At 71.3% G+C, this 41,270-nt stretch carries 41 protein-coding genes; 17 read left to right on the top strand and 24 right to left on the bottom strand.

The genetic code is table 11. The features are described 5' to 3' along the window. Window positions 1–206 precede the first annotated feature (206 nt). The 3 genes from ABZ693_RS13465 to ABZ693_RS13455 all read left to right on the top strand — a co-directional run bounded on the left by ABZ693_RS13465 (window position 207) and on the right by ABZ693_RS13455 (window position 2,154). Window positions 207–743 (top strand): cupin domain-containing protein, encoded by a 537-nt coding sequence (locus ABZ693_RS13465; protein WP_359876014.1) that lies wholly within the window; start codon window positions 207–209, stop codon window positions 741–743. A gap of 176 nt (window positions 744–919) precedes the next feature. Continuing rightward, the gene (locus ABZ693_RS13460; RefSeq protein ID WP_359876013.1) at window positions 920–1,408 is read left to right on the top strand and encodes an isochorismatase family protein; all 489 of its coding nucleotides are present in this window, start codon (window positions 920–922) and stop codon (window positions 1,406–1,408) included. 179 nt (window positions 1,409–1,587) lie between these two features. Next, window positions 1,588–2,154 carry a DUF4291 domain-containing protein gene (locus ABZ693_RS13455; protein ID WP_359876012.1) on the top strand — a complete coding sequence of 189 codons (567 nt, stop codon included), beginning with the start codon at window positions 1,588–1,590 and terminating at the stop codon, window positions 2,152–2,154. A 24-nt stretch (window positions 2,155–2,178) separates the two neighbouring features. Here the strand turns inward: ABZ693_RS13455 and ABZ693_RS13450 are convergent, their stop codons facing one another. From ABZ693_RS13450 to ABZ693_RS13440, 3 genes are all read right to left on the bottom strand, one after another. Further along, window positions 2,179–2,676 (bottom strand): hypothetical protein, encoded by a 498-nt coding sequence (locus ABZ693_RS13450; RefSeq protein ID WP_359876011.1) that lies wholly within the window; start codon window positions 2,674–2,676, stop codon window positions 2,179–2,181. A gap of 354 nt (window positions 2,677–3,030) precedes the next feature. Beyond that, complete coding sequence (locus ABZ693_RS13445; RefSeq protein ID WP_359876010.1) at window positions 3,031–3,507, bottom strand: hypothetical protein; 477 nt, start codon at window positions 3,505–3,507, stop codon at window positions 3,031–3,033. Between the two features lie 134 nt (window positions 3,508–3,641). Next, the gene (locus tag ABZ693_RS13440) at window positions 3,642–4,376 is read right to left on the bottom strand and encodes a leucine-rich repeat domain-containing protein (RefSeq protein ID WP_359876009.1); all 735 of its coding nucleotides are present in this window, start codon (window positions 4,374–4,376) and stop codon (window positions 3,642–3,644) included. A 95-nt stretch (window positions 4,377–4,471) separates the two neighbouring features. Between ABZ693_RS13440 and ABZ693_RS13435 the strand changes: the two genes are divergently transcribed. Both ABZ693_RS13435 and ABZ693_RS13430 read left to right on the top strand, forming a co-directional pair. Next, the gene (locus ABZ693_RS13435; protein WP_359876008.1) at window positions 4,472–4,873 is read left to right on the top strand and encodes an SSI family serine proteinase inhibitor; all 402 of its coding nucleotides are present in this window, start codon (window positions 4,472–4,474) and stop codon (window positions 4,871–4,873) included. 289 nt (window positions 4,874–5,162) lie between these two features. Beyond that, window positions 5,163–5,642: a carboxymuconolactone decarboxylase family protein gene (locus ABZ693_RS13430; protein ID WP_359876007.1), complete on the top strand. Its 480-nt coding sequence runs from the start codon at window positions 5,163–5,165 to the stop codon at window positions 5,640–5,642. A 20-nt stretch (window positions 5,643–5,662) separates the two neighbouring features. Here the strand turns inward: ABZ693_RS13430 and ABZ693_RS13425 are convergent, their stop codons facing one another. Continuing rightward, entirely contained in the window at window positions 5,663–6,043 is a 381-nt protein-coding gene (locus tag ABZ693_RS13425; protein ID WP_359876006.1) for a hypothetical protein, read from the bottom strand. Between the two features lie 141 nt (window positions 6,044–6,184). Between ABZ693_RS13425 and ABZ693_RS13420 the strand changes: the two genes are divergently transcribed. Both ABZ693_RS13420 and ABZ693_RS13415 read left to right on the top strand, forming a co-directional pair. After that, complete coding sequence (locus tag ABZ693_RS13420) at window positions 6,185–7,027, top strand: helix-turn-helix domain-containing protein (protein ID WP_359876005.1); 843 nt, start codon at window positions 6,185–6,187, stop codon at window positions 7,025–7,027. Then, window positions 7,009–7,197: a DUF397 domain-containing protein gene (locus ABZ693_RS13415; protein ID WP_359876004.1), complete on the top strand. Its 189-nt coding sequence runs from the start codon at window positions 7,009–7,011 to the stop codon at window positions 7,195–7,197. The genes ABZ693_RS13420 and ABZ693_RS13415 overlap by 19 nt, the downstream gene beginning before the upstream one ends. Window positions 7,198–7,233: 36 nt before the next feature. Here the strand turns inward: ABZ693_RS13415 and ABZ693_RS13410 are convergent, their stop codons facing one another. The 3 genes from ABZ693_RS13410 to ABZ693_RS13400 form a co-directional block, all read right to left on the bottom strand. Further along, complete coding sequence (locus ABZ693_RS13410) at window positions 7,234–8,241, bottom strand: helix-turn-helix domain-containing protein (RefSeq protein WP_359876003.1); 1,008 nt, start codon at window positions 8,239–8,241, stop codon at window positions 7,234–7,236. A gap of 424 nt (window positions 8,242–8,665) precedes the next feature. Further along, window positions 8,666–9,064, bottom strand: coding sequence for a VOC family protein (locus ABZ693_RS13405; protein WP_359876002.1), 399 nt, complete (start codon window positions 9,062–9,064; stop codon window positions 8,666–8,668). A 244-nt stretch (window positions 9,065–9,308) separates the two neighbouring features. After that, window positions 9,309–9,752 carry an LppU/SCO3897 family protein gene (locus tag ABZ693_RS13400; protein WP_359876001.1) on the bottom strand — a complete coding sequence of 148 codons (444 nt, stop codon included), beginning with the start codon at window positions 9,750–9,752 and terminating at the stop codon, window positions 9,309–9,311. Window positions 9,753–9,952: 200 nt separating this feature from the next. Here ABZ693_RS13400 and ABZ693_RS13395 point away from each other — a divergent pair, with 200 nt between their 5' ends. Beyond that, window positions 9,953–11,344 carry a globin domain-containing protein gene (locus tag ABZ693_RS13395; protein ID WP_359876000.1) on the top strand — a complete coding sequence of 464 codons (1,392 nt, stop codon included), beginning with the start codon at window positions 9,953–9,955 and terminating at the stop codon, window positions 11,342–11,344. 25 nt (window positions 11,345–11,369) lie between these two features. On the opposite strand, the gene ABZ693_RS13390 is transcribed toward ABZ693_RS13395, so the two are convergent. The 3 genes from ABZ693_RS13390 to ABZ693_RS13380 all read right to left on the bottom strand — a co-directional run bounded on the left by ABZ693_RS13390 (window position 11,370) and on the right by ABZ693_RS13380 (window position 16,010). Next, entirely contained in the window at window positions 11,370–12,938 is a 1,569-nt protein-coding gene (locus ABZ693_RS13390; protein WP_359875999.1) for a serine/threonine-protein kinase, read from the bottom strand. Beyond that, window positions 12,935–13,582 (bottom strand): hypothetical protein, encoded by a 648-nt coding sequence (locus ABZ693_RS13385; RefSeq protein WP_359875998.1) that lies wholly within the window; start codon window positions 13,580–13,582, stop codon window positions 12,935–12,937. Before ABZ693_RS13385 ends, ABZ693_RS13390 begins: the two co-directional genes overlap by 4 nt. A gap of 88 nt (window positions 13,583–13,670) precedes the next feature. Further along, the gene (locus tag ABZ693_RS13380) at window positions 13,671–16,010 is read right to left on the bottom strand and encodes an N-6 DNA methylase (protein WP_359875997.1); all 2,340 of its coding nucleotides are present in this window, start codon (window positions 16,008–16,010) and stop codon (window positions 13,671–13,673) included. A gap of 226 nt (window positions 16,011–16,236) precedes the next feature. Between ABZ693_RS13380 and ABZ693_RS13375 the strand changes: the two genes are divergently transcribed. Continuing rightward, entirely contained in the window at window positions 16,237–17,013 is a 777-nt protein-coding gene (locus ABZ693_RS13375) for a DUF4352 domain-containing protein (RefSeq protein WP_359875996.1), read from the top strand. A gap of 77 nt (window positions 17,014–17,090) precedes the next feature. Next, window positions 17,091–17,891, top strand: coding sequence for a hypothetical protein (locus ABZ693_RS13370; protein WP_359875995.1), 801 nt, complete (start codon window positions 17,091–17,093; stop codon window positions 17,889–17,891). Window positions 17,892–18,078: 187 nt separating this feature from the next. Here the strand turns inward: ABZ693_RS13370 and ABZ693_RS13365 are convergent, their stop codons facing one another. From ABZ693_RS13365 to ABZ693_RS13325, 9 genes are all read right to left on the bottom strand, one after another. Beyond that, the gene (locus tag ABZ693_RS13365) at window positions 18,079–18,828 is read right to left on the bottom strand and encodes an N-acetyltransferase (protein ID WP_359875994.1); all 750 of its coding nucleotides are present in this window, start codon (window positions 18,826–18,828) and stop codon (window positions 18,079–18,081) included. Window positions 18,829–18,968: 140 nt separating this feature from the next. After that, on the bottom strand, window positions 18,969–19,202 hold the full coding sequence (locus ABZ693_RS13360; protein ID WP_359875993.1) for a DUF6253 family protein: 234 nt from the start codon (window positions 19,200–19,202) through the stop codon (window positions 18,969–18,971). Beyond that, window positions 19,199–20,008 carry a maleate cis-trans isomerase family protein gene (locus ABZ693_RS13355; RefSeq protein WP_359875992.1) on the bottom strand — a complete coding sequence of 270 codons (810 nt, stop codon included), beginning with the start codon at window positions 20,006–20,008 and terminating at the stop codon, window positions 19,199–19,201. The genes ABZ693_RS13360 and ABZ693_RS13355 overlap by 4 nt, the downstream gene beginning before the upstream one ends. A gap of 85 nt (window positions 20,009–20,093) precedes the next feature. Beyond that, a complete protein-coding gene (locus ABZ693_RS13350) occupies window positions 20,094–20,780 on the bottom strand; it encodes a transglutaminase-like domain-containing protein (RefSeq protein ID WP_359875991.1) in 687 nt (228 codons plus the stop codon). Window positions 20,781–20,805: 25 nt separating this feature from the next. Beyond that, window positions 20,806–21,954 carry an acyl-CoA dehydrogenase family protein gene (locus tag ABZ693_RS13345; protein ID WP_359875990.1) on the bottom strand — a complete coding sequence of 383 codons (1,149 nt, stop codon included), beginning with the start codon at window positions 21,952–21,954 and terminating at the stop codon, window positions 20,806–20,808. 80 nt (window positions 21,955–22,034) lie between these two features. Further along, window positions 22,035–22,409, bottom strand: coding sequence for an ectoine synthase (locus ABZ693_RS13340; protein ID WP_359875989.1), 375 nt, complete (start codon window positions 22,407–22,409; stop codon window positions 22,035–22,037). 43 nt (window positions 22,410–22,452) lie between these two features. Further along, window positions 22,453–22,710, bottom strand: a complete 258-nt coding sequence (locus ABZ693_RS13335; RefSeq protein ID WP_359875988.1) for an acyl carrier protein — start codon at window positions 22,708–22,710, stop codon at window positions 22,453–22,455. After that, window positions 22,707–24,161, bottom strand: a complete 1,455-nt coding sequence (locus ABZ693_RS13330) for an AMP-binding protein (RefSeq protein WP_359875987.1) — start codon at window positions 24,159–24,161, stop codon at window positions 22,707–22,709. Before ABZ693_RS13330 ends, ABZ693_RS13335 begins: the two co-directional genes overlap by 4 nt. A gap of 533 nt (window positions 24,162–24,694) precedes the next feature. Continuing rightward, on the bottom strand, window positions 24,695–25,141 hold the full coding sequence (locus ABZ693_RS13325; protein WP_359875986.1) for a MarR family winged helix-turn-helix transcriptional regulator: 447 nt from the start codon (window positions 25,139–25,141) through the stop codon (window positions 24,695–24,697). 263 nt (window positions 25,142–25,404) lie between these two features. On the opposite strand from ABZ693_RS13325, the gene ABZ693_RS13320 reads away from it, so the two are divergent. The 4 genes from ABZ693_RS13320 (at window position 25,405) to ABZ693_RS13305 (ending at window position 27,553) form a co-directional block, all read left to right on the top strand. Continuing rightward, window positions 25,405–25,887 carry a nucleoside deaminase gene (locus ABZ693_RS13320; protein ID WP_359875985.1) on the top strand — a complete coding sequence of 161 codons (483 nt, stop codon included), beginning with the start codon at window positions 25,405–25,407 and terminating at the stop codon, window positions 25,885–25,887. Then, entirely contained in the window at window positions 25,884–26,546 is a 663-nt protein-coding gene (locus ABZ693_RS13315) for a DsbA family oxidoreductase (protein WP_359875984.1), read from the top strand. Before ABZ693_RS13320 ends, ABZ693_RS13315 begins: the two co-directional genes overlap by 4 nt. Window positions 26,547–26,760: 214 nt before the next feature. Continuing rightward, entirely contained in the window at window positions 26,761–27,081 is a 321-nt protein-coding gene (locus tag ABZ693_RS13310) for a DMT family transporter (RefSeq protein WP_359875983.1), read from the top strand. Between the two features lie 49 nt (window positions 27,082–27,130). After that, window positions 27,131–27,553 carry a DMT family transporter gene (locus ABZ693_RS13305; protein WP_359875982.1) on the top strand — a complete coding sequence of 141 codons (423 nt, stop codon included), beginning with the start codon at window positions 27,131–27,133 and terminating at the stop codon, window positions 27,551–27,553. A gap of 123 nt (window positions 27,554–27,676) precedes the next feature. On the opposite strand, the gene ABZ693_RS13300 is transcribed toward ABZ693_RS13305, so the two are convergent. Beyond that, window positions 27,677–28,477, bottom strand: a complete 801-nt coding sequence (locus tag ABZ693_RS13300; RefSeq protein WP_359875981.1) for an HNH endonuclease family protein — start codon at window positions 28,475–28,477, stop codon at window positions 27,677–27,679. A gap of 105 nt (window positions 28,478–28,582) precedes the next feature. Between ABZ693_RS13300 and ABZ693_RS13295 the strand changes: the two genes are divergently transcribed. Next, window positions 28,583–28,780: a hypothetical protein gene (locus ABZ693_RS13295; protein ID WP_435842412.1), complete on the top strand. Its 198-nt coding sequence runs from the start codon at window positions 28,583–28,585 to the stop codon at window positions 28,778–28,780. A 48-nt stretch (window positions 28,781–28,828) separates the two neighbouring features. Here the strand turns inward: ABZ693_RS13295 and mfd are convergent, their stop codons facing one another. The 3 genes from mfd to ABZ693_RS13280 all read right to left on the bottom strand — a co-directional run bounded on the left by mfd (window position 28,829) and on the right by ABZ693_RS13280 (window position 35,978). Beyond that, the gene (gene mfd, locus ABZ693_RS13290; RefSeq protein ID WP_359875980.1) at window positions 28,829–32,371 is read right to left on the bottom strand and encodes a transcription-repair coupling factor; all 3,543 of its coding nucleotides are present in this window, start codon (window positions 32,369–32,371) and stop codon (window positions 28,829–28,831) included. 251 nt (window positions 32,372–32,622) lie between these two features. After that, window positions 32,623–35,193: an ABC transporter permease gene (locus ABZ693_RS13285; RefSeq protein ID WP_359875979.1), complete on the bottom strand. Its 2,571-nt coding sequence runs from the start codon at window positions 35,191–35,193 to the stop codon at window positions 32,623–32,625. Next, the gene (locus ABZ693_RS13280; protein WP_359875978.1) at window positions 35,190–35,978 is read right to left on the bottom strand and encodes an ABC transporter ATP-binding protein; all 789 of its coding nucleotides are present in this window, start codon (window positions 35,976–35,978) and stop codon (window positions 35,190–35,192) included. Before ABZ693_RS13280 ends, ABZ693_RS13285 begins: the two co-directional genes overlap by 4 nt. A gap of 319 nt (window positions 35,979–36,297) precedes the next feature. Between ABZ693_RS13280 and ABZ693_RS13275 the strand changes: the two genes are divergently transcribed. After that, window positions 36,298–38,040 (top strand): MFS transporter, encoded by a 1,743-nt coding sequence (locus ABZ693_RS13275; protein WP_435842411.1) that lies wholly within the window; start codon window positions 36,298–36,300, stop codon window positions 38,038–38,040. Window positions 38,041–38,126: 86 nt separating this feature from the next. Here the strand turns inward: ABZ693_RS13275 and ABZ693_RS13270 are convergent, their stop codons facing one another. Continuing rightward, on the bottom strand, window positions 38,127–39,023 hold the full coding sequence (locus tag ABZ693_RS13270) for a GNAT family N-acetyltransferase (RefSeq protein ID WP_359875977.1): 897 nt from the start codon (window positions 39,021–39,023) through the stop codon (window positions 38,127–38,129). Between the two features lie 225 nt (window positions 39,024–39,248). Here ABZ693_RS13270 and ABZ693_RS13265 point away from each other — a divergent pair, with 225 nt between their 5' ends. Further along, on the top strand, window positions 39,249–40,985 hold the full coding sequence (locus tag ABZ693_RS13265) for a recombinase family protein (RefSeq protein ID WP_359876020.1): 1,737 nt from the start codon (window positions 39,249–39,251) through the stop codon (window positions 40,983–40,985). Window positions 40,986–41,270 lie beyond the last annotated feature (285 nt).

Below are 41,270 nucleotides of genomic sequence, written 5' to 3'. Positions count from 1 at the left end.
ACTGGTCACGCTTCCGCAGACGCAGCCAGGCCCGAGCCCGACGCTCCCACTACAAACGCCGAGGCCACACACCCCAGATGCGGTTGCAGTACTAGACCTCCGGGCCTGGGTCCGGGGCGCAGATCGGACCGTGCGCGAGCCCGATGCCGCCGCCGTGTGACGGGGGGACACGATGCGGGGAGATACCCGCCGAGAGGAACAACGCCATGTCGTACTGGGAACAACTCGACTACCCCGCTGCCCGCTACCACGGCGACAAGGGCGAGGTGAACGCGTCCTTCCGCCCCGCCGATACCCCGCCGGAGGTCTCCTCGCCCGGCGGCTCCACCGCCTACCTCGCCACCAACGAGATGACCGGCGGCGAATTCGGCTTGTACAAGGGCGAGTTGGCCGCGCGGTCCGCCGGCGCCAAGACCCACTTCCACCGGGCGGTGTCGGAGTCCTTCTACATCCTGTCCGGCGAACTGGAGCTCTACAACGGCGAGAAGTGGCTCACGGGCCGCACGGGTGACTTCCTGTACGTGCCGGCCGGCGGCCTGCACGCCTTCAAGAACGTGACCGACGAGCCCGTGTCCATGCTCATGCTCTTCGCCCCGGGCGCCCCGCGCGAGGAGTACTTCGAGCGGGTCGCGGAGATGACGCGACGCGGCGGCGGGGAACTCGAACGGTTCCGCGTCCGGCACGACAGCTACTTCCTGGAGGACCTGGAGAACCCGGAGGACCCGGCGCCCGGGAAGGAGTAGTCCGGGACGGTCCGGGACTCCTGGGGTCGAAATTCCCGGGCGGGGCGGTCGTCGCGTCCGTAGGATCCCGCCTCGACGCAGATACGGAGACGCCCCGAGTTCACCGAGCAGGTCGTACGGTTCCCGGCCGGCACCCTTCCGTGAGATCCCGTAGGACGGGGCCTAAGGTCGGGCATATGACAACCGCCCTGGTCCTGATCGATCTGATGCCGCGCATCATCGCGCTCCCCGTCGCCCCGTACACGGGTGACGAGGTACTGAAGCGCTGCCTGGAGCTGGCCGACGCCTTCCGAGCGCAGGGGCGGCCGGTGGTCCAGGTCCGCGTCGAGCGGCCGAACGTCGCCGAGCAGCCGCCCGGCAGCGACTTCGCGCCCGGCGTGGTGCGGGACGGGGACGTCGTCGTGGTGAAGCGCAGCATCGGCGCGTTCGCGACCACGGACCTCGACGCCCGGCTGCGTGAGCTGGGGGTCGGCACGGTCGTCCTGGGCGGGCTGGTCACCACCATGGGTGTGGAGTCCACGGCCAGGGCCGCGAGCGATCTCGGTTACGAGGTCGAGTTCGTGGCCGACGCCATGTCGGGCCTGGCCGCGGACGAACACGACTTCGCGGTGACGAGGACCTTCCCTCGCTTCGGCCGGGTCACCGCGACGCGGGACTACCTGTAGGCGTCCGGGCACCGGTGTCGGACCTCGCCGATGTACGTGATCCGTGGCCGAATCTCGTGATGTCGCGTTCAAGCTCGTCGTCGTCGACAAGCTCATGTACCGGGACACCGGACGCCATGAGGCTCCGCGGGGCGAAATCCGCTCGCCGTGCCGGCGGACCGGCTGGCAAGGTGCGGCCTATGACGCCCCGGTTCCAGATTCGTGCCGACTACGACGCGCGCACCATCGTGGTCTATCAGGCGTACGCGCCTGCCATCGCCGACGCGGCACTGCGGGCGGGCCGCTTCGTCACGCCGTTCTCGTTCCACCGGATGACCTGGATCAAGCCGTCCTTCATGTGGCTGATGCACCGCAGCAACTGGGCCCGCAAGTCCGGCCAGGAACGGGTTCTCGCGGTGCGGATGACCCGGGAGGGCTGGGAAGAGGCCCTGTCGCAGGCCGTGCTGACGACCGCCGACCCGGCGGCCGTGGCCCAGGCGGCCGTGCACGTCCAGTGGGACCCTGAGCGCTCGCCGCGCGGAGCGGCACTGAACCACTACAGCATCCAGGTCGGCATCGGCCGCCACCTGATCCGCACGTTCGCCGACGACTGGGTCGTCGGGCTCACGGACCTCACTCCCCAGGTACGCAAAGCCTCGGCACTGATCCAAGCCGGGCGCGCCACCCAGGCACGGCGGCTGTTTCCCCCGGAGCGCGTCTACCCCGTGCCGCGGACCTTGGAAGACGTCGTTTCCCCGGGCGGGTGACAGGAAAGACGCACGGGTGGGGCGTCAGCGGCCGCACTCACGAAGGCCGTCGACGGGGGTGCCGCTCAGGTCCAGGTCCGCTGCCGGGACATTGCCGTAGCGGCCCGCTTCATTCGTCCAGTACCAGATCTTGTTGCCTCCCACGTGGGAGGTGCCAGGCCCCCAGCACAAGAACCGGACGGTGTCCCCGGCGGCGAGTGTGCGGGACGGATTGGGATCGTATTCGCGCTGTTTGTAGAGCTTGACCCCCGCCTTGCCGAGGACGCAGGTCATGATTTCGGAGTCGACCGTGCAGGAGGCGGGCTTGGCGGTCGGGCCGGACTCCGGCGTGCTTGGCGTACCCGGCGTCTCCCGCGTGCCCGGCGTCTCCCCCGTACCTGGCCGGCTGTCGGACGTGTCGCGTCCGGCGGGTGTCTCCGATCGGCCGGAAGCCGAGCTCTGCGCCGCCGCCCCGCCGCCCGGGCCGTCGCTCAGGGAGGCGCTGACCACGCCGAACACCCCTCCGCCGACGGTCGTGAGCACCGCCGTGACAAGGCCGACCTTGCTCGCCTCGGACAGGCCGCCGAACCACTCCCGCGCCCGGCGCAGGCCCGGCGACCTCGGCGGCGGCGCAGTCGCCGCGCCCGCCCCAGCCCCCGAGTCGGCCCCTGAGCCGGCCGCCGGGTCGGGGTTCGTTCCGGTGCTCGCGTCGGGTCTCGTGCCGGTGCTCGCGTCAGGGGTCGGGCTCGGGCTCGGGCTCGGGTCGCTACTGGGAGATGGCGGTGTCGAGGACAACGAGACCTCCTGGCCTTCCGTAGGCGGGACGGACCCACGACGGTAAAGCATGCGTGTGACCGGGACCACACGCCGAGGTCAGGGGGCATTTCCTGTTGACGGTCAGATGGCGGCGGTGGCGGACTTCCGGGCCCGCGTCACCGCCTCGCCGAACGCTTTCCAGCTCCAGGGCATCCGCTGCGGCGCGAGTTCGTCGACCACTTGGGCGAGCCATTCGGGGTCGCCGAGACAAGCTGCCTCACCCTCGTTGATCACCTGCCTGAACAGCTCCTGAAGGAAGTACATGTGCGTCCCCGCGTACCGGTGCGGGTGACGGGTGAACCTCGCCGTCCACGTCTCGTAGGGATGCCGCACCGTCACGATCAGAGCGGGCGGGACCCTCGTCCGGTTGCGCCATAGGGGGCCCACCGATTCCATCAGCATGAGCCGCGACCATGGCACGACGGGCTGTCGGACGCCGTGGTCCCAGTGTTCGAGCCCGTCGGGCAGGAAGAGGATCCAGCCGGCCCCCGGCTTCCCTTCCTTGTCCCCCAGCATCCACACGCCGTCGTCGCCCCGCACCAACGGTCCGAGCTCCATGGCCCGCCTCCCCGCACACGTCCGCTCCCCCACCGACACATCCATCGTCCTCCCGGCGTCGGCGGGCGCACCATGCCGTAACCCGGCAATTCCAGGGGCGGTCGGATGCCGGTGGAAGGGAAGAACCTGCCTGCCTACAGCAGCACCACGCACCCCCGCCGCTCCAGCTCCGCCACCAGCCCCGCGGGCACCTCGCAGGGGTTCCAGCGGAGGTCGAGCTTCTCCAGGGACGGCAGCCGGTCGGGGAGCCAGTCCGGCAGAGACGTGAGGCCGTTGGCGCGCAGGTCGACGTGGCGGAGCAGCGGCAGTCCGGCGAGGACGGCCGGGAAGTCGGTGAAGGCGTTCTCGCGCAGGTCCAGGTGCCGCAGCTCGCGCAGATCGGCCGTGGAGGCGGGCAGGTGGGTCAGCGGGTTGCCCCGGAGCCACAGTTCGCGCAGCCGGGCGAGGCCGCCGAGGGTGTCCGGCAGGGCGGCGAGCCGGTTGTGCTGCGCTCGGAGTTCGATCAGCCCGGTCATCCGGCCTACGGCCTCCGGCAGGGCGGTCAGCCGGTTCTCGCCCGCGTTGAGGTAGCGCAGTCGCGTCAACTCACCCAGCGCATGCGGCAGTTCGGTCAGCTCGTTGTCGTGGACGTAGAGGAACCCGTCGAGTTCCTTCAATTCCCCCAGTTCCACGGGCAGTTCGGCCATCCGGTTGTGCCCGAGGTCCAGGGTGGACAGCGCGCGCAACCGGCCGATCTCCGCCGGGAGCCGCGTCAGTCCGACCTCGGCGAGGATCAGCACCCGCAGGCCGGTGCGTTCCCACACCTCCGCCGGAATCTCCCCGCCCAGATCCTGCCGCCACAGATTCACCACGTCGTCGTTCGTCGTCACGTCCACGACCTTAGAGCCCGCCTCGGGGCCGCCGCCCCGGACTCGATCGGGTGAGTGGGCTGGGGCCGCCGGCCCGCCCTGCCGATGCACCGACCATGACACTTTTCTCTTCACCGAGGACAGCTCTGTCCCGACTCCTGCTCCCCGCGGCCGCCCTGCTTCTCACCGTTCCGGCCGCCCCCGCCCACGCGAGCGGCAACTGGGTCCAGGCCACCGTCACCGACGCCACCGGCGGCTCCACGACCGCGCGGCTCACGTGCTCCCCGCCCCAGGGCCACCCCCACGCGGCGGAGGCGTGCAAGCAGCTCGCGGCCGTCCAGGGTCAGATCTCCGCGATTCCGGCGGACACCAGTGTCAGTTGCGGAGCCGTGTACGACCCTGTGACGGCCTCCGCGAGCGGCGTCTGGGACGGGCACCGCATCACATACAAGAAGACTTTCTCCAACGCCTGCCTCATGAGGGCTTCGACGCGGGCGGTGTTCGCGCTCGACGCGTGAGACCCGGGCGGCAAGAGAACCGGGCCCCCGCCGCCAACGGGGAGGCGACAGGGGCCCGGCGTCTGTGCGGACCGCGGGGGCGGGTCACAAGGAACGGTAGGGCTCCCGGATCCCTCATGCCCCACACTCTCCCGATACTTCACCGGTTCGGCTGAATCTTCGGCCAACGCGAGCCGGGCAGAGGGCCGTTGTGAGATGAGCAGTGACGCGGGTCACTCGCCGGGCTGTCACAACCTCCCGACGCGTGACGTCGTAGGGGTGAAGCTGACAACGGCAGAGGAGATTCGCCATGGAACCCCGCATCAACCCCTTCGGTCACCCCTTCGCCAACAAGATCTTCAAGCAGCTCGGCGGCGCCGGGATGGCTCTGGCCGACACCACCCTCCCGATGCCGCTCCAGGAGCTCGTGAAGATCCGCGCCAGCCAGATCAACGGCTGCGGCGGCTGCCTCGACATGCACACCAAGGAGGCCGCGGCGGCCGGCGAGACCGCAGTACGGCTCGCCCTGGTCGGCGCCTGGCGCGAGGCCACCGTCTTCACCGACACCGAGCGCGCGGCCCTCGCCCTCACCGAGTACGGCACCCGCCTCGCCGACGGCTACGGCATCCCGGACGACGTCTGGAACGAGGCCGCCAAGCACTTCGACGAGGACCAGCTCCTCGCCCTCACCACGCTGATCGCCCTGATCAACACCTACAACCGCCTCAACGTCCTGCTCCGGATCCCGGCGGGCGAGTACAAGGTCGGCCAGTACGGCACCCACGCCTGACAGTCCGCCCCGGGTGCCCGTCACCCTCCATCGTGCTCCTGCGCCAGATGACGGCGCAGGAGCACGATCGTGTCGCTCTCCGCGCTCCCGTCGTACCGCAGCAGCGCCTTCCGCCGCAGCTCGGCCAGGTCGTCGCACACCCCGCATCCCTTCACGGGTACGGGCAGGGGTGGCAGCTCCCGGTCCAGGTGCGCGCTCACGGCGGCCCGCGCCCGCTCGTTGACCGCCCGCACGCCCGCGCTCAGCCGTTCCGCCTGCGTGGCCGGCCGGATCCGTACGGGGTCCGCCTGCCACTCGCGCCCGCCACCGACGGGCCGCAGCATCGCGTACGGTCCGTCACTGCCACGGAACTCCCCTACCACACCGGCCACTTCGTCGTACACAAAAGTGCCGCATTCCATGACAACCGGTCCTCTCGTTGAATACCCTCTGTAGCGGGGCATGTCGAGAATGGACCCTGGGCAGGTACGCACCGCCGGATTCGGGGTCGCCGCTCACGGCGCCGCTCCGGTACTTCCACACCTTCCAAGAGGGAGTGCGTGATGCCACCAAGAAGGGTGATCACGGGCCGCAGCCAGGAACCGCGCAAGCGGTTCGCCGAGGAGCTGCGGCATCTACGGGTCGAGCACAAGCTGACCTTCCGGGCCTTGGGTGACGCGCTGGGCTGGGACGGGTCGCTGTTCTCCAAGATGGAGAAGGGCGAGACGCTCGGCGGCCCTGAAGTCATTCAGGCACTGGAGACGTTCTACGGCGTGCCAGGACTGATCCTGGCTCTTTGGGAACTGGCGCTGGGGGATCCGACGCAGTTCAAGGAGCGTTACAGGCGATACATGAGCCTGGAAGCGGAGGCGGTGAGTCTCTGGTACTACGCAGTCGGCAGTATGCCGGGCCTGCTTCAGACACCGAGCTACGCTCGCGCTCAGCTGGAGGTTGGCGGCCTCGAAGGCGACGAACTGGACAGCCAGGTTCAGGCGCGCATAGGGCGGCGTGAACTGCTGGACGGTCCCAGCGCACCGCCCTTCCGGGCGATCTTGTCGGAGACGGTCCTGCGTACACCCCTGGCAGACCAGGAGCAGTGGCGCGAGCAGTTGGAACATCTGCTGACCATGAGTGAGCGCAAGAACATCACGCTCCAAGTCGTTCCGCACGCCGCTGGACTGCACGCGCTGATGAACACCGACGTGATCTTCCTGAGGCTGGCAGACGGGCGTTCCGTCACCTACGTGGAGACCGCCCACACAGGCGATCTGGTGCAGGATTCCGCAGCCGTTCAGCGCCTTCAACTCAGCTACGATCAGACGCGCGATCTGGCCCTTTCCCCGGACCAGACACGGGAGTTCATCACGAAGATCCTGAAGGAGATGCCGTGCGATCCGTCGACCTGAGGCACATCACCTGGCGGAAGAGTTCGTACAGCAACTCGGACGGCGGCAACTGCCTTGAGGTCGCCGACGGCCTCCCCCTCGTGCCCGTCCGTGACAGCAAGGTGCCCGACGGGGCCGCGCTGGTGTTTCCGGCGGCGGCCTGGGCCGCGTTCGTGGACGGGATCAAGTAGGGGAACAGGAGCCCCGCTCGATCCCGTCCGGGCGGTTCACGCGGCGGCTTGGCGCTCCTCCTCGGAGCGGCAGCCGCCGCATTTTCCTGGTTCGGGGGCGCGGAAGGCGTGGTCGCAGCTGTCGCAGTTCTGCATCGGGATCGGCCCCGCCCCCGCTCCCGTCGCCTGGACCGGGACCGGCGGTGGCAGCAGGGTGGACAGGCGGTAGGCCAGCAGGCCGGCCGGGTAGGCCAGGTGGTCCGGCAGCAGCGTGGTGAGCGTGTGGCGTACGGCGTCGGGCCGGGCGCCCCGCTCGAACCACTCGTTCACGGCCGGGACGAGCCGGTGCACGTCGGCCACCGAGAGCAGCAGGCGCGGGTCGTACTTCCGTAGGCCCATGAGCAGTTCGGCCGCCGGTCCGGCGGGCGGCGGGGCGGACGGGGACTGGCGCTTCGGCTTCGCGCCGCCCGACCTTCGCGTACGGGCGGTGGCCTGCGCGGGCACCGTCTTCCGGGAGCGCGGCGCGGCCTCACGTACGGGCGCACCGCCCCCGCCCCCGCCGCCACCCGACGGCGGCTCCGGGTCGGGCTCCGGCTCCGGCTCCGGCTCCGCCGCAGCCTCGGGCTCGGCCATCGGCTCCCGCGAGGGCGGCGGCGTGGCGGCGGCCTGTCCCATGGCGATGTCCAGGAAGTGCTGGACGGCCGGGGTGAGTTCGGGTTCCGGAGCCGGGACGGGGTCCGGCTCGGCGGCCGGTTCGCCGTCGGGCTCCGCGCCCTGGTCGCGGTAGGCCTCGGGGTTGTTGCGGGAGATGGTGCGGGTGACGACCTGGCCGTTGGGGAGGCGTTCCCGGTAGCGCTCCAGGTAGCCGTGTTCCTCCAGCTCACGCAGTGCGGCGGCGATGCGGATCTCCCCCTCGGGGAAGCGTCCGGCGAGCGTGCGGATGGACACACAGGCGCCTTCGGGCAGCGACTGGATGTGGGCGGCGAGACCGATGGCGACGAGCGACAACCGCTCGTGCTGGGCCAGGTGATGACCGATGACGGTGTAGCGGTTCGTGAACTTCATCTTCTCGTGGCTGACACCGGATCGGGTCGCAGTCCGGGGAGTCGACGGCAGGGCGCGGCGACCCGCGCTAAGGTGCTGGGTACCCATCAGGAAGCGTCTTCTTCCTCGTGGTCAGGCCCTCGATCGGGATTGCGAGTCCCGGCCGGGGGCCGATTTGTTTCGCTTGAGTGGTTGCGAGCATATGCCACGCAACGACCCTCAAATCCAGCCTAGTTGGCACAGTTCCCTCATCTGGGTGATACCCGCGCAACTGTTGCCGCAGGAAGGAAAGAGGGGTGGGGTGAGGTGGGGTGGGGTGGGTTTCCCCCACCTCACCCCACCCCACCTCACCTACTTTCTCCTTAGATCTCGTGGGCGGCCTGAACGCGGCCGACCGCACCGCGCTTCCCCACGTTCCGGCCCCACCTGCTGCCGGGCCCCGCCGTCAGCGGGCGGACTTCTCCTTGGCCGCCGGGGTGACCGGAGTGAAGAAGTTGACGAGGTGGCCGTCCGGGTCGCGGACGAGCAGGGACCGGTTGCCCCAGGGCATCGTGGCGGGCTCCGCGACGACGTCCGTGACGAAGCCGGCCAGGTCCCGGTGGACGCGGTCCACGTCGTCGACGAGGAACTCGGTGATCACGCTGTGGTTCTCCGCCGGGCGCGCGGACCCCGGGGCGAACAGCGGGACGGTGCGGGTGCCCGCGATGGCGAGGGCGGCGGTCGCGGTCCGGAGTTCGGCGAAGTCCTCGGTGGCCCACGCCGCCCGCACCCCCGTGGCCCGCTCGTAGAACGCGACGAGGCGCGCCACGTCGCCGGTGATGACGCGGATCGAGACGAAGTCCATGGGTATCTCCTGAGCCGTGCCGGTACGGGTGCCGGTGCTGACGGTGTGCGCGTCGCAGGCTAGGAGCGATAGGGGTCAGATTCGGTCCTGTATGCGATCCGGGCCGTCCGGTCACCCAGCCTCCCGGTCATCCAGCCGCCCGCGTCCGCGTCCGGGCATGCGGAAGGGGCCGGTCCGAAGACCGGCCCCTTCCGTGACGCGTGGAGCCCCGCGACCCGTGCGACCCGTACGGGCCGCCGACGGGTCAGTTCTTCGTGGCCGGCTCCAGGCACAGGACGAACTTGTCCGAGTTCAGCTGCTGCGCGAGCGCCGACAGCTCCTCGCCGCACTTGTTCACGTCGAAGGTGTCGTCGTAGACCTTGACGACCTTGAAGAGGTCGGAGCCACCCGAGGAGCAGTCCTTGGTGTCGACCTTGGGGTCGTTGTCCGGGCCGGTCACCTCGACGCACTCGCCTGCCTCGGCGTGGACCGGGGCCGAACCGGTGACGTACGGAAGACCGAGCTTGACCGCGATGGCGACGACCGCGAGGACGACGACGCCGCCGACCTTCTTCAGCATCGCTCCGCCCTTCTTCTGCGGGGCCGGCTCGGGGGCCATGCCCGGCGCCGGGGCACCCTGCGGGTCGGCGAACGGGTTGGACTGCGGAGGCGTGGTCATCGCGGAATCACCCTTGAACGGCGTGGACATGATCTTATGCGCACGCTACAGACCGCAAAACGACCAAAAAGGATCTAGATCGAACCCGTATCCCATCGGATATCGACTCGTGATTTTGCGGCGCACATCACACCCTCAGACCCGGTGTGTCGGTCAGAGGTCGGACGGCCCCACCGCATAGGGCCGAACGGCCCTCCCTGTGGATAACTCTCCCGCGATTCGATCTTGACATGACCGGTCACCACGACGACTACCACGCCCTTCTCGCCCGACGGGAGGCGATGCGGCTGCGGGACAACCTCCTGCGGCCCTCCCGTTCAGCCGGAGGCGACGGTGGCCATCCCCCCACTCAGACCTTCCAGCCGTACGACGGCCTCGCCGACCAGGAAGCCATCACCCGCAGCCTGGCCGCCGTCACCCCGTTCAACACCCTCATCGACCGCCTCTACGAGGCGATGTTCAGCCATCACCCGTATCTGCGGCAGCTCTTCCCCGACTCCATGGAGTTCCAGCAGGCCCACCTGGAGCAGGCCTTCTGGTACATGATCGACAACCTCTCCCGGCCGGACGAGCTGACGGGCTTCTTCGCCCGGCTCGGCCGCGACCACCGCCGGCTCGGCGTCCTGCCCGTGCACTACGAGGTCTTCGAGGCCGCGCTGGTCGCGGCCCTGCGCGGCTGCGCGGGGCGGGCGTGGACGGTGGAGGCCGAGGAGGCATGGGTTCGGATGGTACGGACATGTTCCGCCGCCATGGTGAACGGCGCCGAACGCGCGATCGGCGAGCCGGTGTCGTGGAACGCAACGGTCACCGAACACGAGCGGCGCGGCCCCGACGTCGCCGTCGTGCGGGTGCGGCCGGGCGAGCCGTACCCCTTCCGCGCCGGCCAGTACGCGCGCGTGGAGTCGCCCCTGATGCCGCACACCTGGCGGCCGTACACGCCCGCCTGCGTGCCCGGCGAGGAGCTGGAGTTCCACGTCCGGCGCACCGGCGCCGGCGGCGTCAGCGACGCGCTCGTCACCCACACGCGCGTGGGCGACGAACTGCGCCTCGGCCCCGCCCAGGGCCGCGCCACGCTCGACGAGCAGCTGGACCGGGACGTCCTGATCGTCGCGGGCGGCACCGGCTGGGCCACCGCCAAGGCCCTGCTCCAGGAGTTCTCCCACCGGCGCCCGGCCGGCCTGTCCGCCCATCTCTTCCTGGGCAAGCGGACGGAGGCGGACACCTACGACGAGGCCGCCCTGTCCCGTATGGAGGAGCGCAGCCCGTGGCTGCGCGTCACGCGCGTGCTCGACGACGGCCGGCAGGGCGACACCCTCATGGACGCCGTCCTCAAGGCCGGCGCGGGCGCCGGGGGTACGGACTGGACCCGGCACACCACCTTCGTCAGCGGCCCGGCCGGACTGGTCGCCTCCGCCTCCTGGCGGCTCGCCGAGGCGGGCGTACCGGCGGACCGGGTCCGGCACGACCCCCTGCCCGTCACCTCCAGCTCCAACTCCAGCACCCACGGCGCCCCGGTGGGCCAGGCCGGTGTGCCCGGCATGACCGCGCGGGGGATGACCACGCAGGGGATGGCGGCGCCCGCCATGGTGCGCTTCACCATGGGCGCGTCCGCCCAGCGGTAGCGGCGAAGAAGGAGAAGAGGGCGGCTCAGCGGTACGGGCCGCCCATCTGACGCCTGCGGTCGAGCGCGCGACGCAGCTCGGCCGCCAGCGGGTGGTACGGGCCGTGGGCGCGCTCGACCTCGTACAGCAGCGCGCCCAGATCGGCGGCCGCCGCCGCGTGGTCGCCCGTCGCGAGCAGCAACAGGCCGATCCGGTACCGGATGTCATAGGCCCGTTCACCCGGCTCGTGGTACGGCAGCAGCGCCCGGTACTCCGCGAGCGCGGCGCCCGCCTCGCCCAGCTGCTCCAGGCACAGGGCCGCGTCGTACCGGAACCGCAGGGCCTGCGGATCGGCCGGGCCCGCCACCGCCTCGCGGTCGGCCGCGAGGCGGCGCAGTTCGGGCAGGGCACGACGGTACTGGCCGTCGTCCATCAGCGTGCTCGCGTACTGCTTGCGCAGGATGCCGACCACCGGCGAGTGCTCGCCGTGCTCGGCCGCGGCGGCCGGGAGGATGCCGCCGAGGATGTCCACGGCCCGCGTGATCGCCCCCTCGCCGAGCAGCCGCTTCGCCTCGTCCACGGCCGCCGCCACATCCGGCTTCGCGGGTGCGGGAAGCCTCGGGTCCCGGGTCGGGGCCGGGGTCGGTGCGAGTGGTGCGGGGGCCTGCGGGGGTACGGCGGGCGGGGGCGGTGTCGTCGACCGTTCCGGCCACGGGGCGTGCGGGCGGCGGAACGGGCGCGTCGGGTCGAGCGGCGCGGACGGCCCCGGCGCACCGTGCCCGGGCAGCAGCGGCAACAGCCGCTCGTACACCTCCTGCGCCCCCGACGGCCGGTCCTGCGGGTCCTTCGCGAGCAGCCGCAGCACCAGCGCCTCCAGCACCTCCGGGACCTCGGGGCGGATCCGGCGGACCGGATCGGGCGCCTCGTACAGATGCCGGTGCAGCACCCCGAGCGCCGTGGATCCGGCGAAGGGGACGGTGCCGCTGAGGAGTTCGTGCAGCAGGACGCCGAGCGCGTAGAGGTCGGTGTACGGGCCGACGGCGCCGCCCATGGCCTGCTCGGGCGCCATGTAGGCGGGGGTGCCGATGGGCGAGCCGGTGTGGGTGAGGCGGGTCGTCTCGGAGTCGAGGACGGACGCGACGCCGAGGTCGAGGACCGTGACCGTACCGTCCGGGCGGATCATCACATTGCCGGGCTTGAGGTCGCGGTGCACGATCGGGACCGCGTGCACGGCGGCGAGCACCGCGCACAGCTGGGCGGCGACGGACACGGCCCAGGGCCAGGGGTACGGCTCGTTCTCGGCCAGGTGGTCGGCGAGGTCCGCGCCCTGCACGTACTGCATGACGAGGAACAGGTCGTCGCCGTCGCTGCCCGCGTCGTGGACGGTGACGAGGCCCGGGTGGTCGACCCGGGCGGTGACCCGGCACTCCCGGACGAAGCGGCGGCGCAGCTCGTCGGCTGCGGTCGCGGGGCCGCTGAGGGCGGCGGGCTGGAGCAGCTTGACGGCGACGCGCCGGTCCAGCCGGCCGTCGTACGCCGTCCAGACCTGGCCCATGCCGCCCTGGCCGATCAGGGTCGCCAGCTCGTACCGCCCGGCGATGACGCGACCGTTCACCGGCCGCCGCCCTCGTCCTTGCGCAGGAGGTCGCTCAGCTCGTCGAGTTCGGCGCGGACCTGGTCGATGCGGGGAGTGGGGGCGGGGCTCGTGGCCGGCGGCGCGGCTCGCAGCGGCTGGGGCTGGGGCTGGGGCTGCGGGTAGCCGTATCCGGGCTGCGACGGGTACGGGTGCTGCGGGACCGTCTGCGCGTACGGGTTGAACGGCGGCGGGTACCCGGGCGGGAGCGTGGCGGCACTGGCGGCACTGGCGGCACCGGCGGCCGAGGCGCGGCGGCGGGCCGGCCGGCGCAGGTCCACCACCAGGAAGTACGCCGTGAACGCCACCGCGCAGAGCAGCACCCCGCCCACGACCAGATCGCCCAGGAGCGAGGTGTCGTCCTCGTCCGGCATCAGCACCATGGCGACGACGAAGACCACGACCGACATCACGAACAGGACCCAGTCGAGGGCGCGGCGCGTCATCAGCGCGATGCGCAGCGCCGTCCCCCAGGTCAGCAGGCCGAGGCTGAGCAGGGGCAGCAGGGCGAAGAGCACCCGCAGCACGATGACGGACGCCGGCACACCGCTGTGCTGCTGCGGCGGCTCGGGCGGCGGATAGCCCTGGCCGTACATTCCTGCTCCTGCTCCCCGTTCGAACACCATCTGGTGCGATCACCCTTTGGTACGAGCGTATACACGGACTCGGGGACGGGCTCAAGGGTTGTACGGACCGGAGCCGGCCGGAGGAACATCAGGGCGCCACGGTGCCGTCCGCGAGGCCGTCGTACAGGCCCTGCACGAGCTGTTCGCCGAGCCGTCCGGCCAGCCGCAGCGCCTCCTCGAACTCCGCCAGCGCCTTGAACCGCGCGCCGTACTGCCGCTGCTGAGCGAGCGGCAGGCGGGGCAGCTGGAGGCGGCGGACGTCGAGACGGGTGGCGGTGGAGGCGTACGAGCTGGCCTGGCGGCTGTTGGCGGTCGCCCGCAGGAAACCGGCGAGGAACCAGGGGTCGAGGGCCGCCGGGTCGGGGCGCAGGAGATGGGCGTTGCGGCCGAGGGCGGCGCCGGCGGAGGCCGCGTCGACGACCCGGGCGACCGCACCGCCGCCGAGGACGGGGACGACGATGTCGCCGGCGGCGAGCAGCGCCGGTTCCTCGGCGGCCTCGCCGGGCGGGGCCTCGGGGAGGGTGCCGGAGGGCGGCAGGGCGGCGAGGACATCGGTGTCGGTGAGGACGGCGACGGGCGGCGACCCGGCCGGGACCGTGCCCGTGCCGCCGGCGCGGAGCACGAGGGCGCCCGCGCGGGCCAGTTCGCCGACCGTCGTGACGGGGCGGGGCGCGGCGGTGCCGGGGGCGAGGGCCGTGTCGGCGGCGGGCGGCGGGGTCAGCTCGCGGGTCCGGCGCAGGGTCTCCGTCAGACGGGTGCGGACCTGGTCGAGCTGGGCCGCGTCCTCGGCGGCGGCGGGCGGCGGGAGATGGCGGGCGGGGGTCAGGTCGATGTCCTGGTCGAGGAGGTCGACGACGGGGAGGGAACGGCTCTCGCCCGGGGTCTCGGCGAGCGTGCCGTCCTGGTCGAAGGCCCGCCAGGCGGCGAGGGCGGCGGTCTCGACGGCGGGCCAGTCGAGCCGGTCGCGGCCGGTGCCGGAGCCGGAGCCCGTCCCGGTGGCGCTCGCCGCCGGGGCGGCGGGGGCGGCCTGGGCTGTGGCGCCGGTGGCGGCGGTCGTCGTGTCGACGAGGAGGAGTTCGGCGGGCGGACGGGCGCCGGGCACCGGCTTGCGCAGCACCCAGAGGTGCAGCGGGATGCCGTACGGGGGCGCGGCGCCGGGCGGCAGGGCGACGACGGCGCGCAGCGCGCCCCGGCGCAGCAGGTCGGCGCGGATACGGCGGCCGGAGCGGCGGGAGGCGGCGGCGGGCGGCATCAGGAGAACGGCGGTGCCGCCGGGGCGCAGGCGGGCCAGGGCCTGCTGGACCCAGGCCAGTTCGGACTCCGTACGGGCCGGGAAGCCGTACTCCCAGCGCGGGTCGTAGGCCAGTTCGTCGTGGCCCCAGTTGCGCTCGTTGAAGGGCGGGTGGCAGACGACGGCGTCGGCGGCGAGGGCCGGGAACGCGTCGGCGCGGAGGGTGTCGCCGGGAAGGACACGGACGTCGGGGAGGACGCGGACGTCGGGGGTGTCGGCTGACGTGGTCCCGGCTGAAGGAGTTCCGGCGGACAGGATCCCGGCGGACGGGGTGGGCTCGGTGAGGGCGAGGCGCAGGGCGGTGAGGGCGGCGAGGTCGGGGTCGGCGTCCTGGCCGTGGAGGGTGAGAGCCGTTCGCGGGGCGTCGGTCTCGGAGTCCGCGGTTTGAGCGGGCCGGCCGGCCTGGGCGGCTTGGGCGGCTTGGGCGGCTTGGGCGGCTTGGGCGGCGGCGCGGAGCAGGGCGCCGGTGCCGCAGGCGGGGTCGAGGACGGTGGCGGCCGGGCCGGCCAGGGCCGTCATCAGGGCGGCGGGGCCGGGCGGAGTGAGCGTGAACTGACGTGGGTTGGCGTCGAGCTGGCGGCCGAGCAGGAACTCGAAGACGACGCCCGCGACTCCGCTCGACGCGGCGAGTTCGGTGACGCCGCGCAGGAGCGGGACGGAGGGGGCCAGTTCGGCGGCGGTGGGGGTGCGGACGGCGCGGGGGGTGCCCAGGCGCGCGGTCAGCGTCTCCTCCAGGGGGCCCGGCAGGACCTCCGCGAGCCGCTCGTCGGGGGTCGCGGCGAGGGTGGGGCGGGCGGCGGGCCGGTCCCGGAGGAGGAGCAGGACGCAGCCCGCGTGGATCAGGGCGGTGACAGGACCGGCGGGGTGGCCGGCGATCTGCTGCCAGACGCGTTCGCGCGGCGGGACCTCGGCCAGCTTGCCCTGGTCGCGCAGCCACGCCTCGACCTCGCCGAGCGCGAAGGACGGGCTGGTCTCCGTACCGCCGACGGGTTTCGGGAAGTCGGGGTGGCGGCGCCGCCAGTTGCTGACGGCCGCCCGGCCGACGCCCGCGAGGCGGGCGATGCCCGCGGCGGTCACCTCGGCCGCCGCGTTCGCCGCGTGCTCCGTGCTCGCCGTGCTCTTCGGGTGTTCCGGCATGTGCCACTCCCCTTATCCGGCCCGTGACGTCCGATCCGTGCCGTCCGGCCCCTGCGTGACCCCTGTGCGGCCTGTGTGTGACCTCGATCTTACTGATGAACACGCGCGACACCACTTCACAGCGTGATCCGACCCGTTTTCCGTGAACCGTGTTGACTCGGTTCACAGGCTCTGCTGTGATTGATCCATCGCGCCAGACATCTTCACTGTCCGGGAGGACACACTCATGTCGTACGACACGCATCTCCCGCAGGCCCCGGCACCGGTGGCGGCCATGCGGAACGGGCTCGGCACCGCGGCCCTGATCCTCGGCATCATCGGCACGGTCTCCGGTCTGATCCCGCTGTTCTTCTGGCTGGCCGGCATCCTCGGCCTGATCGCGCTGATCCTCGGCCTGGTCGGCCGGGGCCGGGTCAAGCGCGGCGAGGCGAACAACAAGGGCGTCGCCCTGTTCGGCGCGCTGCTCGGCCTGGCGGCCCTGATCCTCTCGGTGGTCGGCGCGGTCATCACCTACACGGCGGTCAGCGACGCGGTCGACGAGATCGACAAGGCGGTCAAGGACGCCGCGCCCAAGACCCCGGGCAACAGCGCCGGGAAGGGCGGCAAGAGCAAGCCGCTCGCGGGCGGCGACACCTCCGTCTACGACGACGGCCTGAAGGTCACGGTCTCCGCCGCCAAGCCGTTCACGCCCGGCGAGTACGCTGTCGGCCACACCAAGGGCGACAAGGCGTACCAGGTCACCATCACGGTCGAGAACGGCGGCAAGAAGAACTTCGACGCGACGCTCGTGACCCTGTCCGCCCGGGCCGGCGCCGACGGTGCCGAGGCCGATGAGATCGCCGACGACAAGATCGGCGGCGGCATCACCGGCTCCATCCTGCCCGGCAAGAAGGCCACGGCGATCTACGCCTTCGACACCCCGGCCGACGCCAAGGACCTCACGGTCGAGGCCAGCCCGGGCATCGACTACGACGGCGCCCAGTGGGAGCTGAAGCTCGGCTGACGCCGCCTCGGCTTCCCGCCCGGCCCCTCCCCCGTACCCGCATCACCCGCACCGCCCCCCCCACCCGGAGAACCACCATGCCCCTGACCCCCCGCCCCCGCTCCCGTCGCCTCGCGCTCGCCGCCGGCGCCCTGTGCACCGCCGCTCTCGCGCTCGGCGCGACCGCCTGCGGCCCCGGCTCCGGCTCCGGTTCCGGCTCCGGCGCGGCGGCCAAGGAGACCCCCAAGGCCACCGGCCCGTTCGGGGACATGACGGGGACCGCGATAGCCGACAAGGCGTTCGCGGCGACGCGCGACGCCGGCTCCCTCACCATGGACGTCTCGATGCACCTGTCGGACGGCCGCGTCAAGGCGAAGATCTCCACCGACCACGAGGGCCGCTGCGCCGGCACGGTCCAGGACGGCGGCGCGGGGGCGGCCGACCTGATCCGTACCGCCGGCAGGACCTCCTACGTCCGCTTCGACGAGCGGCTGATCAAGGAGCAGGTCAAGGGCGAGTCGGCGGACGTCCAGGCGGCCGTGATGAAGGAGCTCAAGGGCCGCTGGATGAAGGTCGACCCGAAGGACCCCGACCTGAAGGACATGGTGGAGGTCTGCGAACTGCGGCAGGTCCTCGCCGACTTCGAGACCTCCACCGCCGGCACGGTGAAGGGCGGGGAGACCACGCTCGACGGTCGGAAGGCGCTGATGCTGACGCAGCGCGACGGCGCGGAGAAGAGCACCGCGTACGTGGCGACCGAAGGGAAGCCGTACCTCCTCAAGATCACCGTCACCGGCGGCAAGGAGCCCGGCAGCCTCACCTTCTCCGACTACGACAAGCCGGTGAAGGCCGAGGCGCCGGCGAAGAAGGACATGGTCGACGAGGCCGCCCTCGGCTGACCGGCCCGGCCCGGGGGGGGAGGGCTCGGGGCTCGGGGGGCTCGGGGTCCGGGGGAGTCCGGGTGGGGACACGCGAAGGGCGTGAAAGCCGTGACAGGGGTACGGCTTTCACGCCCTTCGCGTCTCGCGTGTCGCGTTTCGCGTGTCGCGTGTCGCGTGTCGCGTGTTTCGTGCTTCCCGGGCCGGCTCAGAGGCGGTGGCGGACCCAGATGTTCGGCTCGACGTAGACGGCGAAGCCGCCCGTGGTGTCGCAGTGCACCGGAATCAGGGCGCCGGGGACCTCGACCGGGCCGTCGGTGTCGAACGCCAGGCCCGTCCACTCGCGCCACTGCGCCAGCGAACCGCCGATGGTCATGGAGGCCGGTGCCACCTTCTCCACCGTGCCACCCGCGCGGACGTGGACGCGCAGCCACGGGTCGTGCGGCAGACCGTCCGACTCGCGGGTGCGGAACGCGTACTCGTGGATGGAGGAACGCGCCTCCAGGTGCTTGCCGTTGGGGCGCACCGGGGCGATCAGGTCGCCGAAGCCGAGACGCTGGGCGTTGGCGCGCATCGCCGCCAGCATGCGGTGCGAGATGCCGTGGCCGAGCGCGCTCGTGTCCACGGTGATCTCGATCGCGCTGACGGTGTCCGGCTCGCGCTTGAGCCGCTGGTCCGAGAAGGCCCAGAGGAGCACCTGGTCCCATCCGGTGTCCGGCAGTTCGCCGCGCCCCTCGGCCGCGAGCCGGAACGGGACGCTGAAGCCGCGGGCGACGACCGGGCCGTCCGCCCCGTCGGTGGCGACGAGGACGTACTCGGGAAACTCGGAAACGATCCGGCCGATGTACGCCCAGCCGACCGGGTCGTTCATCATGAACTCCGGCCAGAGATCCTTCATGCCCCACAGCTTGCCCTGGAGTGCGGGGCGTTCGGCGAGAGTCGTGATGCGCAGGTCCATGCGCCGCAGGGTAATAGCGGGGCCATGACCAGGTAAAACGATTATTCGATGGTGCCCCGGGGCCGGTGACGTCCGGCCCCGGGGCACCGGCCGGACGCCACCGGCCCGGACGTCACGGCCCGGGTGTCGCCCCACCGGGGTCACACACGCGCCATCCGGCGCTCCGCGGCGCCCACGGGGGTGTCCTCCGTCAAGGGGTGGGCGTAGCGGCGGAAGCCACGGACGTGCTCGGCCCGGTGGAGCGCTCCCCGGTACAGGAGCATGCCATGCACCGTGGTGCCGTCGTCGCGCCAGCACACGAGCGGGATGCGGTGGGCGTCTCCCTCGTCGGTGACGAACAGGGCGACATGGCCGTCGGCCGGCAGCAGGCTCATGCCGCGCCGCCGGAGGGCTCGGCGGCGAACAGGCGGCCGTATCCGGTGACGGAGCGCGCGGCCTCGGCCGCGCCGGCCAGGTGCAGAGCGTGCCAGAACAGCACCTGGTTGGCGGTCAGGACCGCCATGCCGGTCTCCTGTTCCAGGGCATCGATGACACCGACGGCGCGGATGCCGTTGCCGGCGACCAGGACGGCGTCGGGACGGTGCTCGGCGACGGTGGAACGGATCCACTCCGCCAGCGCCTCGGGAGTGATCAGCTTCTGGTTGCTGGGCAGTCCGCAGGGGCCGTGGTGGACGACCTCGAATCCCTGCTTGGTGAAGTAGTCGGCGCCGAGCGCGGAGAGTTCGTCGTCGAACCACGGGGGGTTGACGAGGGCGATACGGCGGGCCCCGAGGGCGGTGAAGCCGGCGACGGCCGCGACGGTGGTGCCGGTGAGCGGAAGGCCGCGGGTGTACGCGGCGAGCCGGTCGAACAGCTCCTTCTCGCCGTCGGCTCCCAGGACGTAGGCGGAGCTGGTGAAGCCGAGGGCGATCACGTCGAGCGGGGAGGCGGCGAGCAGCTCGACCGCCTGGTCGATGTGCGGGGCTTCCACGAAGGCGCGGACCGGGTCGTGGGGGATCTTCGGGTCCATCTCGCCGCCCGGGCGCATCGCGCCGAAGTGGACGCGCGAACCGTGCACGAACACGTCGTCGGGGGCGATGGCCTGGAACTCCGACTCGGGGCCGACGTCCGCGTGCGGAACGACCACGCCGATGCGGGCCCGTGCCTCCCAGCCGTCCTTTTGGGGTCGGATGCCGCTCATCTGCTGTCTCCTTTGCCTGTTCGGATGGGACGGCCGCCGCCGGGGTCGGACGGCGGCCGTTCGGAGGGGACGGTCGCCGCCGCGGTCAGCGGGCGGCTTCGGCGGCCAGGGAGCCGCCGCGGACGGTGCCGGTGCCCGCGGTGTCGAGAAAACCGGGGTGCTTGCGGCGCATGTTCGCCATGACGAAGTCGTAGGGGACGTCGTCGAAGCCGCCGTGGTCGGTGAGGAACTCCATGTTCTGCCGGCCGTCGTCGTCGAAGGGGTGGTGGAGGCTGTCGGCGGTGCCGTCGAAGTCGAGCGGCTTCATCCCGTACAGCCGGCACAGGATCTTGTTGAAGACCGGCGTGGCCTTGACCCAGGCGCCGTTCAGGTGAACGGAGTTGAGGCCGTGGAAGAAGACGTCACCGCCGATGTGGGCCCGCAGCCGGTCGGAGGCGAGGTGGTTGCGCACGTCGCCGTAGTGGACGCGGGCGGGGATGCCCACGGCGCGGCAGGCCGCCGCGTACAGGGCGGACTTGTGCAGGCAGAAACCCTTGAGGGTGTCGGCGGTGTGGCTGGCCTTGAGTCCCTGCGGGGACAGGTCGGCTCCGTAGACCTCGTAGAACACGTCGTCGCGGACGGCGTGGTAGAGCTCGACGGCCAGCTGCCGCTTGTCGGCGGCGCGGTCGGTGACGGCGTCGTCGACGAAGCGCTGGACGGCGTCGGTGTCGTAGTCGAGGAAGTCGGTGGGCGCGGTGAGCCGCCGCAGTTCCTCGGGGCTGAGTGCGTTCAAGGGAACTCCTTCGTCGGTGTGCGGCTCACAGGCCCAGGAGAGAGGCGATGCGGTTGCGCTGGATCTCGCTGGTGCCGGAGTAGATGGTTCCGGCGACGGCGTTGCGGATGTCGCGTTCCAGACCGGTGGCCGTGAGATAGCCCTGGCCGCCGAAGATCTGGACGGCGTCGAGGGCCGTCCGCTTGTTGGCCTCGCTGACCACGGTCTTGGTCGCGGCGATGTCGATCGCGGCGTCCTGGCCGGCCTCCACCTTGGCCCCGGTGTCCGTCAGCCACTTGCGGGCGGTCTCCACGGCGATCTTCATGTCCGCGATCTTGTGCGAGACGCCCTGGAACGCGCCGATGGGTGCGCCGAACTGGCGGCGGGACTTGGCGTGGGCGAGGACGCGTGCGAGGCGGTGCTCCATCTCGCCGAGCGTCAGGGAGAAGGAGAAGAGGATCTCCCGCTTCATCACGTGGTCGAGGATCAGGAAGCCGGCGCCCTCCTGGCCGATGCGGCGGGAGGCGGGCACGCGCAGTTTGTCGAAGGTGACCGCGCTGAGGGGCGAGGTACGCAGCCCCATCTTGGACAGCGGTTCGCCGACGGTCAGACCGGGGGTGTCGCGCTCGACGAGGAAGACGCTCAGGCCGAACGGGCCGGGCTTGCCGGTGCGGACGTAGAGCAGGAAGAGGTCGGCGATGGGGGCGTTGGTGATGAACATCTTGCCGCCGTCGATGACGTAGTCGTCGCCGTCGCGGGTGGCGGTGGTGGAGATGTTCAGGGCGTCGGAGCCGTTGTCGGGCTCGGTGATGGCGTGCGCGGTGATCAGCTCGCCGCTGATGATGGCGGGCAGGAAGCGGGACTTCAGCTCCTCGGAGCCGAACGCCTGAAGCGGCACGCCGACGCTGACGATCTGCGTGGAGGCGGTGAAGCCGAGGCCGGCGTCGCGGCAGGCGTGTCCGAAGCCCCGCAAGGCGCGCATCGTGTCGGTCAGGGTGCCGCCGTGGCCGCCGTACCGCGCCTCGAACGGGACGCCGAGCAGGCCCGAGCGCTGGACGATCTTCCACTTCTCCCAGGGGAACTCCTCGCGGGCGTCCCACTGTTCGACGTCCTGGTTGAGCTCCTCGGTCCAGGCGTCGGTGAGGGTTACGTAGGGGTCCGGTACGGTGCCGGCGGTCCGCGGTGCGGGGATCATGTCTGCTGCCTTCCGGTACGTCACTGGTCGGGGCCGGGGCCCGCGCCGCGTGGAGCGGGGCGGGCCCCGGTGCGCGTCACTCAGTACTGGGAGAAGCCGTCGGCGGACAGCGTGTGCTTCTCGTCGCCGCGCAGGGCCGGGCTGAAGACGGAGACGAGTCTCAGGTCCTCGTCGTCGGAGGCGATGAGGTAGTGGGCGTCGTTCTCGTTGAGGGCGTAGATGGTGCCCTCGGTGATCTTGTAGCGCTCGCCCGAGGCGGTGACGACCTCGCCGGAACCGCCGGTGCAGTAACAGGCCTCAAGGTGGCGGCGGTACTGCAGGGCGCTCGACGTGCCCTTGCGGACGACGGTCTCGCAGACGGTGAAGCCCATGCCGTCGGCCTCGGTGAGCAGACGGTGGCTGGTGCCGTTGCCCCACTGGATGGGGGCGAACTCGTTGGTGCTGCGAACGATCATGACAATCTCCTTGTGTGGAAGGGGTGTTCGGAGGATCCGTGTCTCAGGCGGCGGTCTTCGTGGCGCTCTCGACGAAGGCCGACATGGCGGCGATGCTGCGGAAGTTGTCGGGGTTCAGCGGGATGTCGTCGATCGGGATGACGTAGGTCCGCGACAGGTGCGACACGACGCGGACCACGCCCAGGCTGTCGACGACGCCGCTGTCGATGAGGTCGTAGTCGGTGGTCAGGTCGGCACTGTCCTCGCCGTCGAGGAACTCGGTGACGATGTAGCCGCGTATGTCGTCCGCCAGGGAGGTCATGCGGGATTTCCCTTCTGTCGTGTCGCCTTGATGAGGTTGCGGTCGGGTTTCCCCGTGGTCGTGCGCGGCAGCGGGCTGTCGCCGACGTGCACGGAGGAAGGAATGGCGTGGCGGGGCAGCCGCGCCGCGCTGTGCGAGCGCAGGCGCAGGGAGGTCAGCGACGTACCGGGCCGACGGGTCACCTGCGCGTGCAGCCGGTAGCCGGCCTCGGTGTCGGGGATCGCCACGACGGCGGCCTCGGCCACATCGGGGTGGGCCGCCAGGACGTTCTCGACTTCCTGGACGTTGGTGCGTACGCCGCGGACCTTGACCTGGAAGTCGGTACGGCCTTGCAGCCAGAACAGTCCGTCCAGGTCCCGGGTGACGAGGTCGCCGGTGCGGTAGAAGACCTCGCTCCCGCCGTCGGGGGCGGGGACGAAGACGCCTTCGTTGCGGGAGCGCTGCAGGTATCCACGCGTCTGGAACGGTGTCGTCACCAGGAGTTCACCGCTGCCGGGGCCATGGACGATCCCGCCGTCGGCGTCGAGCAGCAGGGCCCGGGTGCCGGGCAACGGGCGGCCGATGGGGGTCCGTTCGCCGGCGCGGGCGGGATCGGCGTCGTGGATGAAGCTGTCGTTGGTCTCGGTGCAGCCGAAGACGTTGTGGAAGCCGGCGGAGGGGAAGGCCGTGCCGAGCCGGCGCAGCAGCGCTTCCGGCATCGCGTCCCCGGTGAAGATCACCGTGCGGACGTGCGGGTGGACGGCTCCTTCCTGGGTGAGCAGCCGGTGCAGCATGGGCACGCCTTGGACGAACGTGACCTCGTGGCGGGCCAGCAGGTCCTGTAAATGCCGGGCGTCGGTGCTCAGTTCCGCCTCGACGAGGACGGCGCGGGCACCCAGGCGCAGCGCGGTCCACACGTCGAGCAGGGACAGGTCGAAGTTCAGGGGGGCGTAGCTGAGCAGGGTGTCCCGCTCGGTGAGACGGAACCGGTCGGCCGCCCAGCCGGCGAAGCGGGCGAAGCCCTCGGCCGGGATGGGCACGATCTTCGGGGTACCGGTGGAGCCCGAAGTGGTCAGCATCAGGGGCGCGGTCACGGGATCCGCGGCGTCGAAGCCCTCGGCGGCCCGCGGGTCGGCGGCGACCGGGACGATGTCGAGCGCCCCTTCGTCGTCGACGGTGAGCAGGGCGGAACAGCGGGCCTGCGCGGCGAGGGCCGCCCGGGCGGAGGCGCCCAGTTCGGGCGAGGGCGCCAGGACCGCGTAACCGGCCTTGAAAGCGCCGATGAGCAGGGCGATCGTGGCGGGTGTCTTGCGTGCCGGTACGCACAGCGGCTGCCGGCGGTCGAGCCCGCTCGCTTTCAGGGCGTCGGAGAGTTCTTCGGCGAGGGATGCCAGCCGGCGGTAGGTCACCCGCCGCTCGCCGTGGATCAGGGCCACCTGATCGGGTCGGAGCCGGGCGTGCGTGGTCAGCACGTCCAGAAAGTTCGATGACGGCACAATTCCTCCGATTCAGAACATGACTGAGCAATCACACCGAAGGGGGAAGAGCGAGAGTGTGGCGCATGAGCGGCGCCGATGAAGCCGAAGGAGCTGAAGGAGCTGAAGCTGATCCGCGGAACCCGGCATACGCCTGACCGGCTGATCTTCACCGGTTCCGCTCGTTCGATCTGTCACCAACTTTAGCCGAGATAGATGCTTCGTCAAGCATGTATCTCCTTTCCTCTCCGTGACGCACACCACGCGACCGCGGTCGTTTGAACGCCTCGCACCCGAGGAACCGTTAGGGGTCGCGTTCGAGCCGTCTGTCACGGCCGGCGTACGGGCACGACAGGGCCTACTGAGAGGCGTCGGGGGCCATTGGGGGCCGTTGGGGGGCGCTTGCGGCGTGGCGGCAGCCGGCCGCCCGTACGCGTTCGGCTTCCGCACACACGAAAGGGGCCACCCCGTCAGGGGCGGCCCCTCCCCCACCCCCGGAGGGGCGGGCCGGTCACGCGGACCGGCAGTTCTCAGAGAGCACTGCGCAACGACTGGACGGTGCCGGTCAGTTCGGGGTCGGCGCCGGCGGCGTTCAACGCCGCACTGAGGACCTCGGCATAGGTACCGCGCGCGTCGGCGTAGCGCCCCTTCCCCGAATCGGTGATGACGGCATAGACACCGCGCTTGTCATTGGGGCAGAAGTCGCGGGCGACGAATCCGGCCGAGAAGAGCCGGCCCACCAGGCGGGTCACCGAGCTCTGCCCGAGCCCGACCTTCTCGGCGAGCTCCTGCATGCGCAGCGCGCCGTCCTCGGCCCGGACGAGGCACTCCAGAGCGCGGAACTCGGAGAGCCCCACTCCGTGCTTGCGCTGCAGAGCCTGGGTGAGCTGGCGCTCCACATGTGCGTGCAGGCTGAGGACTCTCCCCCACATGGCCTGATCGGACGACGCGGCCGACACCTTGGCGATCGTGGTCATGAAGCAGCTCCCTCTCAGCGGCGCGTTGACAACAACATACATGTTCATGCAAGCTTCCACCGGATACCAGGGTTCTGCGACGGGATCTCTTGGTTGTCTGGAAGTTGCACGTACAAACAAACACTTGGGGGGCTCCATGCCTGACACCACCACACCCGTCACCGACGGCTCCTTATCCGGGAGCCACGCCCGGCCGTTCCTCACCCCCTCGGGCATCGGCGCCGCCGTTCCCCACCCGCACTCGGTCTGAGCGGGGAGTGACGATGATGTACAACGAGATCTCCCCGGACGAGCTGACCGCGTACGCCCGCGAAGCCGTCCGCATCAGCCGCGAGCACGTCGCCGAGGGCGGCATCCCGTTCTCCGGTCTGGTCGTCAACAACGGCCGCGTCCTGGGAACCGGCTTCAACCGGGTGCGCGAGGACAACGACCCCACCGCGCACGCCGAGGTGGTGGCCCTGCGGAAGGCCGCCGCCACATACGGACTGCGCGCCACCACCGGGGCCACGCTCTTCGCCTCGGGCGAGCCCTGCGCCCTGTGCTACATGGCCTCCCTGCACTTCAACGTCGGCCACATCGTCCACGTCGTGGACCGCAAGACGGCCGCGCGCTACGGCTTCGACTACTCGGGCTCGTACTCGATCTTCGCCCGGGACCCGTCCCTGTGGCCGGTCAAGGTCACCTCGCTGCCCGTCCCGGAGGGGACGGAGCCCTTCGAAGACTTCCTGAACCGGAGGCGCACGTGAACGACAACGACACCCGGACCGGCACGGTCTCCATCAAGGTCTGGTCCGACTACGTCTGCCCGTTCTGCATGCTCGCCGAGGGCCCGCTGCACGAGGCCACCCACGACCTGGACGTCGAGATCGAGTGGATGCCCTTCGAACTGCGGCCCCACCCCACCCCCACCCTGCGGCCGGAGGACGACTACCTGCCGGCGATCTGGGCCCGCGCGGTCTACCCGATGGCCCGCCGGATGGGCGTGGACATCACCCTGCCCACCGTCTCGCCCCAGCCCTACACCCGGCTGGCGTTCGAGGGCTACCAGTACGCCGCCGAGCACGGCCGCGCCGCCGAGTACACCCCGCGGATGCTGCGCGCGTTCTTCCAGGAGAACCGGGACATCGGCCGGCTGGACGTCCTCACCGACATCGCCCGCGAACTGGGCCTGGACGGTGACGGTTTCGCCCAGGCACTGACCGCCGGCACCTACACCGCCGCCCACGAGGAGGCGCTGCGCACCGCCGCCGCGTACCGCGTCACCGTCGCCCCCACGCTCATCATCGGCGAACGCCACCGCATCGAGGGCGTCCCCTCACCGGCCCAGATCCGCAAGGCCGTCCTCGACATCCAGGCCGAACAGGCCGTCGCCCACGGTGCCGCCTGCGGCATCGACGGGTGCTGACCACTCCGCTCCCGCCTTCCCGGCAACCGGCCGGCGCGCACCCCGACGCCTCGGCCCACCCCACGCTCCCCCGTCTCGCGCTTCCCCGCCCGGCGCTTCCCCGTCCCTGACCACCCGTCCGGGACGGCTCACCGGGACCGCTTCCCGAGACCGCTCACCCGGTACGCCGCACCCCCACGACACGCCGTCCTCCACATCGAACGAAGGAACCGCCATGCAGTGGCTCTATCTCGCCATCGCCGACATCTTCGAGATCGCCGTCGCCATCGCGGCCGGCAAGGCCGAGGGCTTCAAGAACCGCAAGTGGACCATCGCGACCCTGGTCAGCGGTGCCATCGGAACGTACTTCCTCAGCAAGGCGCTGCTGACCTTCAACGTCGGTGTCGGCTACGCCATTTGGACCTCCATCGCCGGCGTCGGCATCACCCTGCTGGGTGCGCTGCTCTTCGGCCAGCGGCTGAACTGGCGCAAGGCGCTGGGCATCCTCGCCATCATCGTCGGCGTCGTCGGCCTCCAGCTCAGTGGTGCCGCCTGAGCCCGCAGGACACCGCCCACCCCTCCACTTCGCGAAAGGACCCACGCACATGTCCGACACCACCCCCTCCACGGCCAACTCCTGGCTGATGCTCCTGCTCGCCGGCGGGTTCGAAGTCGGCTACGCCCTGGCAGTCGGAGGCAGCCACGGCTTCACGCTCCTGACCTGGTCCCTGGTCGCCGTCGTCTTCTTCCTCCTGACGCTCTGGGCGCTGAGCGCCGCCCTGCGCACCATCGACGTCGCTCTCGGATACGCCGTCTGGGCCGGTATCGGCTCGGCGGGCGCGGCACTGCTCGGCCCGGTCTTCTTCGACGAGACCCTCACCCTGCCCCAGGCCCTGTGGCTGGGCCTGATCATCATCGGCGTGATCTGGCTCAAGCTCGCCGACAGGACCAAGGGCGCCGCCGATGCCGTCACCGCGCCGCGGGACGCGCGGGAGCTCACCGACCCGCGCGAGACCCAGGGTGCCTGACACCCACTCCCCCACCACGCGGCCCCGGCCCCTCGGCCGGGGCCGTGGACGTCGCCCGCGCCCGGCCGACGCCCGGTCGATGCCCCGTCGACGCCCGGTCGACGCCCGTTCTCCGCTACGCGCTCAGCCGCCGCACTGACTCAGCATCGCCTGCTTGTCCGGGGCCGTCACCGGCATCCGGTACTTGTTGGCGACCTGGGCGAAGCGGACGGCGTACGAGCAGCGGATGCCCTTGTCCGGCGGCAGCCAGGTCGCGGGGCCGGAGTCGCTCTTAGAGGAGTTGGCGCGGCCCTCGACCGGGAGGAGGTTGAGGGTGTCGTTGGCGAGCTGCTTGCGCTTGCTCTCGGGCCAGGCCGACGAACCCATCTGCCAGCTGTACGACAGCGGTACCACGTGGTCTATCTGGACCGCGGAGGCCTTCTCCTTGCGCCAGTCGATGGTGGTGCCGGTGTACGGGTCGTTCAGGGTCATGGCCGTGACGACGCAGTCGGAACCCTTGCGGAAGGTCAGGTTCCGGCCGTCGCGGCGCAGCAGGTCGTTCCGGGTGTCGCAGCCGTTGCGGGCCAGCGGGACGCCGTCGGCGGTGTCCATCCAGGCGTAGCCGAACTTGTCGCGGGCGTACCCCGTCTTGGGTCCGCGCCCCTTCGTCCGGACGCTCTCGATGAGCGCGCGGCCGGCGGCCCGGTCGGCCGCGGTCGTCAGGGGCGCGAGACCCGGCTTCGTCCCGTCCGGGTTGACCAGCGGACTCGTCCCGGTCGCCGACCGCGACGAGGAGCCGTCACCACCGCCGGATCCTGAGCCGGAACGGGAGCTGGAGCCGGAGCCGGTTCCCGGTCCGGCTCCGTCCGGGGAGCACGCGGCGTTGGTGAACAGCGCGAGGAGGGCAAAGGCCGAGGCCGCCAGGGCTTTCTGATAGGTCGACACCCGAAGATCCTAGGACGGACTCCGGTGTGCTCTTCATACCATTAGTCCTGAATACGGAAGGCCGAAAGGCCTGGCTCCGGCCGACCGGCGGACCGCGCTCAGATCGTGCCGATGCCGAGGGGCGGGGCGGCCGACCCCCGTACCGTCGGCATCGCCGCCTGGTCCCTCGCCCACGGATTCGCGACCCTGCTGCTCACCCGCAACCTGGACGACGCACTGGCCGGACGCGACCCGGGCGAGGCGTTCCGCTCCCTCGCCGGGCTGCTCGGCGCCGCCCGACCGGGCGACGCCGAGGCGGAGTAGCCCGGCCGGGCGGGAGCGGCGGCCGGGCGGGAGCGCGGCGCGAAGGGCTCAGGAACCGAGGATCTCCGCCAGGAACTCACCCGTCCACGCCAGGAGTTCGCGGCCCACCACCGGCTTGCCGCCGATCCTGCCGCTCGTCGGACGCGGGACCAGAATCTGGTGGACGGCCGGCTTGATGACCGTACGCGGGTACAGCCGCTTCAGGCGCAGCTCCTGCGACTCGCGCAACTCCACCGGCGCGAAGCGGATGTTGGGGCCCTGCAGCACGATCTCGCCGACGCCGCAGGCGCGGGCCAGCATGCGCAGACCGGCGACGAGGAGAAGGTTCTCGACGGGCTCGGGCAGCTTGCCGTAGCGGTCGGTCAGCTCCTCCCGTACCGCCTTGATGTCCTCCTCCGAGTTCGCCGACGCGATCGACCGGTACGCCTGCAGGCGCAGCCGCTCCCCCGGCGCGTAGTCGTGCGGGACGTGCGCGTCGACCGGCAGCTCGATCTTGACCTCCAGCGGCGGCTCCTCCTCCACGCCGCCCTCCAGGGACGCCCGGTAGTCGGCGACGGCCTCGCCCACCATCCGTACGTACAGATCGAAACCGACGCCCGCGATGTGACCCGACTGCTCGCCGCCGAGCAGATTGCCCGCGCCGCGGATCTCCAGGTCCTTCATCGCCACGTACATGCCCGCGCCCATCTCCGTGTGCTGGGCGATCGTCGCCAGCCGCTCGTGCGCGGTCTCCGTCAGCGGCTTCTCCGGCGGGTAGAGGAAGTACGCGTAACCGCGCTCGCGGCTCCGGCCGACCCGGCCGCGCAGCTGGTGCAGCTGCGACAGGCCGAAGTTGTCGCCGCGCTCGACGATCAGGGTGTTCGCGTTGGAGATGTCGATGCCGGACTCGACGATCGTCGTCGACACCAGCACGTCGAACTTCTTCTCCCAGAAGTCCACCACGACCTGTTCCAGGGCCTGTTCGGACATCTGCCCGTGCGCCGTCGCGATCCGCGCCTCCGGCACGATCTCGCGCAGCCGGGCCGCGGCCCGGTCGATCGACTCGACCCGGTTGTGGATGTAGAAGACCTGGCCCTCGCGCAGCAGTTCACGGCGCACCGCCGCGCCGATCTGCTTCTCCTCGTACGGGCCGACGAACGTCAGCACCGGGTGCCGCTCCTCCGGCGGGGTGGTGATCGTCGACATCTCGCGGATGCCGGTGACCGCCATCTCCAGCGTACGGGGGATGGGGGTCGCGGACATCGTCAGCACGTCGACGTTGGCGCGCAGCTTCTTCAGCTGCTCCTTGTGCTCGACACCGAACCGCTGCTCCTCGTCGACGACGACCAGGCCCAGGTCCTTGAACTTCGTCTCCGACGAGAACAGGCGGTGCGTGCCGATGACGACGTCCACCGACCCCTCGCGCAGCCCTTCGAGCGTCGCCTTCGCCTCCGTGTCCGTCTGGAAACGGGACAACGCCCGTACATTGACCGGGAATTGGGAGTAGCGCTCCGAGAACGTGCCGAAGTGCTGCTGTACGAGGAGCGTCGTCGGGACGAGGACCGCGACCTGCTTGCCGTCCTGCACCGCCTTGAACGCCGCCCGGACCGCGATCTCCGTCTTGCCGTAGCCGACGTCGCCACAGATCAGCCGGTCCATCGGGATCGACTTCTCCATGTCCTCCTTCACCTCGGCGATCGTCGACAGCTGGTCCGGCGTCTCCGCGTACGGGAACGCGTCCTCCAGCTCCCGCTGCCACGGCGTGTCCGCGCCGAAGGAGTGCCCCGGCGCCGCCATCCGCGCGCTGTACAGCTTGATCAGATCGGCGGCGATCTCCTTGACCGCCTTCTTCGCCCGCGCCTTCGTCTTCGTCCAGTCCGCGCCGCCGAGCCGGTGCAGCGTCGGCGCCTCGCCACCCACGTACTTGGTGACCTGCTCCAGCTGGTCCGTCGGGATGTACAGCCGGTCGCCGGGCTGGCCGCGCTTCGCGGGCGCGTACTCCACGAGCAGGTACTCACGCGTCGCGCCCTGCACCGTACGCTGCACCATCTCGATGTAGCGGCCCACACCATGCTGCTCGTGGACGATGTAGTCGCCCGCCTCCAGCGTCAGCGGGTCGATCGTCTTACGGCGCTTCGCCGGCATCCGGCGGCCGTCCTTGCCCGCCGCCTTCTGGCCGGTCAAGTCGGTCTCCGTCAGCACCGCGAGACGCAGGCCCGGATCCACGAAGCCGTAGTCGATCGCACCGCACGACACGTGCACCACCGACGGCGACAGCGCGTCGGCGTCCGGCAGATCCGGGTCCAGCCGGGCCGGGACGCCCTCGCCCGACAGCACCTCGGCCGTACGGGACGCGGGGCCGTGCGCCTCCGTCACGTACACCGTGCGCCAGCCCTCCGCCAGCCAGCCCTTCGTGTCCGCGAGCGCGCGCGCCGTATCGCCGCGGTACGCCTCCGGGGCGCGCATGCCGAGCTGGAGCGTGTCGCCGTCCAGCTCCGTGTCCGTCGCCGCGAACGGCGACACCGACCACCACATCATGCCCAGCTCGCGCGCCCGGTCCCGGACGTCCGCGATCCCCCACAGCGACGCCGCGCCGACATCGATCGGCGCCTCGCCGCCGCCCGCCGTCGCCGCCCACGACGCCGCCAGGAACTCCTGGCTCGTCGCCACCAGGTCCGCCGCCCTCGTCCGCACCCGCTCCGGGTCGCAGACCACCGTCATCGAGCCCGCGGGCAGGACGTCCAGGAGCAGCTCCATGTCGTCGACCAGGACCGGAGCCAGGGACTCCATGCCGTCGACCGCGATCCCCTCGGCGATCTTGCCGAGCAGCTCGCCCAGCTCCGGGTGCTCCTCGGCGAGCGCCGCGGCCCGCTCCCGTACGGAGTCGGTGAGCAGCAGCTCACGGCAGGGCGGGGCCCACAGGCCGTGCTCCGCCACTTCGAGGGAGCGCTGGTCCGCGACCTTGAAGTAACGGATCTCCTCGACGTCGTCGCCCCAGAACTCCACCCGGAGCGGATGCTCCTCCGTCGGCGGGAAAACATCCAGGATGCCGCCGCGGACCGCGAACTCGCCCCGCTTCTCGACCAGTTCGACGCGCGAGTACGCGGCGGCGGCAAGGCCCGCGACCACGTCCTCCAGATCCGCCTGCCGGCCCGTGCGCAGCGCCACCGGCTCCAGCTCACCCAGCCCCTTCACCTGCGGCTGCAGCACCGAACGGACCGGCGCCACCACCACACTGACCCGGCCCGTCGCCGGATCGTCCGGAGACGGATGCGCCAGCCGGCGCAGCACCGCGAGACGACGGCCGACCGTGTCCGACCGCGGCGAAAGCCGCTCGTGCGGCAGCGTCTCCCACGACGGGTAGTCCACCACCGTGTCCGGGTCCAGCAACGTACGGAGTGCCGCCGCCAGATCCTCCGCCTCCCGGGTCGTCGCGGTCACCGCGAGCACCGGGCGGGCGGCGTCCCGGGCCAGGGCGGCGACGGCGAAGGGGCGGGCGGCGGGCGGGCCGACCAGGTCGACATGGGGGCGGTTGCCGTCGCGGGCGGCGTCGACCGCCTCGGCGAGGGCCGCGTCGTGGACGACGAGGTCAAGCAGACCGTGCAGGCTCATGGGGCTTCCATCCCGGCAGTGGGCAACGCGGAGCGCCCGACACGTGGGACGGGCCGGGGGGTTCCAGCGTACGACGCGGGGCGCGTGCGCGCGGGGCGTGCGGTGCGGGTGGAGGTGGTGCGGTGGCGCGGGGGCCGGGGAGGGGGTCTCCGTCGTGGGCCCCTGTCCGCTGGTGGTGGTGGGATTTTTGGGGGTGGGCATGGGTGAGGGGCGTCGCGCCGGCAGGCGCGACGCCCCTCGGGGGGTGGTGGTCAGTCCGTGGCGATGGCCGTGAGGACGTTCAGGCGGCCCGCGCGGAAGGCGGGGATCAGGGCGGCGAGGAGGCCTACGAGGGCCGAGCCGGCGAAGACGCCGAGGATCGTGGGCCAGGGGATGTCGAGGACGCGGAGGCCCTCCAGGGCGAGGAGCTGCTGGGCGGCCGCGCCCCAGGCCATGCCCAGGCCGAGGCCGAGGAGGGCGCCGAAGAGGGCGATGACCACGGATTCCAGGCGGATCATGCGGCGCAGCTGGCGGCGGGAGAGGCCGATGGCGCGCATGAGGCCGATTTCGCGGGTGCGTTCGACGACGGACAGGGCGAGGGTGTTCACGACCCCGAGGACGGCGACGATGATCGCGAGGGCGAGCAGCCCGTACACCATGTTGAGCAGCTGCCCGACCTGGTCCTGGAGCGTCTTCTTGTAGTCGGCCTGGTTGGAGACCTTGTACTGCGGATACGGCTTCAGGGCCTTCTTGAGCGCCGTGTACGCGGCGTCCACCCGGCCGTCCTCGGCCGCCGCGAAGACGATCAGGCTGGGCATCCTGTCGGCGGACACGTACTTCTCCGCCGTCTCGATGCTCGTGTACATCGCGCCCTTGTCGATGTTGTTGTCGTCGGACGTGATGGCCGCGACGCGCAGCTTCGTCTGCTTGCCGCCGGTGAAGGCGACGGTGAGCGTGTCGCCGATCTTGACGTGGTGCTCGGCGGCGTACGTGGTGCCGACGGACATGGCATCCGGGCCGTACGCGTCGGACAGCGTGCCCGCCGTCGTGTCGCGGCGCAGGTCGCCGGCGTACGTCGGGTCGGCGGCGACGACGCCGTTCTTCACCGCCTTGCCGCGCGGGTCGGTGACGGTCGCCTCGACCGCCTTGTAGCGGGTGACGTGGTCGAGCCCGGCGGTCTTCGTCACGGCGGCCTCGGCCTGCGGCACGATCGGCTGGCCGTTGGTGGTCTCGATGATGAAGTCCGTACCGACGGTCCGGTCGAGTTCCTCGGTGGCGGAGGCCACCATCGACGAGCCGACCACCGACAGGCAGGCGACCAGCGCGAGGCCGATCATCAGGGCCGCGCCGGTGGCGCCGGTGCGGCGCGGGTTGCGCAGGGCGTTCCGTTCGGCCATCCGGCCGATCGGGCCGAAGACGCGCAGGACGAGCGCGCCGAGGACGCGGACGACACCGCCCGCGAGGAGCGGGCCGACGACGACGAAGCCGAGGAGGGACAGGACGATGCCGAGGCCGAGGAACATCGAGCCCGGGCCGGACTCGTCCGACCGCGACGCGAGCCACAGCGCGCCCCCGCCGACGGCGGTCAGCAGCAGGCCGAGGACGGCGCGGACCCGGCCCGCCTTCGCGTCGGCCGGGGTGCCGGCGTCGCGCAGGGCGGCCATCGGGGAGATCTTCGCGGCCCGGCGGGCCGGGACGAAGGCGGCGAGGAGGGTGACGAAGACACCGAGGGCGAGGCCGGCGACCGGGGTGGTCCAGGCGACGGTGAGGTCCTCCGTGGACAGTTCCATGCCCATCGACGACATGATCTTCATCAGGCCGACGGCCAGGCCGACGCCCGCCGCGACACCGGCGACCGAGCCGACCACGCCGAGGAGCAGCGCCTCGACCAGGACGGACCGGTTGATCTGGCGGCGGCTGGAGCCGATGGCCCGCATGAGGCCGATCTCGCGGGTGCGCTGGGCGACCAGCATCGAGAAGGTGTTGACGATGAGGAAGATGCCGACGAGGAACGCGATGCCGGCGAAGCCGAGCAGCGCGTACTTCATGACGTCGAGGAAGCTTCCGATGTCCTCGCGGCCGGCGTCGGCGGACTCGGCGGCCGTCCGGAGCTCGTAGCCGGAGCCGACGTTCGCGGCGATCCGCTTCTTCAGCGTGTCGTCGCTGACCCCGGGCGCGGCGTCGACGGTGATGTGCGTGAACAGCCCTTCCTTGCCGAGGAGTTCACGCTGCGCGGTGGCGGTGTCGTACCAGACGACGGTGGCGCCGGGGTTGGTCACCTTGAAGGCGGCGATGCCGGAGATCTTGGCGGTGAAGTCGCCGGTGACGGAGATGGTGCGCAGCTCGTCGCCGATCCGGAGGTGGTTCTTCTCCGCGGTCGTCTCGTCGACGACGACGTCGCCCGGTCCGCGCGGCTCGCGACCGGAGGCGATCTCGAACGAACGCAGGTCGTCGGCCGACCAGTTGCCCGCCATGGTGGGGGCTCCGGACGTCGGACCGACGTTCTCGTCACGGGAGTTCACCACGGTGACGGCCGTGGTGATGACGCCGCCCTGGACGGCGCGGGCGCCCTCGGCGGCCCGCACCTTCTCGACGAGGGACGCGGGCAGCGCCTCGGGCCGGCCGGTGCGCGGTCTGCCCTCGCCTTCCTTGGGCGACGCGGGCTTGACGGTGACGTCGGCGGCCGTGCTGGCGAAGAGCTTGTCGAAGGTGGTGTTCATCGTGTCGCTGAACACCAGGGTGCCCGACACGAACGCGACGGAGAGGAGGACGGCGACGGCGGACAGCGCCATCCGCCCCTTGTGCGCGAGGAAGTTGCGCAGCGAGGTCTTGAGAACGGTCACGACGTCCGCCCGCGCGCGTCGAAGTCCTTCATCCGGTCCAGGACCTGCTCGGCGGTCGGCGCGTGCATCTCGTCGACGATCCGGCCGTCGGCGAGGTAGAGCACCCGGTCCGCGTACGAGGCGGCCACCGGGTCGTGGGTGACCATGACGATCGTCTGGCCGAGCGTGTCGACGGACTGGCGCAGGAAGCCCAGCACCTCCGCCCCGGCGCGCGAGTCGAGGTTTCCGGTCGGCTCGTCGCCGAAGATGATCTCGGGGCGGGCGGCGAGCGCGCGGGCGACCGCGACACGCTGCTGCTGACCGCCGGACAGCTGGTTCGGCCGGTGCTTCAGCCGCTCGGCCAGACCGACGGTCTCGACCACCTGCCGCAGCCAGTCCGCGTCCGGCTTGCGGCCGGCGATGTCCATGGGGAGCGTGATGTTCTCCAGGGCGTCGAGCGTGGGCAGCAGGTTGAACGCCTGGAAGATGAACCCGATCCGGTCCCGCCGGAGTTGGGTCAGTTTCTTGTCCTTCAGGCCGGTGATCTCGGTGTCGGCGAGGAAGATCTGGCCGCCGCTGACGGTGTCGAGACCGGCGAGGCAGTGCATGAGCGTGGACTTGCCGGAGCCCGAGGGCCCCATGATCGCGGTGAAGCGGCCGCGGGCGATGTCCACGTCGACGTGGTCGAGGGCGACGATCCGGGTCTCCCCCGAGCCGTACGCCTTCACGACCTGACGCGCCCGCGCGGCGACGGCCGTACGCTCTCCAGTTCCCCCGTGCCTGGGGATGGTCACAGCCGAAGTCACGGTCGTTCTCCTTGTGGGTATCCGAGGTATTCGAGGTATCCGAGGTATCCGGCAGATCTGACGGATCGTCGGAGGGGTGAGGCGGTACGGCGCGACGCGCTCGCCTCGTAAGAACAAGCTAAGGACGGAAGGCCCTTCGGCTCGTCCTCCGCCGGGACGAACGGTCCCTGGCCTCTCTGAGGGAGCTGCCCCTAGGGGTTCCTCAGCCCGTGGTACCGGTGGGAGGCTTCGTCTGCTCCCTTGGATGTACGCGGCATCGAACCGGAGGCGTACGGGCGGAGTACGGGAGCCCGAGGTACGACGAGGGGAAGCGGCAGCGATGTCCGGGGCGACCACACCGAAAGCGTCGGCACGGCGTACGGGAGCGGGCGGCGGCGACGGGACACGGCGCGGGCCCGTCGTCGCCGCGCTGATGCTGGGCATGGCGCTGGCCGCCCTCGACGGCACGGTCGTCTCCACCGCCGTCCCCCAGATCGTCGGCGACCTCGGCGGACTGTCCGTCTTCTCCTGGCTGTTCTCCGGCTATCTGCTCGCCGTGACCGTGACCCTGCCGGTGTACGGGAAACTCAGCGACACCTTCGGCCGTAAACCCGTACTGATCACCGGAATCGTCCTCTTCCTCGTCGGCTCGGTGCTGTGCGCGTCCGCCTGGGACATGGGGTCGCTCATCGCGTTCCGCGTCGTCCAGGGCCTCGGCGGCGGCGCCCTCCAGGGCACGGTCCAGACGATCGCCGCCGACCTCTACCCGCTGAAGGAACGGCCCCGGATCCAGGCCCGGCTGTCCACCGTGTGGGCCACCTCCGCCGTCGCCGGACCGGCGGCCGGCGGACTGCTCGCCGGATACGCGGACTGGCGCTGGATCTTCCTGGTCAACCTGCCGGTGGGCGGGGCGGCGCTGTGGCTGATCGCCCGCTACCTGGTGGAGCCGGGACGACCGACCCCGAGACGGCCCGCCGAACCCCTAGGGGTCGGGGGTGGGGAGGGCCTCCGGGGCGGGCACCGGACTCAGGGTCGGGGCCGCGACCGACATCGGGGGCGGGGGCAGGGGCGGGTCTCCGTCGACTGGGCCGGGGCGCTCGGCGTCTTCGCCTCCGGGACGCTGCTCCTGACCGCCCTCGTCCAGGGCGGCGTCGCCTGGCCCTGGCTGTCCGCGCCGTCCCTCGGCCTGTTCGGCGGAGCGGCCGTCCTCACCGCCGTGACCGTCGTCGTCGAACGGCGGGCCGCCGAACCCCTCATCCCCGGCTGGGTCTGGCGCCGCCGCACCATCGCCGCCGTCAACCTCGCGCTCGGCGCGCTCGGCCTGCTCATGGTCGCGCCGACCGTCTTCCTCCCCACGTACGCCCAGGCCGTCCTCGGCCTCGGCCCGATCGCGGCCGGCTTCGTGCTCTCGGCGATGACCCTCAGCTGGCCCGTCACCGCCGCCCTGTCCAACCGCGTCTACACCCGCATCGGCTTCCGCCAGACCGCTCTCATCGGCATGACCCTGGCCCTGCTCGTCCTGCTGGCCTTCCCGCTCCTGCCGTTCCCCGGCGAACCCTGGCAGCCCGCCCTGCTCATGCTGCTGCTCGGCGGGGCGCTCGGCTTCTTCCAACTGCCGCTGATCGTCGGCGTGCAGTCGACCGTCCCGTACGAGGAACGCGGCACCACCACCGCTTCCGTCCTCTTCGTCCGCCAGATCGGCCAGAGCGTCGGCGCCGCCCTCTTCGGGGCCGTCGCCAACGGGGTGCTGACCGCACGGACCCGCGACACCGGCGGCACCGGCGGCACCGGCGGCACCGGCGGCGACCTCGACGGGCTCGTCCACTCCCTGAACACCCCCGGCGCGCTCACCGACACGGCCGCCGACCACCTGCGGCACGCGGTCGACGCCGCCGTCGACTACGTCTACCTCGGCGCGGCGGGCGCCGCCGCCCTCGCCCTCCTGGCCCTCCTCACCCTCGCCCCACGCCGCTTCCCCGTCCTGAAGGAACACGAAGAAGGCGCGGGGCAGGAGGAACGGGAGGGACAGGATGAGCGGAAGGAGCGGGAGGAGCGGAAGGAGCGGGAGGAGCGGGAGGAATAGGGCGGAACCGGCGCCGCGTACGCATGAGCGGGAAGGCTAGTGCTGCGACCGGGAAGGTGAGCCGGTGAACCTTTCCGATCGCAGCACTAGGGACGGTTCGAGGCGTCGCGGTAGCGGTCGTGGGTCTCGGGGCGGCGGTGGAAGCCGGCCGCCTCATAGGTGGCGACGGCGGCCGTGTTGGCGGTCGGGGTGCTCACTGTCGCGCTCGACGCGCCCAGTTCCCGGAGCGCCGCCGCCGCGGCGCGGGTGATCGCCGCCCCGTACCCCCGCCCGCGGTGTCCGGCGTGCACGCCCATCGGTTCGAGCAGTCCGGGCCGGCCCGGGCCCGCCGACCAGACCGCCACCGCCGCCACCGGCTCGCCCCGGCCGTCGTACGCGACGAGCGACCGCCCGTCCGCGTACGGGAGTCCGGCCGCCATCGCGTGCCAGCGCTCCGCCGTGAACCGCCGCCCGCCGAACGCCGACCGGTGCACCGCCGCGAACGCCTCCGCCCGCTCCGGGCCCACCACCTCGACACGGACACCCGGCTCCTCCACCGGATCCGCGAGACCGCGCGCCAGTGGCGTCCACGGCTCGTCGGTGCGCCAGCCGTACTCTGCGGCAAGCAGGTCCAGGAGCGGGGAATCCGCGGGCGCCTCGACGTTCACCCGGCCCTCGGGCAGCACGCCGTGCCCCGGCTCGGTCACATCCCCGGCCAGCCGCCGCGCCAGCTCCTCGTTCCGCCGGACGTCGGGCGCGAACGCCAGCCGCAGCAGGTCGGGGCCGTCGAGGAGTCCGACGGCGAGCACCCGGCCGCCATGGCCCCGCCACAGCCGTACGGCCGCGGCGGTCGCCGCCGCGCCCGACCGCCAGAACCACCCCAGGTCGCCCGGATGCAACTGCGCCGGCGTCCCCTCGGCCCGCCACTCCCGCAGCACGCCCACGGCCTCGCCCAGCCCGTCGGCCCCCGGCTCGCTCCACGTCACCGCTCGCGCCTTCGCCATGGAACCGAATTGCACACGGCCGGGCCCACGGGGCGCATCCGAATTCCGCGGGCCTGGTCAGGAGAAGAGCTGTTCTATTCGGACGGCGCCAGGGTGCGCAGGACGCAGAACTCGTTGCCCTCGGGGTCTCCCAACACTCCGTTCTAGCGGTTCTGGAGTGTGGCCATGGTGGCATCGACGCTGGTCAAGCGGGACGGCGAGAATTCGTTGGTCTCCACAGGGGGTATGGAACCTACTCCCCGGAACCCCGTTGCAGGCACGGTCTACAAAACGCGCACCCTTCGGGGTGTGCGGTGCGTACGCCTGTCCGTACTCACCGACGAAACGACAAGCCCCGAGCGACAGCGCGAGGCCGACGACATAGCGGCAGCCGCACTCAACATCGACTTTGGGTCCGGTGACGCGCTCCGCGAGGCCGTAGACCTGGACGTGAGCGCGTCCACGTTCGGACCGTTCGACCGTCCCCAGCTCGGCGCGTGGCTCGCGCGCCCCGATGACTTTGACGCACTGGTGTGGTGGCGGTTTGACCGCGCGATCCGGTCCATGGCACACATGCATGAACTTGCTAAGTGGGCCCGCGAACACCGGAAGATGCTCGTGTTCGCCGAGGGCATCGGCGGGGGGCGGCTCGTCTTTGACTTCCGGAACCCCATGGACCCCATGAGCGAACTCATGATGCTCATGCTCGCCTTCGCGGCGCAGGTGGAGTCGCAGAGCATCCGGGACCGCGTTACCGGGGCCATGGCAGCCATCCGGAAAATGCCTCTCCGGTGGCGTGGTGGTGGTCGCCCCCCATACGGCTACATGCCCGCCCCCATGCCCGAGAAGTTCGGCGGAAAGGGCTGGACGCTCATCCCCGACCCTGACGCCGTCAAGGTCATTGAGCGGATCGTCCGGGAGCTGTTGGAGGGTGCGACCGTATCGGCGGTGACTGCCGGTCTCAACGTAGACAGCATCCCGAGCCCGCGCGATCACTGGGCCGTGAAGATAAAGCGCGAGAAGGGCGGGAAGACCGGCGGGGCCAAGGGGTCACACGTCGTACGCTCGGTGTTCAAGTGGACCCCCGCCGTCATCACGCGGATGCTCCGGAACGAAACGCTGCTCGGCTGGAAGATGCACAAGGGCAGGCCCGTACGCGACGCCGAGGGCAGCCCAATCATGGCGAGCGAAACGCCGATCATGACCCGCGAGGAGTTCGACCGCATCGGCGCGCTACTCGACTCGCGCAGCATCGAGAATCGCGATCGTGCCGACACGGACGCACTGCTGTTGCGTGTGATCCACTGCGACTCGTGCGGGGGCCGGATGTACCTGTCCAAGCCGACGAAGAACGGCGCGAGCGTGAACCCGTTCTACAAGTGCAACAGCCACGCGCGGGGCGACCTGTGCGCGGCTCCGGCCAATATCCGCGCGAACTGGGTGGACGAGTACGTTGAAGCCGAGTTCCTGCGGGTGGTCGGTCCGGTCCAGACGACACACGTTGTCGAGATTCCCGGGTACGATCCCGAGCCCGAGTTGCGCTCCACGCTCGCGGAGTTCGAGGAGCACCAGCGGCAGTACGGACGCCAGAAGTCCAAGCACGCGGCGAACGCGTGGCAGGAACGGGCGGACGCGTTGGACAACCGCATAGCCGATCTGGAGTCCCGCGAGAAGGTCGAGCCGCAGCGCATCGCCACGAACACGGGCCGCACGTTCGCGGACGAGTGGGCCGAGAAGGACACGGCGGGCCGGCGAGCGATGCTCGTTGAAGCGGGGGTTCGGCTCGATGTCCGGCGCGGTGTCCGTGGCGGGTGGCGCAAGCTGGACACTCGGCGGGTGGACTTCTCCATGTCCGGCGAACTCAACCCCGCAGCGGAAGAACTTGACGGCGTCGCGACAGCGCTCGAATCGGCGACTCGCGGAGACAAGCCGACCGAGGGCGCGAGCATGCGCCTGATCGAGCCCGCAACGGCCGCCACGTGACCCGCGCGACGGGTTAGGGTCCCTGTACCCCGTGCCGGTATGGAGAGCACGAGGCAGGCACGGCGCATCCAGGACTCGTCCCGAGAATGCAGTACACCCGTGCCGACCCAAGCCGAGCCCCGGTAGCCCCTCGCGGACTGCCGGGGCTTTGCCGTGCCCGCAGCGGGCCGACCAGCGGGCGGAGCGATGACGGTATGACGGTTAGAGAGTGTTTTTTGTATGCACAAGAAAAAATAAGGAGAAAACCAAAACGTCAGCCGGAACGTCATCCCGCCATGCTCGGTC

This window comes from Streptomyces laurentii (assembly GCF_040635425.1).
In the GTDB taxonomy this organism is placed as follows: domain Bacteria; phylum Actinomycetota; class Actinomycetes; order Streptomycetales; family Streptomycetaceae; genus Streptomyces; species Streptomyces laurentii.
This window is presented reverse-complemented; position numbering and strand designations above follow the sequence as displayed.

Coding starts and splice junctions, on each gene's coding strand:
- ABZ693_RS13270 (WP_359875977.1), bottom strand. CDS start 39,023: ATGGCGAAGGCGCGAGCGGTGACGTGGAGCGAGCCGGGGGCCGACGGG.
- ABZ693_RS13445 (WP_359876010.1), bottom strand. CDS start 3,507: ATGGAGCTCGGACCGTTGGTGCGGGGCGACGACGGCGTGTGGATGCTG.
- ABZ693_RS13305 (WP_359875982.1), top strand. CDS start 27,131: ATGTCCGACACCACCCCCTCCACGGCCAACTCCTGGCTGATGCTCCTG.
- ABZ693_RS13325 (WP_359875986.1), bottom strand. CDS start 25,141: ATGACCACGATCGCCAAGGTGTCGGCCGCGTCGTCCGATCAGGCCATG.
- ABZ693_RS13465 (WP_359876014.1), top strand. CDS start 207: ATGTCGTACTGGGAACAACTCGACTACCCCGCTGCCCGCTACCACGGC.
- ABZ693_RS13410 (WP_359876003.1), bottom strand. CDS start 8,241: ATGAAGTTCACGAACCGCTACACCGTCATCGGTCATCACCTGGCCCAG.
- ABZ693_RS13405 (WP_359876002.1), bottom strand. CDS start 9,064: ATGGACTTCGTCTCGATCCGCGTCATCACCGGCGACGTGGCGCGCCTC.
- ABZ693_RS13460 (WP_359876013.1), top strand. CDS start 920: ATGACAACCGCCCTGGTCCTGATCGATCTGATGCCGCGCATCATCGCG.
- ABZ693_RS13275 (WP_435842411.1), top strand. CDS start 36,298: ATGTCCGGGGCGACCACACCGAAAGCGTCGGCACGGCGTACGGGAGCG.
- ABZ693_RS13265 (WP_359876020.1), top strand. CDS start 39,249: ATGGAACCTACTCCCCGGAACCCCGTTGCAGGCACGGTCTACAAAACG.
- ABZ693_RS13385 (WP_359875998.1), bottom strand. CDS start 13,582: ATGGTGTTCGAACGGGGAGCAGGAGCAGGAATGTACGGCCAGGGCTAT.
- ABZ693_RS13375 (WP_359875996.1), top strand. CDS start 16,237: ATGTCGTACGACACGCATCTCCCGCAGGCCCCGGCACCGGTGGCGGCC.
- ABZ693_RS13430 (WP_359876007.1), top strand. CDS start 5,163: ATGGAACCCCGCATCAACCCCTTCGGTCACCCCTTCGCCAACAAGATC.
- ABZ693_RS13335 (WP_359875988.1), bottom strand. CDS start 22,710: ATGACCTCCCTGGCGGACGACATACGCGGCTACATCGTCACCGAGTTC.
- ABZ693_RS13455 (WP_359876012.1), top strand. CDS start 1,588: ATGACGCCCCGGTTCCAGATTCGTGCCGACTACGACGCGCGCACCATC.
- ABZ693_RS13400 (WP_359876001.1), bottom strand. CDS start 9,752: ATGTCCACGCCGTTCAAGGGTGATTCCGCGATGACCACGCCTCCGCAG.
- ABZ693_RS13310 (WP_359875983.1), top strand. CDS start 26,761: ATGCAGTGGCTCTATCTCGCCATCGCCGACATCTTCGAGATCGCCGTC.
- mfd (WP_359875980.1), bottom strand. CDS start 32,371: ATGAGCCTGCACGGTCTGCTTGACCTCGTCGTCCACGACGCGGCCCTC.
- ABZ693_RS13435 (WP_359876008.1), top strand. CDS start 4,472: ATGACACTTTTCTCTTCACCGAGGACAGCTCTGTCCCGACTCCTGCTC.
- ABZ693_RS13380 (WP_359875997.1), bottom strand. CDS start 16,010: ATGCCGGAACACCCGAAGAGCACGGCGAGCACGGAGCACGCGGCGAAC.
- ABZ693_RS13395 (WP_359876000.1), top strand. CDS start 9,953: ATGACCGGTCACCACGACGACTACCACGCCCTTCTCGCCCGACGGGAG.
- ABZ693_RS13420 (WP_359876005.1), top strand. CDS start 6,185: ATGCCACCAAGAAGGGTGATCACGGGCCGCAGCCAGGAACCGCGCAAG.
- ABZ693_RS13365 (WP_359875994.1), bottom strand. CDS start 18,828: ATGGACCTGCGCATCACGACTCTCGCCGAACGCCCCGCACTCCAGGGC.
- ABZ693_RS13425 (WP_359876006.1), bottom strand. CDS start 6,043: ATGGAATGCGGCACTTTTGTGTACGACGAAGTGGCCGGTGTGGTAGGG.
- ABZ693_RS13360 (WP_359875993.1), bottom strand. CDS start 19,202: ATGAGCCTGCTGCCGGCCGACGGCCATGTCGCCCTGTTCGTCACCGAC.
- ABZ693_RS13320 (WP_359875985.1), top strand. CDS start 25,405: ATGATGTACAACGAGATCTCCCCGGACGAGCTGACCGCGTACGCCCGC.
- ABZ693_RS13370 (WP_359875995.1), top strand. CDS start 17,091: ATGCCCCTGACCCCCCGCCCCCGCTCCCGTCGCCTCGCGCTCGCCGCC.
- ABZ693_RS13345 (WP_359875990.1), bottom strand. CDS start 21,954: ATGATCCCCGCACCGCGGACCGCCGGCACCGTACCGGACCCCTACGTA.
- ABZ693_RS13340 (WP_359875989.1), bottom strand. CDS start 22,409: ATGATCGTTCGCAGCACCAACGAGTTCGCCCCCATCCAGTGGGGCAAC.
- ABZ693_RS13355 (WP_359875992.1), bottom strand. CDS start 20,008: ATGAGCGGCATCCGACCCCAAAAGGACGGCTGGGAGGCACGGGCCCGC.